The 57,208-nt window shown below is 72.9% G+C and carries 52 protein-coding genes, 1 pseudogene and 1 riboswitch (2 of these 54 running past the window's edge); of the genes and pseudogenes, 6 read left to right on the top strand and 47 right to left on the bottom strand.

Features of this window, described 5'->3' with window-relative positions; all coding sequences use genetic code 11:
- Positions 1-179, bottom strand: partial view of a signal peptidase II gene (lspA, locus tag Nocox_RS15470; RefSeq protein WP_020545516.1) — the 5' end (the start) only. Its footprint begins 391 nt before the window's first position; the window shows 179 of its 570 coding nt (coding positions 1-179); the start codon lies at positions 177-179; the stop codon falls past the left edge of the window.
- Between the two features lie 38 nt (positions 180-217).
- Positions 218-607, bottom strand: a complete 390-nt coding sequence (locus Nocox_RS15465) for a TraR/DksA family transcriptional regulator (protein ID WP_020545515.1) — start codon at positions 605-607, stop codon at positions 218-220.
- Between the two features lie 471 nt (positions 608-1,078).
- On the opposite strand from Nocox_RS15465, the gene ileS reads away from it, so the two are divergent.
- Positions 1,079-4,225 carry an isoleucine--tRNA ligase gene (gene ileS / locus Nocox_RS15460; protein WP_026214844.1) on the top strand — a complete coding sequence of 1,049 codons (3,147 nt, stop codon included), beginning with the start codon at positions 1,079-1,081 and terminating at the stop codon, positions 4,223-4,225.
- A gap of 120 nt (positions 4,226-4,345) precedes the next feature.
- Here ileS and Nocox_RS15455 read toward each other — a convergent pair whose 3' ends face one another.
- The 18 genes from Nocox_RS15455 to mraZ form a co-directional block, all read right to left on the bottom strand.
- Positions 4,346-6,211, bottom strand: a complete 1,866-nt coding sequence (locus Nocox_RS15455) for a hypothetical protein (RefSeq protein ID WP_157383289.1) — start codon at positions 6,209-6,211, stop codon at positions 4,346-4,348.
- Between the two features lie 41 nt (positions 6,212-6,252).
- On the bottom strand, positions 6,253-7,125 hold the full coding sequence (locus Nocox_RS15450; protein WP_026214842.1) for a DivIVA domain-containing protein: 873 nt from the start codon (positions 7,123-7,125) through the stop codon (positions 6,253-6,255).
- 106 nt (positions 7,126-7,231) lie between these two features.
- A complete protein-coding gene (locus tag Nocox_RS15445) occupies positions 7,232-7,519 on the bottom strand; it encodes a YggT family protein (protein ID WP_020545512.1) in 288 nt (95 codons plus the stop codon).
- A gap of 83 nt (positions 7,520-7,602) precedes the next feature.
- Positions 7,603-8,103: a cell division protein SepF gene (locus tag Nocox_RS15440; RefSeq protein ID WP_020545511.1), complete on the bottom strand. Its 501-nt coding sequence runs from the start codon at positions 8,101-8,103 to the stop codon at positions 7,603-7,605.
- Positions 8,104-8,245: 142 nt separating this feature from the next.
- Positions 8,246-8,938, bottom strand: coding sequence for a YggS family pyridoxal phosphate-dependent enzyme (locus Nocox_RS15435; protein ID WP_020545510.1), 693 nt, complete (start codon positions 8,936-8,938; stop codon positions 8,246-8,248).
- A gap of 106 nt (positions 8,939-9,044) precedes the next feature.
- Positions 9,045-10,511, bottom strand: coding sequence for a cell division protein FtsZ (gene ftsZ / locus Nocox_RS15430; protein ID WP_020545509.1), 1,467 nt, complete (start codon positions 10,509-10,511; stop codon positions 9,045-9,047).
- A gap of 334 nt (positions 10,512-10,845) precedes the next feature.
- On the bottom strand, positions 10,846-11,511 hold the full coding sequence (locus tag Nocox_RS15425) for a cell division protein FtsQ/DivIB (protein ID WP_020545508.1): 666 nt from the start codon (positions 11,509-11,511) through the stop codon (positions 10,846-10,848).
- 74 nt (positions 11,512-11,585) lie between these two features.
- Complete coding sequence (murC, locus tag Nocox_RS15420) at positions 11,586-12,986, bottom strand: UDP-N-acetylmuramate--L-alanine ligase (protein ID WP_026214841.1); 1,401 nt, start codon at positions 12,984-12,986, stop codon at positions 11,586-11,588.
- Positions 12,983-14,059: an undecaprenyldiphospho-muramoylpentapeptide beta-N-acetylglucosaminyltransferase gene (gene murG / locus Nocox_RS15415; RefSeq protein WP_020545506.1), complete on the bottom strand. Its 1,077-nt coding sequence runs from the start codon at positions 14,057-14,059 to the stop codon at positions 12,983-12,985. Before murG ends, murC begins: the two co-directional genes overlap by 4 nt.
- A 12-nt stretch (positions 14,060-14,071) precedes the next feature.
- Positions 14,072-15,355 (bottom strand): putative lipid II flippase FtsW, encoded by a 1,284-nt coding sequence (ftsW, locus tag Nocox_RS15410; RefSeq protein ID WP_020545505.1) that lies wholly within the window; start codon positions 15,353-15,355, stop codon positions 14,072-14,074.
- Entirely contained in the window at positions 15,352-16,728 is a 1,377-nt protein-coding gene (gene murD / locus Nocox_RS15405; protein ID WP_020545504.1) for a UDP-N-acetylmuramoyl-L-alanine--D-glutamate ligase, read from the bottom strand. Before murD ends, ftsW begins: the two co-directional genes overlap by 4 nt.
- Positions 16,725-17,783, bottom strand: a complete 1,059-nt coding sequence (gene mraY, locus Nocox_RS15400; protein ID WP_020545503.1) for a phospho-N-acetylmuramoyl-pentapeptide-transferase — start codon at positions 17,781-17,783, stop codon at positions 16,725-16,727. The genes murD and mraY overlap by 4 nt, the downstream gene beginning before the upstream one ends.
- Positions 17,780-19,204 (bottom strand): UDP-N-acetylmuramoyl-tripeptide--D-alanyl-D-alanine ligase, encoded by a 1,425-nt coding sequence (locus Nocox_RS15395; RefSeq protein WP_020545502.1) that lies wholly within the window; start codon positions 19,202-19,204, stop codon positions 17,780-17,782. Before Nocox_RS15395 ends, mraY begins: the two co-directional genes overlap by 4 nt.
- Positions 19,204-20,742: a UDP-N-acetylmuramoyl-L-alanyl-D-glutamate--2,6-diaminopimelate ligase gene (locus tag Nocox_RS15390; RefSeq protein ID WP_020545501.1), complete on the bottom strand. Its 1,539-nt coding sequence runs from the start codon at positions 20,740-20,742 to the stop codon at positions 19,204-19,206. The genes Nocox_RS15395 and Nocox_RS15390 overlap by 1 nt, the downstream gene beginning before the upstream one ends.
- 40 nt (positions 20,743-20,782) lie before the next feature.
- Complete coding sequence (locus Nocox_RS43045) at positions 20,783-22,516, bottom strand: peptidoglycan D,D-transpeptidase FtsI family protein (protein ID WP_485020631.1); 1,734 nt, start codon at positions 22,514-22,516, stop codon at positions 20,783-20,785.
- An 854-nt stretch (positions 22,517-23,370) separates the two neighbouring features.
- Entirely contained in the window at positions 23,371-23,997 is a 627-nt protein-coding gene (locus Nocox_RS15380) for a hypothetical protein (protein WP_020545499.1), read from the bottom strand.
- On the bottom strand, positions 23,987-24,952 hold the full coding sequence (gene rsmH / locus Nocox_RS15375) for a 16S rRNA (cytosine(1402)-N(4))-methyltransferase RsmH (RefSeq protein WP_033410358.1): 966 nt from the start codon (positions 24,950-24,952) through the stop codon (positions 23,987-23,989). Before rsmH ends, Nocox_RS15380 begins: the two co-directional genes overlap by 11 nt.
- 217 nt (positions 24,953-25,169) lie before the next feature.
- Positions 25,170-25,601, bottom strand: a complete 432-nt coding sequence (gene mraZ / locus Nocox_RS15370) for a division/cell wall cluster transcriptional repressor MraZ (RefSeq protein ID WP_020545497.1) — start codon at positions 25,599-25,601, stop codon at positions 25,170-25,172.
- 419 nt (positions 25,602-26,020) lie between these two features.
- Here mraZ and Nocox_RS15365 point away from each other — a divergent pair, with 419 nt between their 5' ends.
- From Nocox_RS15365 to Nocox_RS15355, 3 genes are read left to right on the top strand one after another with little or no spacing between them, the layout of a single operon-like run.
- Positions 26,021-27,058, top strand: a complete 1,038-nt coding sequence (locus Nocox_RS15365; protein WP_084685813.1) for an AAA family ATPase — start codon at positions 26,021-26,023, stop codon at positions 27,056-27,058.
- Between the two features lie 52 nt (positions 27,059-27,110).
- Entirely contained in the window at positions 27,111-28,373 is a 1,263-nt protein-coding gene (locus Nocox_RS15360) for a DUF58 domain-containing protein (RefSeq protein WP_020545495.1), read from the top strand.
- 10 nt (positions 28,374-28,383) lie between these two features.
- A complete protein-coding gene (locus tag Nocox_RS15355; protein WP_020545494.1) occupies positions 28,384-30,855 on the top strand; it encodes a transglutaminase TgpA family protein in 2,472 nt (823 codons plus the stop codon).
- Between the two features lie 126 nt (positions 30,856-30,981).
- Here Nocox_RS15355 and Nocox_RS15350 read toward each other — a convergent pair whose 3' ends face one another.
- The 12 genes from Nocox_RS15350 to Nocox_RS15295 form a co-directional block, all read right to left on the bottom strand.
- Positions 30,982-31,389: a DUF3040 domain-containing protein gene (locus tag Nocox_RS15350; protein ID WP_026214838.1), complete on the bottom strand. Its 408-nt coding sequence runs from the start codon at positions 31,387-31,389 to the stop codon at positions 30,982-30,984.
- Positions 31,390-31,617: 228 nt separating this feature from the next.
- Positions 31,618-32,859 (bottom strand): DNA polymerase IV, encoded by a 1,242-nt coding sequence (dinB, locus tag Nocox_RS15345; protein WP_020545492.1) that lies wholly within the window; start codon positions 32,857-32,859, stop codon positions 31,618-31,620.
- Positions 32,860-32,913: 54 nt separating this feature from the next.
- Complete coding sequence (locus Nocox_RS15340; protein ID WP_020545491.1) at positions 32,914-33,633, bottom strand: methyltransferase domain-containing protein; 720 nt, start codon at positions 33,631-33,633, stop codon at positions 32,914-32,916.
- A gap of 348 nt (positions 33,634-33,981) precedes the next feature.
- A complete protein-coding gene (gene nusB, locus Nocox_RS15335) occupies positions 33,982-34,392 on the bottom strand; it encodes a transcription antitermination factor NusB (RefSeq protein ID WP_020545490.1) in 411 nt (136 codons plus the stop codon).
- Position 34,393: 1 nt separating this feature from the next.
- Complete coding sequence (gene efp, locus Nocox_RS15330) at positions 34,394-34,954, bottom strand: elongation factor P (RefSeq protein ID WP_020545489.1); 561 nt, start codon at positions 34,952-34,954, stop codon at positions 34,394-34,396.
- A 26-nt stretch (positions 34,955-34,980) separates the two neighbouring features.
- Complete coding sequence (locus tag Nocox_RS15325; protein ID WP_020545488.1) at positions 34,981-36,018, bottom strand: M24 family metallopeptidase; 1,038 nt, start codon at positions 36,016-36,018, stop codon at positions 34,981-34,983.
- A 67-nt stretch (positions 36,019-36,085) separates the two neighbouring features.
- Entirely contained in the window at positions 36,086-37,801 is a 1,716-nt protein-coding gene (locus Nocox_RS15320) for a serine/threonine-protein kinase (protein ID WP_020545487.1), read from the bottom strand.
- 87 nt (positions 37,802-37,888) lie between these two features.
- Complete coding sequence (locus tag Nocox_RS15315) at positions 37,889-38,278, bottom strand: hypothetical protein (RefSeq protein WP_084685811.1); 390 nt, start codon at positions 38,276-38,278, stop codon at positions 37,889-37,891.
- Positions 38,238-39,089, bottom strand: coding sequence for a dicarboxylate/amino acid:cation symporter (locus tag Nocox_RS15310; protein WP_246649867.1), 852 nt, complete (start codon positions 39,087-39,089; stop codon positions 38,238-38,240). Before Nocox_RS15310 ends, Nocox_RS15315 begins: the two co-directional genes overlap by 41 nt.
- A gap of 108 nt (positions 39,090-39,197) precedes the next feature.
- Positions 39,198-40,382: an RNA-guided endonuclease InsQ/TnpB family protein gene (locus tag Nocox_RS15305; protein ID WP_026214837.1), complete on the bottom strand. Its 1,185-nt coding sequence runs from the start codon at positions 40,380-40,382 to the stop codon at positions 39,198-39,200.
- Positions 40,375-40,635, bottom strand: a complete 261-nt coding sequence (gene tnpA / locus Nocox_RS15300; protein WP_425517772.1) for an IS200/IS605 family transposase — start codon at positions 40,633-40,635, stop codon at positions 40,375-40,377. Before tnpA ends, Nocox_RS15305 begins: the two co-directional genes overlap by 8 nt.
- A 383-nt stretch (positions 40,636-41,018) precedes the next feature.
- Positions 41,019-42,059 (bottom strand): LLM class F420-dependent oxidoreductase, encoded by a 1,041-nt coding sequence (locus Nocox_RS15295; protein ID WP_020545482.1) that lies wholly within the window; start codon positions 42,057-42,059, stop codon positions 41,019-41,021.
- A gap of 92 nt (positions 42,060-42,151) precedes the next feature.
- On the opposite strand from Nocox_RS15295, the gene Nocox_RS15290 reads away from it, so the two are divergent.
- The gene (locus tag Nocox_RS15290; RefSeq protein ID WP_026214836.1) at positions 42,152-43,039 is read left to right on the top strand and encodes an endonuclease/exonuclease/phosphatase family protein; all 888 of its coding nucleotides are present in this window, start codon (positions 42,152-42,154) and stop codon (positions 43,037-43,039) included.
- Here Nocox_RS15290 and Nocox_RS15285 read toward each other — a convergent pair.
- From Nocox_RS15285 to ribH, 6 genes are all read right to left on the bottom strand, one after another.
- Positions 43,036-43,614 carry a nucleotidyltransferase family protein gene (locus Nocox_RS15285; RefSeq protein ID WP_033410352.1) on the bottom strand — a complete coding sequence of 193 codons (579 nt, stop codon included), beginning with the start codon at positions 43,612-43,614 and terminating at the stop codon, positions 43,036-43,038. The genes Nocox_RS15290 and Nocox_RS15285 overlap by 4 nt on opposite strands.
- A complete protein-coding gene (locus Nocox_RS15280; protein WP_020545479.1) occupies positions 43,614-44,705 on the bottom strand; it encodes an XdhC family protein in 1,092 nt (363 codons plus the stop codon). The genes Nocox_RS15285 and Nocox_RS15280 overlap by 1 nt, the downstream gene beginning before the upstream one ends.
- Positions 44,698-45,807, bottom strand: a complete 1,110-nt coding sequence (locus Nocox_RS15275) for a vWA domain-containing protein (protein WP_020545478.1) — start codon at positions 45,805-45,807, stop codon at positions 44,698-44,700. The genes Nocox_RS15280 and Nocox_RS15275 overlap by 8 nt, the downstream gene beginning before the upstream one ends.
- A complete protein-coding gene (locus Nocox_RS15270; protein ID WP_020545477.1) occupies positions 45,800-46,666 on the bottom strand; it encodes an AAA family ATPase in 867 nt (288 codons plus the stop codon). Before Nocox_RS15270 ends, Nocox_RS15275 begins: the two co-directional genes overlap by 8 nt.
- A gap of 86 nt (positions 46,667-46,752) precedes the next feature.
- Complete coding sequence (locus tag Nocox_RS15265; RefSeq protein WP_020545476.1) at positions 46,753-47,211, bottom strand: PH domain-containing protein; 459 nt, start codon at positions 47,209-47,211, stop codon at positions 46,753-46,755.
- A 96-nt stretch (positions 47,212-47,307) separates the two neighbouring features.
- Positions 47,308-47,775 (bottom strand): 6,7-dimethyl-8-ribityllumazine synthase, encoded by a 468-nt coding sequence (gene ribH, locus Nocox_RS15260; protein ID WP_026214834.1) that lies wholly within the window; start codon positions 47,773-47,775, stop codon positions 47,308-47,310.
- A gap of 152 nt (positions 47,776-47,927) precedes the next feature.
- On the opposite strand from ribH, the pseudogene Nocox_RS15255 reads away from it, so the two are divergent.
- A pseudogene (locus tag Nocox_RS15255) lies at positions 47,928-49,136 on the top strand (RNA-guided endonuclease InsQ/TnpB family protein); the annotation flags it as partial.
- 22 nt (positions 49,137-49,158) lie between these two features.
- Here the strand turns inward: Nocox_RS15255 and Nocox_RS15250 are convergent.
- The 9 genes from Nocox_RS15250 to def form a co-directional block, all read right to left on the bottom strand.
- Positions 49,159-50,382: a bifunctional 3,4-dihydroxy-2-butanone-4-phosphate synthase/GTP cyclohydrolase II gene (locus Nocox_RS15250; protein ID WP_020541715.1), complete on the bottom strand. Its 1,224-nt coding sequence runs from the start codon at positions 50,380-50,382 to the stop codon at positions 49,159-49,161.
- Positions 50,379-51,047 (bottom strand): nicotinamide mononucleotide transporter family protein, encoded by a 669-nt coding sequence (locus tag Nocox_RS15245; RefSeq protein WP_020541714.1) that lies wholly within the window; start codon positions 51,045-51,047, stop codon positions 50,379-50,381. The genes Nocox_RS15250 and Nocox_RS15245 overlap by 4 nt, the downstream gene beginning before the upstream one ends.
- Entirely contained in the window at positions 51,044-51,634 is a 591-nt protein-coding gene (locus tag Nocox_RS15240; RefSeq protein WP_020541713.1) for a riboflavin synthase, read from the bottom strand. Before Nocox_RS15240 ends, Nocox_RS15245 begins: the two co-directional genes overlap by 4 nt.
- Before the next feature lie 3 nt (positions 51,635-51,637).
- On the bottom strand, positions 51,638-52,741 hold the full coding sequence (ribD, locus tag Nocox_RS15235; protein ID WP_020541712.1) for a bifunctional diaminohydroxyphosphoribosylaminopyrimidine deaminase/5-amino-6-(5-phosphoribosylamino)uracil reductase RibD: 1,104 nt from the start codon (positions 52,739-52,741) through the stop codon (positions 51,638-51,640).
- A gap of 104 nt (positions 52,742-52,845) precedes the next feature.
- A riboswitch (FMN riboswitch) is annotated at positions 52,846-52,976 on the bottom strand.
- A 76-nt stretch (positions 52,977-53,052) separates the two neighbouring features.
- Entirely contained in the window at positions 53,053-53,862 is an 810-nt protein-coding gene (locus tag Nocox_RS15230) for an oxygenase MpaB family protein (RefSeq protein WP_020541711.1), read from the bottom strand.
- 135 nt (positions 53,863-53,997) lie between these two features.
- The gene (gene rpe / locus Nocox_RS15225; protein WP_020541710.1) at positions 53,998-54,660 is read right to left on the bottom strand and encodes a ribulose-phosphate 3-epimerase; all 663 of its coding nucleotides are present in this window, start codon (positions 54,658-54,660) and stop codon (positions 53,998-54,000) included.
- Between the two features lie 46 nt (positions 54,661-54,706).
- Positions 54,707-56,077: an RsmB/NOP family class I SAM-dependent RNA methyltransferase gene (locus Nocox_RS15220; RefSeq protein WP_020541709.1), complete on the bottom strand. Its 1,371-nt coding sequence runs from the start codon at positions 56,075-56,077 to the stop codon at positions 54,707-54,709.
- 119 nt (positions 56,078-56,196) lie between these two features.
- A complete protein-coding gene (gene fmt, locus Nocox_RS15215) occupies positions 56,197-57,123 on the bottom strand; it encodes a methionyl-tRNA formyltransferase (protein WP_020541708.1) in 927 nt (308 codons plus the stop codon).
- Between the two features lie 5 nt (positions 57,124-57,128).
- Positions 57,129-57,208, bottom strand: the 3' end of a protein-coding gene (gene def, locus Nocox_RS15210) for a peptide deformylase (RefSeq protein WP_020541707.1). It continues 469 nt past the right edge of the window; only the last 80 of its 549 coding nucleotides appear in the window; its start codon lies off the right edge, out of view; it ends in the stop codon at positions 57,129-57,131.

Genomic DNA, 57,208 nt, shown 5'->3' with positions numbered 1-57,208 from the left:
GCGATCAGCGTGAAGATGAAGGTCATCCCGGTGCCGATGCTGAACGCGGCACCGGAGTTGAAGATCACCCGGAACTGCAGGACGTCCTGGATGACGACCAGCGGTGCCTGGCCCTCAAGCGTCCGCAGCACCACCGTCTTGGTGATGAGGTCGGCCGTGTAGATCACGGCCGACAGCACGACGAGGAGCGCGACCAGGCGGCGACGGCGAGGTCGGCCTAGCGGCGCTCCTCCTTCTGCTTGCAGGCCACGCACAGCGTCGCCCTCGGGAACGCCTGCAGGCGCTCCTTGCCGATCGGCTTGTGGCACGATTCGCACACTCCATAGGTCCCTGCGTCGATCCTGGCGATCGCACGTTCGTTCTGCGCGACCAGGTCGCGCGCATTCAGGGTAAGGGCGATCTCGCGTTCCCGCTCGTACGTCTTGGCTCCGGCGTCCGCCTGGTCGTCCCCGGCTCCCTGGGTGATCTCACCCGAGGCTATCTCGCTCTCGTGCCGGAGGATGTCCGCCTCCAGCTCGTCGATCTCCTGCTGGAGACTGTCGCGTACCTCGGCCAGCTCCTCGTCCGACCACATCGACGGTGTAGCGGTCTGCGTGACTGCCGCCATGGGTTGCCTCCATTGCTGATCAAGGCCATAGGGTGCGGGCAGCTTAGGATCCTGATAACGGAACGACAAACGACCCGCCGGACGGTTTACCTCTCCCGTACTATCCCGCCTCGCGCATCTAACTCCTCCACGACAGCGTCCATTCCCACAACTTTGTCGGTGTTTACGGGTTCCGTACCGACTTGGCGGGCCGGTGTCCGCGGACGCCGCCGCGAAACGTGGAAGCCTTGACGCCGACTCTGCGTTACGATTTGAGACTGCAAGGCGTTGATGGGGCCCCGAATGTGAGGGATATCACCCCGGAGCCGCCGGAAGAACGGCTCGTCCCGAGCTCACTAGACCCGGCAGCACACACAACGAAGAGGGCTCCGCCCGCGGGCGGGGTCAAGAAGGGTGGTACCGCGGAGCCGCACGGCTTCGTCCCTTCACGCTCGCCCAACCGGCCGATCAAGCGTGGAGGTCACGCCCGAGATGTCTTCCCCAACCTTCCGCCCTCTTCCCGCGCAGGTCGACCTGCCCGCGCTCGAGCGCGAGGTCCTCGACCGCTGGCGGGACGGGAAGATCTTCGAGCGCTCCGTGGAGCAGAACGCGGGCAACCCGTCGTGGGTCTTCTACGAGGGCCCGCCCACCGCCAACGGCCTGCCCGGGGTGCACCACGTCGAGGCGCGCGTCTTCAAGGACCTCTTCCCCCGCTACAAGTCGATGCGCGGCTTCAGCGTCCCGCGCAAGGCCGGCTGGGACTGCCACGGCCTGCCCGTCGAGGTGGGCGTCGAGCGCGAGCTGGGCCTCTCCGGCAAGCGGGACATCGAGACGTACGGCATCGCCGAGTTCAACGCCAAGTGCCGCGAGTCGGTGCTGCGGCACGTGGACGCCTTCGAGCAGCTCACCGAGCGGATGGGCTACTGGATCGACCTGTCGCAGGCGTACCGGACGATGGACCCGTCCTACATCGAGTCCGTGTGGTGGTCGCTGAAGGTCGTCTTCGACAAGGGGCTGCTGTTCCGCGACTTCCGGATCACGCCCTACTGCCCGCGCTGCGGCACCGGCCTGTCCGACCACGAGATGGGCCAGCCCGGCGCGTACGAGACCGTCTCCAGCCCGTCGGTCTACGTCCGCATGCCGGTGCTGTCCGGCCCGCTGGCCGAGCTGAACGCCTCGCTGCTGATCTGGACCACGACGCCGTGGACGCTGGTCTCCAACACCGCCGTCGCCGTGCACCCCGACGTCACCTACGTCGCCGCGCGCACCGCCGACGGCGAGGTCCTGGTCGTGGCCGAGCCGCTGCTGTCGGTCCTCGGCGAGGGCGCCACCGAGCTCGCCCGCTACACCGGGCGCGAGCTGGAGCGCACCCCCTACGCGCGGCCGTTCGAGCTGGTCGACATCCCCGGCGCCCACTACGTCGTGCTCGGCGACTACGTCACCGTCGAGGACGGCACCGGCCTGGTCCACCAGGCCCCCGCCTTCGGCGCCGACGACATGGCGGTCATCAAGCGCTACGAGATGCCCGTCGTCAACCCGATCGGCCCCGACGGCCGCTTCCTCGACGACGTCCCCATGGTCGGCGGCACGTTCTTCAAGGACGCCGACGAGGAGCTGACCAACGACCTGCGCGCCCGCGGCCTGCTCTACCGCGGCGGCCACTTCGACCACAGCTACCCGCACTGCTGGCGCTGCCACACGGCGCTGCTCTACTACGCGCTCCCGTCCTGGTACATCCGCACCACCGCCGTCAAGGACCAGATGCTGGCCGAGAACGCCGGCACCAACTGGTACCCCGAGACGATCAAGTGGGGCCGCTTCGGCGAGTGGCTGCGCAACAACGTCGACTGGTCGCTGTCGCGCTCGCGCTACTGGGGCACGCCGCTGCCGCTGTGGGTGTGCGGCGAGGACGACGGCCACGTCACGTGCGTCGGGTCGCTGGAGGAGCTGGGCGCGCTGGCCGGGCAGGACGTCTCCGCGCTCGACCCGCACCGCCCCTTCGTGGACGACATCACCTTCCCCTGCCCGTCCTGCGGCGGGGAGGCCCGGCGGGTGCCCGACGTCATCGACGCCTGGTACGACTCCGGCTCGATGCCGTTCGCGCAGTGGGGCGAGCGTGGCAAGCCCGAGGGCGTCTACCCGGCGCAGTTCATCTGCGAGGCCACCGACCAGACCCGCGGCTGGTTCTACTCCCTCATGGCCGTCGGCACGCTGGTCTTCGGCCAGTCCTCCTACGAGAACGTGCTCTGCCTCGGCCTGATCCTCGCCGAGGACGGCCGCAAGATGAGCAAGCACCTCGGCAACATCCTGGAGCCGATCCCGCTCATGGACGAGCACGGCGCCGACGCGCTGCGCTGGTTCATGGCCTGCTCCGGCTCGCCGTGGTCGGCCCGGCGCGTGGGGCACAACGCCCTGGAGGAGATCGTCCGCAAGGTCCTGCTGACGTTGTGGAACACCTCGTCGTTCTTCACCCTCTACGCCAACGCCGAGTCCTGGACCCCGGCCCGGCTGGCCGAGGCGAGCCCGGCCGCCGAGCGCCCGCTGCTCGACCGGTGGGCCCTCGCCGAGCTGCACCGCACGGTCGCCGAGGTCACGGCCGCGTTCGACGAGTACGACACCCAGCGGGCCGGCCGCCGCCTCGCCGACTTCCTCGACGACCTGTCCAACTGGTACGTCCGCCGCTCGCGCCGCCGCTTCTGGCAGGGCTCCGAGGACGCCTTCGCGACCCTGTACGAGTGCCTGGAGACGGTGCTGCGGCTGATGGCGCCCGTCACGCCGTTCGTCACCGACTACCTCTGGGACGTCCTCCGCCCGGCCGACGCCCCCTCCTCCGTGCACCTGACGTCCTGGCCGGAGGCGCGCCAGGACCTCATCGACCCGGCGCTGTCCGACCGGATGGCGCTGGTGCGGCGGCTGGTGGAGCTGGGCCGCTCGGCCCGCGCCTCCTCCGGCGTCAAGACGCGGCAGCCGCTGCGGCGGGCGCTGGTCGGCGCGCACGGCTGGCAGTCGCTGCCGGGCGAGCTGCGGGGGCTGGTGGCCGACGAGCTCAACGTCCACACCCTGGAGGACATGTCGGGCTTCAGCGCCGATCTCGTGTCCTACTCGGTCAAGCCCAACTTCCGGACGCTGGGCAAGCGGTTCGGGCCCCGTACGAAGCTGGTGGCCGCCGCCGTCACCGCCGCCGACCCGGCCCGCGTGGCCCGCGCCATCCGCGCCGGCGGCACGGTCATGGTCGAGGCGGACGAGCTCGGCGAGATCATGCTCGGCCCCGACGACGTGATCGTCAACGAGCAGCCGAAGGCCGGCTGGGCCGTGGAGACCGGCGCCATCGGCGCGGGCGCGGGCGAGACCATCGCCCTGGACCTGGAGCTCACGGACGAGCTCCGCCGCGCCGGCCTGCTGCGCGAGGTCATCCGCCTGGTCCAGGAGGCCCGCAAGGCCACCGGGCTGTCGATCACCGACCGCATCGAGCTGTGGTGGTCGGCCGCGTCGCCGGAGCTCGCCGCCGCGCTGCGGGAGGAGCCGCGCGTGGTGGCGGAGGAGGTGCTGGCGACGTCGGTGACAGAGGGCGCCGCCGACGGCCTGCCGGTCCACACGGACGACGACCTGTCCCTGACCTTCCAGCTCCGCCGCGCCTGACCCGGACGAAGGTCCTCTCTACGCCGAACGCCCCCGGTCCTGTGTGACCGGGGGCGTTCGCCGTATCCGCCTGCTCCTGCGGGGAGATCCCTGGCGGGGCGTGCGTTCGGGCGGGAGCGATCAGGACGCCGTCTCGCGATCGTGCCGGCAGACCGAGCAGCTCGTCAGCCCGGCCGCCTCCGCCGCGGCGGCCGTCATCGTCTCGACGCCGCTCTCCCCCGCGCCCTTGATCAACGGGCAGTCGGTGTCGTGGTAGCGGCGCGTGCCGACGATGACCTTGACCTTGCCCGCACCCGACGTCCCCTCGGGCTCCTGCTTCCCCGCGACGGGGAACACGGTGGTCCGGGAAGATCCGGAATCCTCCCGCGCCCGCTCGGACCGCTCGGGCCGCGCCGACGCGGCCGTGATGCGCGGCTGCGGCGCCGTGGACGGCCCCGCATCGTCATCCTCGTCGTCGCCAGGCTGCCCGGCCCGTCCCGTCCGCTCGGGCTGACCCGCTCCCTGAGGCCGGCCGGCCTTGCTGCTCGGCTCTCCGGCGGGAGCGCCTGGCGGGCGCAGCGCGGGGTCGGTGCGTTCGGCCTCGTCCTCAGGCGGCGCCACGGTCTTGCCACCTGCGGAACCCCCGGACGTCGCACCGCCCGCACCCGAGGCGCCGGTCGGCTTTCCGGACTCGCCCGAGGCGGCGGCGGGCTTGCCGGGCGCACCGACGGACTCGCCCGAGGTGGCGCCGGGCTTACCCGGCGTGGCAGTGGACTTGCCCGCTGTGGCGGCGGACTCGCCTGAGGAGGTGCCGGTGGACTCGCCCGGCGTGGCAGCGGGCTTGCCGGAAGCAGTGGGCTTACCGGACGTGGCGGCGGGCTTGCCCGGCTTGCCCACGGCGGCGGTGACCTCGGACGCCGGCTCCGTGCCGGAGGCGGTGGGTTCCGCGGACGGGGCGCCAGGCTTCTCGCCCTTGCCGGTCGGCGCGGGCTGGGGCCGGCTCGCGTACGGCGGCGGCCGGAAGATGGAGGTCTGCGTCTCCCCCTGCTCGTCGTCCGGCCCTGTCCCGGAGGAGGAGCGGCCCTTGGCGGCGGCCTGACCCGCGGATGCGGCGGCCGGCCTGCCGAACCATCCGGCGGCGCCTTCCTCATGGGCGGCGACCGGCGCCGGCTCCTCGCCGGGCTTCGGCTCCTTGGACTCCGCTCCGGCGGGCTCCCGGCGATCAGCCGGTCCAGCGCCGGACTGCGGCGCCCCGCCGGGCCGCCCACCTGCTGCGGGCCTCGGGCCGGAAGCCGGCTGCGGGCCGGAGGCAGGCTGCGGGCCGGAGGCGGGCTGCGGGCCGGGGGTGGTGGCCTGGGGGCCGGGCCTGGGTGGTGCGGGGGGCGGGGTGTGGGGGGCCGTGGGCGGCTCCGCCCGGCTCTCCGCGGCGGACGCGGAGCCGGGGGCGGCTGCGGGCTCGGGATCGGCGGCAGGGGGGAGCTGCCGTCCGCCGAGCGCGTTGTCGGGCAGGCACGCCGTGCAGGGCGTGAAGCCCTCCTCGCGTGCCTCCTCGTGGGTGAGCTCCTCGTGCTCCCGTCCGGCGAGCTGCCGGCAGCCGGCCACGTGGTAGCGCTTGCGGCCGGGGATCACCAGCACGATCGCGTCCGGGGCGACACCGCCGGCCGGGGGGCGGCGCGGACCGGTGGCCGGAAGGGTCACCGTCCGCTGCGGCGGCTGCGGCTGCGGGCGGGTCTGGGGCGGGGGCTGGTGAGCCACAGGACCGGTCTGGTTGTACGGCAAGCCCGGAGGCGGCATGAGCCCCGCGGGAGGGGGGGTGGCCGGTGCAGCGGCCCGCCCACCACCGGGGAACAGCTCGTGTCGCCGCAGGAACGCCCCGATCACCAGGAACAGCGCGGACAGCACGCTGACCACGATGGACCACATGATCAGGAACGGCTTCGCCAGTACGAAGCCCGCGATCAGCAGCACGACCGCCGCGAGCACCAAACCAGCACTGATAAGGATCACAGAGGGCTCTTTCGAGTGACAGGTCCTAGTGACCCGTTACTTTACCGGCGGTCGTTGTGGGGACCGTCACCGCCGGGAAAAGCGCCCTGGGGAGCCTCTCCGCCGAAGGGGTTGGGGCCGCCGGGGAGCGGCGGCTGGCCGCCCTGCGGCACGGCGTGCATGGCCGGAGCCTGGCCGCCGGGACCGCCGGACATGACCGGGAACCCTCCGCTGCCCTCGGCCGAGACGTTGAGCTCGGCGAGCTGGTTCTCCAGGTAGAGCTTGAGCCTGCTGCGGTATTCGCGCTCGAAGCTGCGCAGCTCCTCGACCTTGCGCTCCAGCTCGTCGCGGGTCTGCACCAGCGAGCCCATGGCCTGGCGGTGGCGCTCCTGCGCGTCGCGCTCCAGGGTCTCGGCGCGGGCGCGGGCGTCGCCGATGACCTGCTCGGCCTGGCGGCGGGCCTTGGTGAGGATCTCGTCGGCCTCGCGGCGGGCGCGGGTGACGGTCTCGTCCGCCTCGCGGCGGGCGTCGGCGATCGCCTGGTCGGCGGTCTGCTGGGCGAGGGCGAGCACGCGGGCCGCGGTGTCCATGTTGTCCTCGGCGGGAGGCATGTTCATGGCCACGGGGACGGGCGGCTGCTGGACCGGCGGCGGCTCGGGGGCCCGCATGGGCTCCGGTTGCGGCGGCGCCATCATCTCGGGCTTGGGCTGCTCCTGGACCGGGGCGGAGGCCATGGGCATGCCCATGCCGCCCGGCACCTTCCCGCGCAGGCACTCGGCCAGCTTGGCGCGGAGCTCCTCGTTCTCTTGGATCAGGCGGTCGAGCTCAGCCTCCACCTCGTCGAGGAAGGCGTCGACCTCTTCCTCGTCGTAGCCCGGCCGCAGCCGGGTGGTACTGAACTGCTTGTTCCGCACATCAGCGGGCGTCAGCGGCATCTTTTTGGTCTCCTTGGCGCGCTTGGAGTCTGTCCGGAGGGACGGTAACCCGAATCACTTCAGCGCGGACACGAGTTGGAACATGACCTGCACGACACCGGCCCCGTCACCTCAGCAGCCCCGCGAGCTGGATCAGGATCAGGACCACGATGAAGAGGACGGTGAAGCTCAGGTCAAAGGCCACCGTACCCAACCGGAGCGGGGGAATGAAACGGCGGAGGAACTTCAGAGGTGGATCCGTCGCGGTGTACGTGGCCTCTGCCAGCACCAGCACGAGCCCGGTCGGCCGCCAGTGTCTGGCGAAGGCCTGCACGGTCTCGAAGATCATTCTGCCGATGAGCAGCACCAAGTAGAGAGACAGGACTACGACCAAGATCTGACCTACGATCGCCACGGCCCGGCCGAGCCTCCACTTCTGATGAGCCCTCCCCGTCTCGCCGAGACCGGGTGGTGGGGTGGGTTGGACATACAGAGACTCTAACTCTGATTGAAGAACCCGCGTTCCGCGATTCGAGCCTTGTCCTCGGCGGTCACCTCGACATTGGCAGGGGACAACAGGAACACCTTGTTGGTAACACGTTCAATGCTTCCGTGTAGGCCAAAGACCAGACCTGCCGCGAAATCGACCAGCCGTTTGGCGTCGCTGTCAACCATTTCGGTCAGGTTCATGATGACCGGGGTGCCGTCGCGGAAGTGCTCGCCGATGGTGCGCGCCTCGTTGTACGTGCGCGGGTGGAGCGTCGTGATGCGGGCCAGATCGGTCGTGCGGCGCTCCAGGATCGCCGTGGAGGGCCTGGGCGCGGGCACCGGGGCGTCGGGCTCGTCGTCGCGGTCCTGGACCGCCACGGGCCGCTCCTCGCCGGTCCGCTGCACCTCGTCCTCGTAGGCGTAGTCGTCCTGGTAGGTCTCGTACCTCTCGTAGCGGTCGTCCTCCACGAGACCGAGGTAGACCGCCATCTTGCGCATCGCGCCGGCCATCGCTACGTCGTCCTCCTGCTCATGGTCGCCCTCGCTCGGGGCCCGGTGTCGTGGCGCCGGGGCGGTATCGGTGACCCGCTCAGACCCTCCACCGGCTCGACCTCTACCTGATCATGGGCCTGAAGACCCACTTGAGGGGACATTACCTGACGAAGGGCTTGCGACGACCGAGCAACGCCGTACCGACGCGCACGTGTGTCGCCCCGTGGGCGATGGCCTCGGCGAGGTCGCCGCTCATCCCTGCGGAGACCATCGTGGCGCGCGGATGCTGCTCCTGCACCAGCGTGGCCACCTCGCGCAGCCGGGCGAACGCCTTGGCGGGCTCCTCCCCCAGCGGCGCCACGGCCATGACGCCGCCGAGCCACACGCCCTCGGCCAGCGCCACCTCGTCGGCGAGCTCCGGCACGTCGGCCGGGCGGGCGCCGCCCCTGGCCGGGTCGTCGTCGAGGGCGACCTGGATGAGGCAGCCGACGTTGCGTCCCTGGCGGACCGCCTCGCGGCTGATCGCCTCCACCAGCCGTACGCGGTCCACGGAGTGGATCACGTCGGCGTAGGCGACGACGGAGCGGGCCTTGTTGGTCTGGAGCTGGCCCACGAAGTGCCAGGTCAGCGGGAGCCCGGCCAGCTCGGCCGCCTTGGGGGCGGCCTCCTGGTCGCGGTTCTCGCCGACGTCGCGCACGCCCAGCTCGGCGAGGATCCTGACGTCCTCGGCCGGGCGGGTCTTGGTGACGGCGATCAGCGTGACCTCGCCGCGGTCGCGGCCCACCGCGCGGCAGGCCGCCGCGATGCGCTCGTCGACCTCTGCGAGGCCGGCCGCGATCTCGTCCCTTCTCACCTGAGTCTCCCTGCGTGTCTTCGTGCCCGGGTCGTCGCGCCCGGACCTGTCGCGCACATGACGGCGCCGCTCCCGTATCCCTGGGGAGCGGCGTGGGACGCCCGTGCTACTTGAGGAAGTCGGGGACGTCGAGCTCCTCTTCCTGCTCCTCGAAGATCACCCGGGGACGTTTGGCGGGCTCCTGCATGCGGGAGGTGATGGGCGTGGGCGGGTTGGCGGGCTCGGGCGTGGGCCTCGGGATGGAGACGGGCCCGGACGGCTCGTCGGCGGGCGGCTCGCCGGCCGGCTCCGCGACCGCCTGCACCGGCTCCACCGGGCGCACCGGCTCGGGACGCGGCTCCGGCCTGAACTCCTGCCGCGGCTCGGGACGCGCCTCGGGGCGGGGCTCGGGACGCAGGTCGGGGCGCGGCTCGGGGCGGGGCTCCGCGCGGAAGTCCGCGCGCGGCTCGGGACGGGGCTCGGGACGAACCTCGGCCCGCGGCTCGGGGCGCAGCGCCGGCGGCTCGGACTTGACGCTGGGCGACGACACGCTCGGCCGCACCGGCGAGGACACCGGGGGCGCGGGCGGCGGCGTGGCGGCGGCGGCGCGGCCCGCCGGCCGCGGCACCTCCTTGACCGCCGGGCCCGGCACGTCGTCGAAACCGGCCGCGATCACCGTGACGCGCACCTCGTCGCCGAGGGCGTCGTCGATGACCGTGCCGAAGATGATGTTGGCGTCGGGCGCCGCGGCCATCGACACGAGCTGGGCGGCCTCGTTGATCTCGAACAGGCCGAGGTCGGAGCCGCCCGCGATGGACAGCAGCACGCCGTGGGCGCCGTCGATGCTGGCCTCCAGCAGCGGGCTGGAGACCGCCATCTCGGCCGCCGCCACGGAGCGGTCGTCGCCGCGGGCGTGGCCGATGCCCATGAGGGCCGAGCCGGCGCCGGACATGACCGACTTGACGTCGGCGAAGTCGAGGTTGATCAGACCGGGGGTGGTGATGAGGTCGGTGATGCCCTGGACACCGGACAGCAGCACCTGGTCGGCCGCCTTGAAGGCGTCCAGCACGCTGACCTGCCGGTCGGAGATCGACAGGAGCCGGTCGTTGGGGATGACGATCAGTGTGTCGACCTCGTCGCGCAGCGTCTCGATGCCCGCCTCGGCCTGCATGGCCCTGCGGCGGCCCTCGAAGCTGAACGGCCGGGTGACGACGCCTATGGTGAGCGCGCCGAGCGACCTGGCGATGTTGGCCACCACGGGGGCGCCGCCGGTGCCGGTGCCGCCGCCCTCGCCCGCCGTGACGAAGACCATGTCGGCCCCCTTGAGGACCTCCTCGATCTCCTCACGGTGGTCCTCGGCCGCCTTGCGCCCGACGTCGGGGTTGGCTCCCGCGCCCAGTCCGCGCGTGAGCTCGCGGCCCACGTCGAGTTTCACGTCGGCGTCACTCATCAGCAGCGCCTGGGCGTCGGTGTTGATGGCGATGAACTCGACGCCCTTGAGTCCCTCCTCGATCATCCGGTTGACGGCGTTGACTCCGCCGCCGCCGATGCCGACGACCTTGATGACCGCGAGGTAGTTCTGCGGTGCTGCCACGACGAGGGGCCTTTCCGCTCGTTGACTTGCCATTTCGGTGCGGATTGTCTCCGCTTTTTGTCAGTTCGGGTAACTCTCAACCTCAGGTTGAGATTTAGATTTATGTCAACCTGAGGATTGATACGGACAGTAGGAGTTACGCTCCGGGCGGGTCAACTAACCGCGCCGCAAGCACGTCCGGCGTGTCGCGGGCTGTCCGGTTCGCTCCGAAGTCGTGCCTGGTCCGGGCACTCCTGTGGCCGATCCCGACTTTAGGCTCTCACGCCGCGACCCCTGCCTCGCACAGGCTGGGCTATGCCGTTGCCGCCCGGTTGCCAGACCCTGACACTCTTGATCACTTCAGGGTGACCACGTCGGGCGAGCTCACGTCGTAGACGTTCGCCTTCTCGCGCTTGAGGAGCGAGGCCAGGATGCGGCCCTTCTCCTTGGGGCGGTCGGGGCCGCCCCACACGACCGTACGGCCGTCGGACAGCTCCAGCGTGACGCCCTCGGCCGTGCCGGCCCGCACCTGCCGCACCTTGGGCGCGATCGCGTCGGGCACGGCCTGGATGACCTGGAGGGCGGCGACCGTCGCCGGGTCGGCGGCCGAGGGGTTGTCCACCCGGAGCACCGGCAGCAGGGGCGGCGCCTCCTGCCTGATCTCGATCACCACGCCGCGGCCGTCCACGATCGCGACCTTGTCGCCGGCGGGGACGGCCGCCACGGGCTCGCGCTCGACGACCTCGATCCGCAGCGTGCCCGGCCACACCCGGTCCACCTTGGCGCTGGCGAGCTGCCTGATGCCGAGGACCCGCGCCTGGACGCCCGCCAGGTCGACGGTGGCCAGCGGGTGCAGGTCGGCCACCGCCGCCTTCTGCTCGATGTGCTCCTTGGGAACTGTGATATTTCCCACGATCTCCACCGAACGCACGCCCAGCACGGGCGAGAAGAACACCAGCCACGCGGCCGTGCCCACCACCCCCGCGGTGAGCAGGACCAGGAACGCCGTCCGCGCCTTCATCGCCCTCCCAGACATATCGGCATCGAACCTACGCCCGCGCGACGCCTGGCCGTCCGCGCCACGCCCGGGGACGGTCAGGAGAGGCGGGCGACGATCTGCGGGCCGAGCTCGGTGACGTCGCCGGCGCCCATCGTCAGGACGATGTCGCCGGGCCGCGCCCGCTCGGCCACCAGCGCGGGCACCGCGGCCCGGTCCGGCGCGTACGAGACCCGCTCCGCCGGCAGCGGCACCCGCGAGGCCACCATCGCCCCGGACACGCCCGGCTCGGGGTCCTCACGGGCCCCGTAGACGTCGAGCACGATCGCCTCGTCGGCGAGCCCCAGGGCCGCGCCGAACTCGTCGGCGAAGAAGCGGGTGCGCGAGTAGAGGTGCGGCTGGAAGATCGCGATGACCCGCCCGTCGCCCGAGTAGGAGGCGACGACGTCGCGGGCGGCCCGCAGATCGGCGGCCAGCTCGGTCGGATGGTGGGCGTAGCTGTCGAAGACGGCGACGCCGCCCGCCTCCCCCTTGGCCTCGAAGCGCCGCTTGGCCCCCGTGAAGGCCCCCAGGCCCCCTCTGATCTCCTCGAAGGACAGCCCCAGCTCGTCGGCCACGGCGATCACCGCGGTGGCGTTGAGCGCGTTGTGCGCCCCGGGAACGGCCAGGCGTACGTCGCCGCGGCCCTCGATCTCGAAGACCGTGCCGAACCCGTCGGGCCGGACCCCGCGGACGCGGTAGTCGGCGCCCTCGGCGGCGCCGTAGGTGCGCACCCGCAGGCCGCGCGAGCGCGCCCGCCCGGCCAGCTCGGCAGAGCCCGGGTCGTCGGCGCAGATCACCAGCAGCGAGCCGACCCGGTCGGCGAAGCGGGCGAAGCTGTCGTGCACGGCCCGCGGGTCGCCGTAGTTGTCGAGGTGGTCGGCCTCCACGTTGGTGACCACGGCGATGTCGGGGGCCAGCATGAGGAACGAGCCGTCGCTCTCGTCGGCCTCGGCCACGAACACCGTGCCCGCGCCCTCGTCGGCGCCGAGCCCGGTGGTGACGAGCTGGCCGCCCACGCAGTAGGACGGATCGGCCCCGCACTTCTGCAGCGCCACCGTCAGCATCGAGGTCGTGGTGGTCTTGCCGTGGGTGCCGGCGATGGCCACGGCGGTGCGCCCGGCCATCACGGAGGCGAGGGCGGCCGCCCGCGGGATGATCCGCAGGCCCTGCTTCAGCGCCTCGCCCAGCTCGGGGTTGGAGTCGCGGATGGCGGTCGAGACGACGACCGTGTCGACGTCCTTGATGTGCGAGGCGGCGTGGCCGATGTGCACGGCCGCGCCGAGCTCGCGCAGCTCGGTGACCAGCTCCGAGCTGCGGGCGTCGCTGCCGGACACGCGCACGCCGCGCTTGAGCAGGATGCGCGCGATGCCGGACATGCCCGCGCCGCCGATGCCGATGAAGTGCACCCGCCCCAGATCTTCGACACGGACGGGATCGACCAGCTTCACGAGACTCATCGGGCTATCTCCAACACTTTCCTGGCAAGCATGATATCTGCGTCCTTGCGGCCCAGCCGGGAGGCGGCCTCCGACATCGCGGCGACGCGCTCGGGGTCGTGCAGCATCGGCAGCACGTTCTGGATGATCCACTCCGGTGACAGCTCGGAGTCGTCGGCCATGAGCCCGCCCCCGCCGCGCACGATGCGCTCGGCGTTGAGCGCCTGCTCGCCGTTGCCGTGCGGCAGCGGCACGTACGCGGCCGGCAGCCCCACCGCGGTCAGCTCGGCGCAGGTGAGCGCGCCGCTGCGGCACAGGGCCACGTCGGCGGCGGCGTAGGCGAGGTCCATGCGGTCGACGTAGGGCAGCAGGACGTATTGGGGGTCGCCGGGCGGCGGCTCCCGCTCGACGAGGTTCTTCGGCCCGATCACGTGCAGCACCTGCACCCCGGCCCGGCGCAGCGCGGGCGCGGCGGCGAGCGCGGCCTCGTTGATCGAGCGGGCCCCCTGCGAGCCGCCGAAGACCAGCAGCGTGGGCCGGTCGCTCTCCAGCCCGAACCACGAGCGCGCCTTGTCGCCCATGGACAGCCGGTCGAGCGTGACGATCTCGCGGCGCAGCGGCGTGCCGATGTACTCGGCCTTGGGCAGCGCGGCCTCGGGATGGCCGGTGAAGACGTGCTCGGTGAGCCGCGCCCCGAGCCGGTTGGCCAGCCCCGGACGCGGGTTGGCCTCGTGGACGACGATCGGCAGGCCGCGCCGCTTGGCGGCGAGGTAGGCGGGCGTGGCGACGTAGCCGCCGAAACCGACCAGCACGTCGGCCCGGACCCGTTCGAGGACGTTCGCGACCGCGTTGATCGCCCCGGCCAGCCGGCCGGGGACGGTCAGCAGGCTCGGGGTGATCGCGCGCGGCAGCGGGACCGCGGGCACCAGCTCCAGCTCGTAGCCCCTGGCGGGCACGAGCCGCGTCTCCAGGCCGCGCTCGGTGCCGACGCAGGTGACGCCGACGCCGGGATCGAGATGGCGCAGCGCGTCCGCAAGGGCTAGCGCGGGCTCGATGTGCCCGGCCGTCCCCCCACCGGCGAGGACCACCCTCATCAAGGTCACTCCCTAACGTGTCGCTCGGCCTCTGGTCATACCCCCAAGGCCAAGCCAGCTTAGGGCCCGCGCGCCGGGTCCGGGGCCACGAGCGGCCAGAGCCTCGCGCGCGCCCGGCTCGTGCTTGGCGAACGACAGCAGCATGCCGAGCGCGGCGAGCGTGGGCAGCAGCGACGAGCCGCCGTACGAGACCAGGGGAAGGGGGATGCCGGTGATGGGCAGGACGCCGAGGACGGCGCCCATGTTGACGGTGGCCTGCCCGACGATCCAGGCGACCATGGCGGCCGCGGCCAGCCGGATGAAGGGGTCGCTGACCCGTACGGCGACGCGCAGCCCGGCGTAGCCGAGCAGCCCGAACAGCGCGACGACCATGAGCGTGCCCATGAGCCCGAGCTCCTCGCCGACGATGGCGAAGATGAAGTCGCTCTCGCCGTGCGGCAGCCAGCTCCACTTCTGCCGGCTCTGGCCGAGCCCGACCCCGAACCAGCCGCCCGAGCCCATCGCGATCTGCCCCTGCACGGCCTGGTAGCCGTCGCCCTGCGCGTCGGCCCAGGGGTCGAGGAAGGCGCCGATGCGCCGCATCCGGTAGGGCTCCACCTTGATCATGATGACCGCGGCCAGCACGGCCAGCGACATGATGCCGCCGAACAGCTTGACCGGCGCGCCCACCACCCACAGCAGGGACAGGAAGATCATGAAGAGCACCAGCGTGGTGCCGAGGTCGCGGCCCAGCAGGACCAGCACGACCAGGATCGCGGTGCCCGGCATCAGCGGGATCAGCAGCTGCCGCCACTCGATGCGGCCCTGCCGCGCCCGCCGCGCCAGCAGGTCGGCGCCCCACAGCGCGAGCGCGAGCTTGGCCGGCTCCGACGGCTGGATGGTCAGCGAGCCGACGTAGATCCAGCGCTGCGCGCCCAGCTCCGTCGAGCCGATGAACAGCACCATCACCAGCGAGATGATCGACAGCGCCATCAGCGGGTAGCCGGCCCAGCGGAAGAACTTGACCGGCAGGCGCGAGCAGGCGTACATGACCGGCACGGCGATCAGGGCCGACAGCGACTGCTTGATGAACCACGAGAAGGGGCTGCCGGTCTTCTGCAGCGCCTCGATGCTGGAGGCCGACAGCACCATCATCAGGCCCAGCGCGAGCAGCAGCGCGCTGCACATGATGATCAGGTAGTAGGTGGTGAGCGGCTTGCCGAGCAGCTCGCGCAGCGCGGCGAGCTGCTCGCGCGCCCAGCCCTGCGGGCCCTCCGCCGGGGCGGGGTGCGCGCGCTTCTCGGCGGTCGCGCTCACACCGCTCCCTCGGCCCGCTCCTTCAGCCCGCGCACGGCCCGCGCGAACGACTCGCCCCGCGCCGGGTAGCCGGGGTACATGTCGAGTGAGGCCGCCGACGGGGAGAGCAGCACGGTGTCGCCCGGCGAGGCCAGGCGGGCGGCTGCGATGACGACTTTCTCCATCGCACCAGTGTCCCGATCCGCGATGTCCACCACGGGGACATTCGGGGCGTGTCGCGCGAGGGCTTCGGCGATCTCGGCGCGGTCGGCGCCGAGCAGCACGGCGCCGCGCAGCCGGGGGGCTGCCCGGCGGACGAGGTCGTCCACGTCGGCGCCCTTGAGCTGGCCGCCCGCCACCCACACGACCGACGGGTACGAGGCCAGCGCCGCGGCGGCGGCGTGCGGGTTGGTGGCCTTGGAGTCGTCCACGTAGTCGACGCCGCCGACCCGGTCGACCAGCGCCAGCCGGTGCGGGTCGGGCACGAAGTCCCGCAGGCCCCGCGCGACCGCCTCGCCGGGCACGCCGTACGCCCGCGCCAGGGCCGCCGCGGCCAGGGCGTTGGCCACGTTGTGGGGTGCGAGGGGGCGGATGTCGCCGAACGTGGCGAGTTCCTCGGCCGCCTCCACGGGGTCGGCCACGAACGCCCGGTCGACCAGCAGGTCCTCCACGACGCCGAGCTGCCCGCTCCGCGGCGCCCGCAGCGTGAAGCCGACGGCCCTCGGGTAGGGCTCGGCCAGCCGGGTCGCCTCGGGGTCGTCGGCGTTGTAGACGACGGTGCCCGCGCGCTCGTAGACGCGGCCCTTGGCGGCGGCGTACGCCTCCATGGAGCCGTGCCAGTCGAGGTGGTCGGGGGCGATGTTGAGTATCGCGGCGGCGCGCGGCGCCAGCGTGGCCGACCAGTGGAGCTGGAAGCTGGACAGCTCGACGGCCAGCACGTCGTACGGCTCCGCGACCGCCCGCACCACGGGCAGGCCCACGTTGCCGACGGCCAGGGCCTTGTGCCCGGCGGCCATGAGGATCGAGGTGAGCATGCGCACGGCGGTGGTCTTGCCGTTGGTGCCGGTGAGGGCGAGCCAGGGGGCGGCGTTCGCCGGGCGCAGCCGCCAGGCGAGCTCGACCTCCCCCACGACCTCGACGCCCGCATCCAGGGCGGCGGCGACGAGCGGGTGGTGCGGCGCCCAGCCGGTGGTGACGAGCCGGGTGGCGCCCTCGGGCAGGACCATCTCGCCGAAGCGGGTCTCGACGCCGAGCCCGGCCAGCTCGGCCGCGGCGGCGAGCTGGCGCTCCCCCTCGACCGCCTCCACGACGACGACGCGCTCGCCGCGCCCGGCGAGGGCCCGCGCCGCGGCGGTGCCGGAGACGCCGAGCCCGGCGACGCAGGTGACGGTCATGGCTTGGGCATCCATTCGACGTAGAACAGCCCGAGCCCGAGCGCGGCGCAGAGCATGGCGATGAGCCAGAAGCGGACCACGATCGTGGTCTCCGCCCAGCCCTTGAGCTCGAAGTGGTGCTGGAGCGGGGCCATGCGGAAGACCCGTTTGCCGGTCATCTTGAAGAACCCGACCTGGATGATCACGGACAGGGTGATGATCACGCACAGGCCGGCGAGGATGATGAGGAGGAGCTGGGTGCGGGTGGCGATGGCCAGGCCGGCCAGCACGCCGCCGAGGGCGAGCGAGCCGGTGTCGCCCATGAAGATGCGGGCGGGAGGGGCGTTCCACCACAGGAAGCCGATGAGCGCGCCGAGCACGGCCGCGGCGACCACGGCGAGGTCGAGAGGGTCGCGCACCCAGTAGCAGTTGGGGCCGAGCTGGTCGATGCAGTTGTTGCGGAGCTGCCAGTTGCCGATCAGCACGTACGCCGCCAGCACCACACCGGAGGCGCCGCTCGCGAGGCCGTCGAGTCCGTCGGTGAGGTTCACCGCGTTGGAGAACCCGACGATCATGATGAGCACCCAGATGGTGAACCCGACGATGCCGATCGAGGGGCCGATGTCGCGCAGGAACGACACCCGGGTCTCGGCGGGGGTGATGCCGTAGACGTTGGGCTGGCGGACGACGAGGACGGCGAAGACCGCGCCGACGACGAGCTGGCCGAGCGCCTTGGCGCCGCTGCGCAGGCCGAGGCTGCGCTGCTTGTAGATCTTGATGAAGTCGTCGAGGAACCCGACCGCGCCGAGCCCGGTCATCAGGAACAGCACCAGCGCGCCCGAGACGGTCGGCGGGGTGAGGGTGGCCAGGTGGGAGGCCCCGTAGGCGAACAGGGCGGCCAGGACGAACACCGTGCCGCCCATGGTGGGGGTGCCCCGCTTGCCGAGGTGGGCCTGCACGCCCTCCTCGCGGACCTGCTGGCCGATGCCGCGCCGCGAGAACAGCCTGATCGCCAGCGGGGTGCCCAGCATCGAGAGGATGAGGCCCACCGCGCCGGCGATGATGATGTTGGTCACTGGGGGGCACCTCCGAGGACCAGCTCGGCCGTCCGCTCCAGGCCCATGGCGCGCGGGCCCTTGATCAGCACCGCGTCGCCGGGCCGCAGCCACCCTCCGAGCTCAGCGGCGGCCGCGGCGGCGTCGGGGACGTGCACGATGCGCGGCCCGGTCTCCCCCGGCGGGCCGCCCGGCGGCGCCTGCGCGGCCCTCGCGGCCTCGTGGGCGCCCTCCAGGACGGGCTCGGCGTCGGGCCCGGCCACGACGAGGCCCGTCAGGCCCGCGCCGCCGGCCAGGACGCCCAGCTCGCGGTTGAGCGCGGGGGCCTGGTCGCCCAGCTCGCGCAGGGCCGCGATGACGGCGAAGCGCCGCCGCCCCTGGCCGAGCACGGCGAACGTCTCGAACGCGGCCCGCATCGAGTCGGGGTTGGCGTTGTAGGAGTCGTTGACGACGGTGACGCCGTCGGCCCGCTCGCTGACCTCCATCCGCCACCGGCTGCTCGGCGTGGCCCGCGACAGCTCCTCGGCGATGGTGGCGACGGGCAGCCCCAGCTCGTACGCCGCCGCCGCGGCGGCGAGGGCGTTGTCGACGGCGTGGCCGCCGTAGAGCTGGAGCGTGACGGGCGCGGCGCCGGACGGGACGCGCAGGGTGAAGGAGGCCCGCCCGCGCTCGTCCATGGTGACGTCCTCGGCGCGGATCGCGGCGTCCTCGCCCCGGCCGTAGAAGGTGACCCTGGCCTCGGTGCGCGCGGCCATCTCGCGGACGAGAGGATCGTCGGCGTTGAGCACCGCCACGCCCTCGCCGGACAGCGCCTCGACCAGCTCGCCCTTGGCCTTGGCGATGGCCTCCTTGCCGCCGAACACGCCGAGGTGGGCGGTGCCGACGTTGAGCACGACGCCGATGCGCGGCGGCGCGATGCGGGTCAGCTCCTTGATGTGGCCGATGTTGCGCGCGGCCAGCTCCAGCACCATGAACCGGGTGTCCTGGTCGGCGCGCAGCACGGTCAGCGGGTGACCGAGCTCGTTGTTGAAGCTGCCGACGGGGGCGACGGTCGGCCCCATCCTGGCCGTGAGCCTGGCCAGGAGGTCCTTGGTGGTGGTCTTGCCGGCCGAGCCGGTCACGCCGATCACGGTGGTGCGGGGCAGCGCCGCCACCTGCGCGGAGGCCAGCACGGCGAGGGCCGTCGCGGCGTCCTGGACGATCACCGCGGGCGCGTCGACGGGCCGGGTGGCCAGCACGGCGACGGCCCCGGACCGGACGGCCTGGGCGGCGAAGTCGTGGCCGTCCACGCGCGCGCCCGCGAACGCGACGAACAACGATCCCGGTTCGACGGCCCGCGAGTCGATCACGACGGGCCCGCGCACCACGGCGCGGGGATCGGCCTTGCCCGACAGGGTGCCGGAGGTGATCTCGGCGATCCTGGCCAGCGGCAACGGGATCATCAGTGCTTCCTGCTTTCCGTGCTTTCCTTGCGTACGTGGATCGCCTCGGCGACGGTCTCGCGGTCGTCGAAGGGGATCACTTCGCCTGAGACGTACTGGCCCTGCTCGTGACCCTTGCCCGCCACGACGATCACGTCGCCGCGCCCTGCCCTGGCGATCGCCAGGCCGATGGCGGCGGCGCGGTCGGGCTCAATGATCACATGAGCGCGGCCGTGCTGCGGAACGCGGAGCGCTCCTTCCATCATCGTCGAGAGGATGGCGAGCGGATCCTCCGTACGGGGATTGTCGCTGGTGAAAATGGCCACATCAGCCAGCTCGGCGGAGATCTCGCCCATCATGGGCCTTTTGCCCTTGTCGCGGTCGCCGCCGCAGCCGAGGACGATGACCAGCCGGCCCGCGGTGACCGTACGCAGCGAGCGCAGCACCGACTCCACCGCGCCCGGCTTGTGCGAGTAGTCGACGATCGCCTGGAAGTCGTCCTCGGCGGTCGTGACCCGCTGCATGCGCCCCGGCACGCCCGCCAGCGTGCCGACGCCGTGCACCGCCGTCTGCAGCGGCACCCCGGCCTCGACCAGGGTGACGACGGCGCCGAGCGCGTTGGCGACGTTGAACGGCCCCGGCAGGGCGATGCGCGCGTCGGCCTCCACGCCGCCGGGACCGGTCACCCGGAAGGCGCTGCCGTCGGCGCCGAGCCGGACGTCCAGCGCCCGCCAGTCGGCCTCGGGATCGCCCTCCGCCGAGAACGTCGTCATCGGCACCTTGGCCCGGTGCAGCAGCTCACGGCCGTAGCGGTCGTCGAGGTTGGTGACCCCCGCGCGGCTCAGCTCCGGCTGGAACAACCGTGTCTTCGCGGCGAAGTAGTCCTCGAAGTCCTTGTGGAAGTCGAGGTGGTCCTGGGAGAGGTTGGTGAACAGCGCCACGTCGTAGTAGACGCCGTCGACCCGGCCGAGGGCGAGCGCGTGGCTGGAGACCTCCATCGCGGCCGCGGTCACGGACCGCTCGCGCATGAGGGCGAACAGCCCGTGCAGCGCCGTGGCCTCCGGCGTGGTCAGCGTCGGCTGGAAGCGCAGCTCGCCCGCGCGGATCTCGACGCCGCCCACCAGGCCCGTCGTGTGCCCGGCCGCCCGCAGGCCCGCCTCCAGCATGAACGTGGTGGTGGACTTGCCGCTCGTGCCGGTCACGCCGAGGACCTGGATGTCGTGGGCCGGCTGGCCGTAGACCCAGGAGGAGATCTGCCCGAGCAGCGCGCGCGGGTCCGGCACGATCAGCACCGGCAGCCCGGTGGCCGCGGCGGCCTCCCGCCCCGCCGGGTCGGTCAGGATCGCCACCGCGCCGCCGGCCATCGCCTGCGCGGCGAACGTGGCGCCATGCACCTGGCTGCCGGGCAACGCGACGTAGAGATCACCCCGCCGGACGTCGCGGGAGTCGATGGTGACGCCGGTCAGGGCGGCGTGGGGCGACCTCGACGTGCCGGAGCCGGCGTCGAGCATGGTCGCGAGCCCGGTCAGCGGGCGGGGCGGATTGGTCGTGGGACGCATAGACGACGGGGGACGCACGGCGAGAGCGTACCTTCCCTGGTCACTCCCCGGTGCGCGTACGCACCGGAGCCACGGTGGAGCCTGTGGGAGGAATCTTCTTGCTCTTGATGGCGAACGTCATCACATCCTTGAACACGGGGGCCGCGAGCTGCCCGCCGAAGTGCCCGTTCTTCGGGTTCTGCAGCACCGACAGCACCACCAGGCGCGGGGCGTCGGCCGGCGCGAACCCGACGAAGGACGCAGTGTAGCCGTCGTAGCGGCCGAGGGCGGCGTCGTAGCGGTTGGCGGTGCCCGTCTTGCCCGCCACCCGGTAGCCGGGGATGGCGGCCAGATGGCCGGTGCCCTCCTCGCCCACGGCGCTCTCCAGCATGGTCGTGATCTCCTTGGCGGTGGTCTCGCTCACCACCCTGGTCTGCTTGCCGGGCGCGGCCGGCACGTGACGGCCCGAGGCGTCGGTGGTGCCCGCCACGATCTGCGGCTCGATCTTGACGCCGCCGTTGGCGATGGTCTGGTAGACGCTGGCCATCTGCAGCGCGGTCACCGACACGCCCTGGCCGTAGGCGACGGTGCAGCTCTGGCTGCCGGACCACTTGCGGTAGTCGGGCAGCAGGCCCGCCTCGGCGCCCGGCACCCCGCCGCCCGGCGTGCTGCCGAAGCCGAACGCCTTCAGCATCGCGTACAGGCGGGCGCTGCCGACCTTGCGCGCGGCCATGACCGTGGCCACGTTGCTGGACTCGGCCATCGCCTGCCGGAACGTCATCGACTCGGCCGCGTGCGCGTGCGCGTCACGCAGCACCCGGTCGTAGCACTTGATCCGGTCGGGCACCCTGAACACCGTGTCCGGGGTGACCATCCTGGCCTCCAGCGCGGCGGCGGCCGTGATGACCTTGTTGGTGCTGCCCGGCTCGAAGACGTCGGCGGCGGCCTTGTTGATCTGGCTGGAGGCCGGGGCCGAACGCCAGTTGCCGAGGTCGAGCTCGGGGGCGTTGGCCATGGCGACGATCTGCGCGGTGCGCACGTCCATGACGATGACCGTGCCGCTGTCGGCGCCCGACTCCTCGACCTGGTCGGCGATCGACTTCTGGGCGGCCCACTGGACGTCGCGGTCGATGGTCAGCCTGACGTCCTGGCCGTTGACCGGGGCGGTGCGCTGGCTGCTGGTCATCGGGATGCGCTGGCCGTCGCGCCCGGTCTCCACGCGCTGCCGGCCGTCGCGGCCGGCGAGCAGCTTGTTGCTGGTGCGCTCGATCCCGATCAGGCCCTTGCCCTCGTCGCCGACGAAGCCGATGAGGCTGCCCGCGAGGTCGCCCGCCGGGTAGACGCGGCGGTAGGTCTTCTTCGCGCTGAGCGCCGGGATGGACGCCCGCAGCAGGCGGCTCGCCACGACCGGGTCGACGTCGGACGCCAGGCGCTGGTAGCGGGTGTCGACCCGGGCCAGCTTGGCGGCCATGTCCTGCTCGCTCTTGCCGAGCTGCTGGGCGAGGACCTTGGCGACCTTCGCGCGCACCCCGACATCCGTGATCTTGGACGGGTCGATGGACAGCTCGCGGGCCTCGACCGTCACCGCCAGGTCGTGGCCGTTGACGTCGGTGATCGAGCCGCGCTTGGCGGGGATCGTCTCGACGTGCCGGCGCTGGTCGACGGCGGCGGCCTCGTACACCTTGGAGTCGAGGCCCTGCATCTGGATCAGGCGGCCGGCGAAGATGGACAGCACGAACGTCATGCCGATCAGGCCGATGTTGATGCGCCGGCGCGGGCTGCCGAGCCGCAGCACCAACGGCGGCTTCGGCGGGCGCGGCGGGGCCGGCGGGCGGCGGCCCGGGCCCCTCGGCGGCGGCACGTCCCCGCCGCGCGGGCCCCTCGGGCCGTCGGCGGGACGGCGGGGCGGGACGCGGTCACGTTCGCCCGGCCGGGGACGGCGCGGCGCGCCGTCGTCGTCCTGACGCCCGCGCGCCCGCGCGTCGTCGTCGCGGCCGCCACGGTCCTGAGCGTCGTCCTGGCGTCCCCGGGTCCGCGCCTCGCCCGCGCGCCCCTCCCGGAACGTCCGCCGGTCGTCGCGGTCCTGGACCCGTCCCCGCATGCGGTCGTGGTCCCGGTCGGCGGGGACGCGCCGCGACCGCCCGTGGTCGTCGCGGCCGGCGTCGTCGCGGCTGCCGGGGGTGCGGGTGCGTGGGCCGGGGTCGCGGCTCTGGGCGGCGGCGCGGCCTCGGGGGCGGTCGTCCTCACGGGGCGGCCGCCGGCGAGCGCCCGGCTCGTCGTCGCCACGGCCGCGCGTGCCACCGGTGCGGCCGGTGTCCGGGCGGGGGCGGCCCCGCGGGGAGCGGCGGTCGCCGGGGGTGGGCGGGGCGTCGTCGGAGGGCGGGAGGTCGTCGTCGTCGCGGGGCGGGCGGGCGCGGGGGTCGTCGTCGGGCCCGAACGGCAGGTCCAGCGGGTCGGGCCGTTTGCGCGGCTGCCGGGGCGGGTTGTCCGGCGACGCCGGGCGGCCCGTCCCCTCCGAACGGGCGGAGCCGCCCTGACGCCCCGCCCGTCCCGGTCCGCCCGGCGTACGACGAGCGGCGCCGGGCCCTCCTTGAGAGCCGGCGCCGCCAGCGCCGCGGCCGGGTCCCTGCCCCCTGCCGCCTGATTCCCTCACCGTTCCGTGTCCGCCTGGTGTGCCTGGTCGCCGTTCCAGCCGTTGACGCCGTCCCAGTCGGGGTGCTGCCCCTGCTGCTCGGCGAGCTCGGCGATGACGCCGGGCTGGGTCTTGCGCTGGTAGTCCTGCTCGATCTTCTCGTTCTCCTGCCGCGCGACCGCGATCTGCTCGCGCAGCTTGGCGTCGGTGATGGCGTCCTGCGCGAGCATGGTGTTGAGCAGCAGCAGGCTGACCAGGCCGCCGGACATCAGCCCGACGACGAGCAGCACGAACGGCGTGCGCTGGCGTCGCGCGGGCCGCCGCGCCCCCGCGGGCCTGGCCTGGCCGCGCGCGGACCTGCCCGCCGCCTGGGGCCGCGCCTCGGTACGGGTGCCCGGACGCGCGTCGGTGCGGCTGCCGGGCCGTGCGTCGGGACGGGTGCCGGGGCGCGCCTCGGTGCGGGTGCCCGCCTTCGGCTGCTGCGGCTCGGGCGGATGCGGCTTGGACCGGTGCGGGGCCGGCGAGCGGCGCACGCCGGTCCGGGGAACCGTCTTGGCTCCCGTCTTGGACCCCACCTTGGACGCTGCCGCGGGCGCCGCGCGGCGCACGGCCGTGACCGGGCCGGTCTCCTGCTCAGTCGTCAACACGGATCCTCTCTGCCGCCCGTAGCCGGGCCGAGGTCGCCCGCGGGTTGCGGGCGACTTCTTCTTCGCTCGGGAGCTCCGCTCCCCTCGTCAGCAGGCGGAACCTGGGCTGGTGAGCCTCCAGGGGGACGGGCAGCCCGGGGGGGCTGGTGTCCCTGGTTCGCGCCGTGAGGGCCTGCTTGGTGAGCCGGTCCTCGAGTGAGTGGTACGAGAGCACGACGACTCGACCACCCAGGGCGAGCGCGTCGAGCGCCGCGGGCAGCGCCGCCTCCAGGGCGGACAGCTCCGCGTTCACCTCGATGCGCAGCGCCTGAAAAGTCCTCTTGGCGGGGTTTCCCCCGGTGCGCCGGGTAGCGGCGGGGATCGCGTCACGCACGATGTCCGCAAGCCGCTTAGTCGAGGTTATTGCCTCTTTGGCCCGTTCTTTGATGATCAGGCTCGCGACACGCGGGGCGAATCTCTCCTCGCCGTAGACGCGCAGGACGCGGGTCAGCTCCGCGGCCGAGTAGGTGTTGACCACCGTCTCGGCCGTCAGCTCCTGCTCGGTGTCCATGCGCATGTCGAGCGGCGCGTCGTAGGAGTAGGCGAACCCCCGCCCGGCCTCGTCGAGCTGCGGCGAGGACACGCCGAGGTCGAACAGCACCCCGTTGACGACGGGGCGCCCGGTCCGCGCGAGCACCTCCCGCAGGTCGCCGGAGGAGGCGTGGACCAGGGTGATCCGCTCCGCGTACGGGCTGAGCCTGCGGGTGGAGTGCTCGATCGCGAAAGGGTCGCGGTCGATGCCGATCAGGTGAAGCGACGGGTGGGCCGCGAGCAAAGCCTCGGAATGGCCGCCCAGGCCGAGGTTGGCGTCGACCACGACGGGCTCGGGGCCGGTGAGCGCGGGGCCCAGCAGTTCCAGTACGCGGCCGAGCATCACCGGAACGTGACCGCCCGTGCCGACGTCGTCCTGCATCTCCAACCCCCCTTTCGCGTCCTTACTCGCGGATGACGCGTGTCGATCGATCCGATTCTCTGGGTCCCCACCCGGCGCCGCCCGGCCAGGTCCCCATCCGCACCCTCTTCGTGGACGCCCGTCCACTGACACCGGGGAAGGTGCATCAGTTGACCGGCAGTGGTTGCGGGTGGAGACCTCGCCGAACGACAGCTCCGACGGATCGACCGTGGCTACATCACAAGATCCCTGGCAGCACCTCCTCCGACAGATCGGCGAACGCCTGCTCCTGTTCGCTGAGATAGGTCTCCCAAGCCTGGGAGTCCCAGATCTCCAGCCGGGTGTTGGCTCCGATGACGACGCAGTCACGCTCCAGGCCCGCGTAGTGGCGCAGGCTCTGCGGGATCGTGATGCGTCCTTGTTTGTCCGGCGTCTCGTCGGACGCGCTGGCGAAGAAGACGCGGCTGTAGTCACGCACCGCCTTGGCGGTGACCGGGGCGGTCCGGAGAGCCTCGGTAATGCGCTGGAACTCCTCCACGGGAAAGACGTAGAGGCATCGCTCCTGGCCTTTGGTGATCACAAGACCCTCCGCCAGCTCCTCACGGTACTTAGCCGGCAGGAACAGCCGTCCCTTGTCGTCGAGGCGCGGGTGATGGGTGCCGAGGAACATCGGCGCCACCTCCCGTGCCTAGTGAAGCGCTCAGCGCTGGTGCACCGGGCCCTCCACTGCGCACCACCATACTCCACTTCTCCCCACCGTCAACTGATTCGAACCGTCTTCATCATCGGTTTCCCTTGCGTTACCGCAGGTCAGAGGGGTGGGGCGGAGCGGTGGGGGGTGCGGGCGCGGTCAACTCTCATGGGCGTGTCGAGACTTCGGCGGAGCCGGGGAACGCGGGCCAGGGCGGCTCGGGAACGGCGCGGGAAGGGCCGCGTGGAGGAAAGTGGGGCGGCGCGCGGGTCAGTGTGTCACAGGACGCGGACCCCGGCGCCACCAAATCGGGAACATCGCCCAGGTTCCCTTGAATATCCACAAATGTCGCTCGACAACCCACAGCGTCGTAGGGTCGTACACACAATGGAAAAGGAATGGCATGGCTCCCGCAACGGCAACGCCGGGACGGCCGTCGCACTTCTCATGGAGGCCTGGTGGCAGTAACCCATGACGTCCCTCCCCAGCTCGACGAGCTGGTCAGCGTGGCCCACCGGATCCGCGAGGCGATCGAGTCGGTGATCGAGGGCAAGGGCGACGCCGTCCGCCTCACCCTCACCGTCCTGCTCGCCGAGGGCCACCTGCTCATCGAGGACGTCCCCGGCGTCGGCAAGACCATGCTGGCCAAGGCGCTGGCGCGTTCCATCGACTGCCCTGTACGCCGCGTGCAGTTCACGCCCGACCTGCTCCCCAGCGACATCACCGGGGTGAGCGCCTACAACCAGCAGACCCGGGAGTTCGAGTTCAAGCCGGGCCCGGTCTTCGCCAACATCGTGGTGGGCGACGAGATCAACCGCGCCTCCCCCAAGACGCAGTCGGCGCTCCTCGAATGCATGGAGGAGCACCAGGTGACGGTGGACGGCGTGACGTACCGGCTCGACGCGCCGTTCATGGTGATCGCCACCCAGAACCCCATCGAGATGGAGGGCACCTATCCCCTCCCCGAGGCGCAGCGCGACCGCTTCACCGCCCGCGTCGCCATGGGCTACCCCGAGCCCACGGCCGAGCTGGAGATGCTCGACGTGCACGGCGGCGCCTCGCCGCTGGACAAGCTGGAGCCGGTGGCGACCACGTCGGAGGTGCGGGCGCTCATCGAGGCCGTGCGCGGCGTGTACGTCTCCCAGCCGGTCAAGAAGTACGCCATCGACCTGGTCGTCGCCACCCGCCACTCCCCCGACCTGCGGCTGGGCGCCTCGCCCCGGTCCACGCTGCAGCTCGTGCGCGCGGCGCGGGCGCACGCCGCCCTGGCCGGCCGCGACTACGTCATCCCCGACGACCTTCAGGACCTCGCGATCCCCGTACTGGCGCACCGGCTGCTGCCGAGCGTCGAGGCCCAGGGCCAGCGCCGGCTGCCCGAACAGGTGGTGGCCGACCTGATCAGGCGCGTACCGGTGCCGGAGACGCGGGGCCGCTGATGGGCCGGCGGCGCGCGCACGCCTCCGGGCCGCACGGCGCGGGCGGCACGTCATGAGGGCCGGGCTCCGGGCGCTGACCAGCAGGGGCCGCTCGTTCCTCGCCTCGGGGATCGCGGCCCTGCTGATGGCGTTCTTCCTCGGCGAGAACGACCTGTTCAGGATCGGGGTGCTCATCACGGCGCTGCCGCTGCTGGCCGCCATGGTGGTGGCGCGGACCCGCTACCGGCTGAGCTGCGCCCGGCGGCTGGACCCGCCGCGGGCCGAGGTGGGCGGCGAGGCCACCGTGACCCTGCGGCTGGAGAACGTCACCCGGCTGCCCACCGGGCTGCTGCTCATCGAGGACACGGTCCCGTACGCGCTGGGCGTGCGGCCCCGGTTCGTGCTGGACCGGGTCGAGCCGCGCGGCGTGCGGGAGATCGACTACCGGGTGCGCTCCGACCTGCGGGGCCGCTACACGATCGGGCCTCTGTCCATCCGCATCGCGGACCCGTTCGGGCTGGTGGAGCTGACCCGTTCGTTCACCATCAGCGACACGCTCGTGGTGACCCCGCACGTGGCGGCGCTGCCGCACGTACGGCTGTCGGGCGAGTGGTCGGGCGGCGGCGAGAGCCGCACGCGGAGCGTGGCGGCGGCCGGCGACGACGACGTGGCGCCGCGCGAGTACCGGCAGGGCGACGACCTGCGCCGGGTGCACTGGCGCTCGACCGCCCGGCGCGGCGAGCTGATGGTGCGGCGGGAGGAGCAGCAGTGGCAGAGCCGCGGCGCGCTCCTGCTCGACACCCGCCGGCACGCGCACCGCGGCGAGGGGCCGCGCTCGTCGTTCGAGGTGGCGGTCTCGGCCGCGGCCTCCATCGGCGTGCACCTCGCCCACGAGGGGCTGGGCCTGCGGCTGGTCACCGACCAGGGGGCCGAGCACCTGACCGACAGCGGGCTCAGCTACTCGCTGCTCGACACCCTCGCCGTGATCCGGCAGAGCCCGGCCCGCTCCCTGGAGATGGGCGTCTCGGCGCTGCGCCAGGGCGGCGGCGACGGGCTGATCGTGGCCGTGCTCGGCGCGCTGGAGCCGGAGGAGGCGAGGGAGCTGGCCCGGCTGCGGCACAGCAGCATCACCGGCGTCGCCGTGCTGCTCGGCGTCGACACCTGGGACGGCGGCGGGCCCGGCTCGGCCGACGACCATCAGGCCGTGCGGGCGGTGCTCGCCGGGTACGGCTGGCGCATCGTCGACCTGCCCGCGGGCGCGTCGATCGCGTCGGTCTGGCAGCACGCCGCCAACCGCGGCCGGTACGTGCTCAACCCGGCGGGAGGCCCGGCGTGAGGGGGAGGACATGAGACTGACCATCGCCTCGGGGGCGGCCACGTTCACCGCGGCCATCCTGCTCTACCCCCTGTTCGAGGGCGGGACGTGGTTCTGGTCGTCGCTCGGCGCCGTGCTGGCCGTGGTGGTCGCCGGTCTGGTGAGCAGCCGCCTGTCGCTGCCGGCGTGGGCGGCGCCGGCCCTGGCCCTGGCCGCCACGTGGGTCTACCTGACGATGTCCTTCTCCGCCGAGGAGGCGTGGGGGCTGGCGGTGCCGACGAAGGAGTCGGTGGTGGAGCTCGGCCGGCTGCTCGGGACCGGCTGGGCCGACATCCAGCGCTTCGCCGCCCCGGTGCCGAACACCGAGGGCATCGTGCTGCTGACCACCGGCGGGATCGCGCTCATCGCGATCCTCGTGGACCTGTTCGCGGCGCGGCTGCGCCGGGCCGCCCTGGCGGGGCTGCCGCTGCTGGCGCTCGCGACGGTCCCGGCGACGATCCTGCCGGACCCGATCAGCTGGCCGGCGTTCATCATCGCCGCGTTCGGCTTCGTCGGCCTGCTGGTCGCCGACGGGCGGGAGCGGATCGGCCACTGGGGCCGGGCGGTGCTGGTACGCAGGACCCGCATGGCGGCCACGCCGCAGGCGGGAGGCCAGGAACGGAACGCCGTCGCGGCACGGCCGGCGGCGGCGGCCGACACGAGCGGGCTGCGGCTGTCGGGCAAGCGGATCGGGTTCGCCGCGATCGCGCTCGCCGTGCTGGTGCCCGCGCTGCTGCCGGCGATGGAGCCGGTGTCGTTCTTCCAGTTCGGTGTGGGCGGCACGGGGACGGGCGGGCGCGGCAACTCCATCAGCATCCCCAACCCGATCGCCAACCTGAAGGGCCAGCTCGAACTGCCCGAGCGGCGCGTCGTCCTCACCTACGCCAGCAACGACAACCAGCCCCGCTACCTGCGGATCTACACGCTCGACACGTTCGACGGCCAGCAGTTCGGCATGACGCAGCCGAAGGGCGCCCCCGCCAACAGGACGGACAACGGCCCGCTGCCCGCGCCGCCCGGCCTGACCGGGAGGACCGACGTCACGAACGTGACGACCGACATCGAGATCAGCGACGAGATCGCGGAGCTGAAGTTCCTGCCGCTGCCGTACCCGCCGCGCGAGATCCAGGTGGACGGCGACTGGCGGGCCGACGTGGACACGCTGATGGTCTTCTCCACCCGCGACGAGGCGGCGGGGCTGGGCTACCGGGTGCTGACGTCGGAGCCGGCGCCGACGCGCACGCTGCTGGAGTCGCTGCCGTTCGACCGGGACGCGGTGGACCGGCGTTTCCTCGCGCTGCCCGGCAACCTGCCGGCCGAGATCCGGGCGCTGCCGCGGCGGATCGCCGGGGACGCCTCCTCGCCGTACGAGGCGGCGGTGAAGCTGCAGAAGTGGTTCACCGAGGACGGCGGTTTCACCTACAACCTGCGTACGCAGGGGCACAGCAACTCCGCGCTCGCCGACTTCCTGCTGCACAGCAGGACGGGCTACTGCGAGCAGTTCGCCGCGTCCATGGCGGTGCTGGCCCGGCTGATGGGCATCCCGTCGCGGGTGGCGATCGGCTACACCGGCGGGAGCGTCGTCGGCGGCCGGTGGCAGGTGGGGACCAACGACTCCCACTCGTGGCCGGAGCTGTACTTCGACGGGGTGGGCTGGCTGCCGTTCGAGCCGACGCCCGCGGGGTCGCTGGGGCAGGGCAGCGCGCGGGCGCCGGAGTACTCGGTGCCGGCGCCGGAGTCCACCGGCGACTCCTCGACGCCGACGCCCGGCGCGACGAGCCCGGCGGACGGCGACGCGATCGCCCCCGGCTCGCAGCAGAACCCGCGCGCGGTGGACCGGGAGAGCCAGCTCCTGGCGGGCGGCCTGCCGGCGACGGAGGAGTCCACGCCGGTGATCGGCAAGGTCGGCCTCGGGCTCGCCGGGCTGCTGCTGGTCCTGCTGATCCCCGCGGCGGCGCGGCTGGTCACCAGGAACCGCCGGGTACGGGCGCTGAACCGGCAGGCGACGTCGCCGCCGGACGAGGTGACGGGAGTGACGGCCAGGGCGGCCGGCGACGGGCGCGTCCCGCCGGTCGCGGCGGCCTGGGCCGAGCTGGACGACGTCCTGTACGACTACGGCCTGGCCCGCCACACCAGCGAGACCCCCCGGGCGCTGGCGCGGCGGCTGGTCCAGCAGTACGAGTTCGGCGCGGACGCGGCGGCGGCCCTGTCGGCCATCGCCTCGGCCGTCGAGCGGGCGCTGTTCGCCCGTGACCCGGGACCCGCGGGGCCGCTGCGCAAGGAGTTGCGGACGGTGCGCCAGGCCGTCGCGGCGACGGTGTCGCGGCGGCGGCGGATCCGGGCGGTGCTGCTGCCGCCGTCGACGCTGCGGCGGCTGCGCGGCTTCGGCGAGCGGCTGCTGGACGGGTTCGACCTGCTGGAGAACATCAGGCTGCGCCGCACGGCCGCCGAGAAGGGCTCCTGACCGGCCGCCCGGCAAGGGCTACGGGAACATGAGTGAGCGTGCGGCCCCTCCCCCGTCGGGGAGGGGCCGCACGCTCACTCGCGTCAGGGGGCGCCCCGAGGGACGCCCGTCACCGGGGCGGCGGGCTCAGCGCTCGTCGTGCCGACGGCGCCAGCGCTCCTCCATGCGCTCCATGAAGGTGCCCCGGTTGGCCCGGCGGACCGGCTTGCCCGGCGCGGCCTGCCCGGGGGCGGCCGGCGGGGTGTCGCCGAACCCGTTCATACGTTTCCAGCTCGACAGGCCCCACAGACACGCGGCGAGCATGACCACGAAACCGCCGACGCCGAGGGGGATCAGAGCATTGCCGCTCACGACGACGCCGACCATCATGACGACGACGCCGAGGGCAAAGCCGATGGTGGCCTTGACGAGGCGACGCTTGTAGTGACGGCGCGGGTCACTGATCCTTACGGTGTTGGCCCACTTCGGGTCCTCGGCGTAGAGGGCCTGCTCGATCTGGTCGAGCAAGCGCTGCTCGTGCTCAGAGAGCGGCACGGCGCCTCCCAAGGACAGCCCCAGGACGGGGAAGACGGCAACGGACGACACGGGGTGTCCGAACCTCGCGGTCGGTTATCCCCAGAATACGAGGCTGTAGACGTAGGCGAAAGCAAACGTCCAACGCAGACCAAACCGGAGGTGACGTCATGGCTCCATTGTGGCCCATCTCGCCCCCCTCTCCCCAAAATCGCGATCCCGGCTTACCACAAAGTAGGGACATCGGCGTCATGTCTCTATTTCATCAAGCTTGCCACGTACGAGCGATGCTGGGACCACCGCATCGGGACCGAATCTCCGGATCGCCTTGTCCATCGCCTGCTCGGCCTCGCGCCACCCGGTCTCCCGCTCGCCGAGACTGAGCTGCCTGGTGGCCTCCTCCGCCGGGCGCAGGTTCTCCATCCGGACCCCCACCAGGCGCAGCCGCACCCGCTCCAGGCCCGCGGCCTGGAACAACTCGCAGGCGGTCGCGTAGATCACCTGGGCCACGTCGGTCGGCTCACGCAACGTGCGCGAGCGCGTGATCGTCGTGAAATCGGCTCGGCGAAGCTTCACACTTACAGTTCTTCCCACGTGTCCGCCCTTACGCATCCTGGCGGCCACCCGCTCCGACAGCCGCAGCAGCTCGCGCCTGATGACGCCGGGGTCGTCGACGTCCGTGGCGAAGGTCTCCTCGTTGCCGATGCTCTTGTCGGGCACGTGCGCGCTCACCTGGCGCTCGTCGCGCCCCCAGGCCAGCGCCGCCAGGTGGCCGCCCACCGCCTGCCCCAGCTCGCGCTGGAGCGTGCCCGGCGGCACCCTGGCGAGGTCTCCGACGGTGCGGATGCCGAGGCGGACCAGGGACTGCTCGGTGCGCTCGCCGACGCCCCAGAGGGCCGACACGGGCAGCGGGTGGAGGAAGGCCACCACCTCGCCGGCCGGGACCACCAGCAGGCCGTCGGGCTTGCACTGCTTGGAGGCCAGCTTGGCCACGAACTTGCTGGAGGCCACGCCCACCGAGCACGTGATGCCGTAGCGGTCGAGAACCTGCTCCTTGATCATCGCGGCGATGGCGGCGGGCGGGCCGAGCCGCCGCCGGGCGCCGCCGACGTCGAGGAACGCCTCGTCGGAGGCGATCGGCTCGACCAGCGGGGTGATCGCGTGGAAGATCTCCATGACGCCCTTGGAGACCTCGGAGTATTTCCCGTGGCCGGGCGGGATGATCACGGCCTGCGGGCAGAGCCGGCGGGCCCGGCTCATCGGCATCGCGGAGTGCACGCCGTAGGCGCGGGCCTCGTAGGTGGCGCTGAGCACGACGCCGCGCCCGGCGGGCGAGCCCACGATGACCGGGCGGCCGCGCAGCTCGGGGCGTTCGAGCAGCTCGACGCTGGCGAAGAAGGCGTCCATGTCGACGTGGAGTATCGGGCAGCCGCTGTCATCGGCCCCGGTGCGCGGAGCGGGGCCGATGCCGGTGATCTGCTTACGGGACACGCCGTCGATTCTATCCGAACACGAATTCGATACCAGGGACGCCCCTGAGGGCGCTCAGGCGCGGTGACCCAGCACGTGCAGCTGGGTCGCGATGTCACGCAGCACGGGATGCGCGGCGGCGGCCTGCTCCAGCGCCGCCAGCGACTCGGCCGCGCCGGGCTCGCCGTCCACCAGCCGGCTCGGCACCAGGTCGGAGAAGACGCGCACGCCGTGGACCGGGCCGACCGCGAAACCGGTGGCGCCCAGCAGCTCGGCCAGCGCCCCGGCGGTGAAGCGGCGGGGCGTGGGGTCGCGCTCGCCCCAGCTCCCCCGCGGGTCGCCGAGCACCGCCCGCGCCTCGTCGAACTGCCCGGCGAGAGCGCGGTGGATGGCGCTGGCGACCGGGTTGGCGGCCAGCACGCTGACGGCGCCGCCCCTGCGCAGCACGCCCGCGACGGCGGTCAGCGCACTCAGGGGGTCCTCGACGTACTCCAGGACGCTGTGGCAGAGCACCAGATCGGCGCTGTCACGCTGGATCAGCTCGCCCAGGGCGTCGGCGTCGCCCTGCAGCGAACGCACGCCCACGCCCTTCTCCTTGGCCCGGCGCTCCAGCGCGGCCAGCGAGTCGGGGCTCGGGTCGACCACGGTGACGGAGTGGCCCAGCTCGGCCAGCGGCACGGCGAAGCCGCCGGTGCCCCCGCCGGCGTCGACGATGTCGAGCGCCTCGCGGCCGGTGGCCGCGGTCCGCTCGGCCAGGACCGACCGCAGCGCGTCCCAGACGACGGCGGTGCGCACCCCCGGGGTCCTCGTGACGCTTTCAGCACGCAACGTTGGGCTCGCCTCCCTCTCGCCCCGCGAGCTGCTGCTTCGCGGCGGGCTCCTTCGCGGACGCGCCCCAGCCTACGCGGTGCCGGCATCGTCCGCTGCCCCCGCGGGCGACAGCGGGGGCAGCGGCGAACGCAGTGCGAGGAGGGCCGGGGGAACAGGCGGGAAACGGGGAGAACAGGCGGGGATACGCAGAAGGGGCGCGTCGCGGCTGGTGACGCGCCACTTCTCCGTACGCGATCATGCCGCCCGCGCCCCCACGGCCGAGCGGTCGCTGTGTTTGGAGGCTACCCCGAAACGACCGGTTTCGACGGGTCTCTAAAGGGTGAGGCTTGGCTTGAGTTGCTTGAATCTGGCCAGCAGCCCGTTGACGAACTGAGGGGACTCGTCGGTGGACAGCTCACCCGCCAGGTGCACCCACTCGCTGATCACCACGCCCTCGGGGACGTCGGGCATCCACAGCAGCTCGTAGGTGCCGCCGCGCAGCAGGTTGCGGTCGACCGCGGGCATGCGGTCGAGGGTCCAGCCCTCGGCGTAGGTGGTGATCAGCTCGTCGATGCGCGGGCGGTGCCGCGCCACGCCCTCGACGATGGTCGAGGTGTATTCGTTGACCGGGGGCTCCTGCCGCTCCACACGCTCGGCGAGGATCCTCAGCGGGTCCTCGCCGCGCAACTCCGCCTCGAAGAGGATGTCGAGCGCACGCCTGCGCGCCTTGCCGCGTGCCGACACCTCAGGCCCGGCCGAGGTACTCGCCGGTGCGGGTGTCGACCTTCACCTTCTCGCCCGTCGTGATGAACAGCGGGACCTTGATCTCCGCGCCGGTCTCCAGCGTGGCGGGCTTGGTGCCGCCGGTGGAGCGGTCGCCCTGCAGGCCCGGCTCGGTGTTGGCGATCGTGAGCTCGGCCGCGGCGGGCAGGTCGACGTAGAGGGCGGCGCCCTCGTTGAAGGCGACCGTCGCCGTGGTGTTCTCCAGCATGTAGTTGGCGGCGGTGCCGACCGTGGAGGCGGGCACGTTGACCATGTCGTAGGTCTCGGTGTCCATGAAGACGAAGTCGTCGCCGTCGCGGTAGGAGTACTGCATCTCGCGCTTGTCGACGTTGGCCACGTCGACCTTCACGCCGGCGTTGAAGGTCTTGTCGACGACCTTGCCGGAGAGGACGTTCTTGAGCTTGGTGCGCACGAACGCGCCGCCCTTGCCCGGCTTGACGTGCTGGAACTCGACAACGCTCCAGAGCTCACCGCCCTCGAGCTTCAGCACGATGCCGTTCTTGAGGTCGTTGGTCGTCGCCACTCGTTCTTCTCCCGCGTGCGGCCGCTCTAAAGGACGAGCAGCTCCTTGGTCGTCTTGGTGAAAAGCTCCGGCCCGCCCGCACGGGTCACGAGGGTGTCCTCGATCCGGACGCCGCCTCGGCCGGGGAGGTAGACCCCGGGCTCGACGGTGATCGGAACTCGATCCTCTAGTCTACCGGTACGCGAGGGGCCCAGGAACGGCTCCTCGTGGATCTCCAGGCCGACGCCGTGCCCGAGCCCGTGCCGGAAATGCTCGCCGTGGCCCGCCTCCGCCACGATCGAGCGCGCCGCGCGGTCCACGTCACCGGCCGCCGCGCCGGGCGCGAGGGCGTGCCTGCCCGCCCGCTGCGCGGCGGCGACCAGGTCGTAGAGCTCGCGCTGCCAGGCGGCGGGCGGGCCGAGGCTGACCGTACGGGTCATGTCGGCGTGGTAGCCCTGGTAGCGGGCGCCGAAGTCCATCGTCACCAGGTCGCCGGCGCGCAGTTCCCTGTCGGTGGGCGCGTGGTGCGGGATCGCGCCGTTCTCGCCCGCGGCCACGATCGAGTCGAACGCCGGCTTGTCGGCGCCCAGCTCGGTCATGCGGTTCTCCAGCAGCCGGGCCAGCTCGCGCTCCGTCATGCCGGGGACGACGCGCGCCGACACGTCGGCGAACACCTGGTCGGTGATGGCGCAGGCGGTGCGCAGCAGCTCCAGCTCGGCGTCGTCCTTGACCGCGCGCAGCTCCTCCACCACCGGGCCGAGCGGCACCAGCTCCAGGCCCAGCCTGCGGTAGGTGGCGACGGACATGTTCGCCGCCTCGATGCCCGCGCCCGGCTCGGCCAGCCGGGCCGCGACGTCGGACGCCTCGACCACCGGGACGCCGAGGGTGCGGGCCTTGCCGATGTAACGGTTGTCGGTGGCGAGCAGCGCCGAGCCGTCGGCCCGGACCAGGACGGCCGCGTTCGAGCTGGCCAGGCCCGTCAGGTAGCGGACGTTGACCGCGGAGGTGACGAGGAGCGCCGGCACCTCGCGGCCGGGCAGCAGCGCGGCGAGCCGCGCCAGGCGCGCCGCGTGATCAAAGGTCATCCCGCCAATCTACGACCCCTGCCGCACCTGGCGCGGCGCGGGCCCGCCGAGCCGGCGGCGTGCCGGGTCAGCGGTCCGGGACGACCCATTCGCGCATGAACTCCGCGAGCGGGCCGGTCGGCTCCATGTCACCCTTCCGCTGGGCGTGCTGGAGGTCGCGGTAGACCCGGGCGACCTCCTTGGCCGCGGCCTCGCGGTGGCCGGCGGCGTACTTGCCGGCCGCCTTGCGCAGCTTGTCCTGGGCCTTGGCGGCGACGTCCGGGTTGATGCCGTTCGTGCCCACCTGGTGCCGCACCGCCTCGTCGAACGCGGCCAGCCACCGGCCCCAGCCGCCGGGCGGCTCCTGGTCCGGGCGGAGGGTGCCGCGGACAGGGGGCGTCTCGCGCAGCGCGCCGGGCGGCTCGGAGTCCGGCCCGAAGGTGGTCACGTTGCCCGGGGACGCCTGGGCCGACGGGCTGGGGGGCTCGCCGGTGGGCCAGTCGGACGTCGTGGTGGGCGTCTGTCCCGGCACGGCGGCCGTGGTCAGCTCGTCGCTGGGGGTGGCCACCGCGACGGGGCCGCTCTCGTCGGGGTCGCCGCCGGCGTTCGCCCAGAGCACCATGCCGAGGGTCACCGCGACGATGGCGGCCACGGCCGCGCCGAGCTGGACGACGAGCCTCCGGCCGCCACGCGCCGGCTGCCGCGGCCCCTCCTCCGGCGTGAGGTCACCGGCCTGGTAGACGGCGGTGTCACCGGCACGGGCCACCGAGGAGACGCCGGGACCGCCAGGACCGCTGGGACCACCAGGGCCGCTGGGACCACCAGGGCCGCTGGGACCACCAGGGCCGCTGGGACCGCCAGGGCCGCCGGGGATGCCGTCGCGCAGCATGGCGCCGGTCACGGGCACGCCGGCCGGGGCCGCCGGGGCGTCGGGGTTGGCGCGGGGGTGGGCGATGGCCACCAGCGCGCGGCGGATGGTCTCACCTCCGGCCGGGCGGCGCGCGGGATCGTCCGCGATCATGGCCAGCACCAGGCGGTCCAGCTCGGCGGGCACCCCGGCCCTGATCGCGCTGGGCGGCACCGGCCCCCCGCCACGCTCCCCTGCGGCAGGCGCTGCCGAGGCGTCCCCCGCGGCGGGGGCGTCGTTGCCCGGGGCGGGCGGGCCGTCCTCTCCGGCCGGGCCGCTGCCGCCGGGGGCGTCGGCGAAGGGGTGGCGTCCGCACAGGAGCTCGTAGCAGAGGCAGCCCAGGGCGTACACGTCGCCGGCGGGGCGGGCCTCGTCCCCGGCGGCCCGTTCCGGCGCCAGGTAGCGGGGGTCGCCGCCGGGCGCTGCCGTGCCGCCGAGCCCGAAGCCGACCACCTTGAGCACCCCGCTGCCGGCCCTGCGGAAGCTGTCCGGGTCGATCTCGCCGTGCACCACCCCGGCCCTGTGCGCGGCGTCCAGGCCGGCCGCGGCCTGCGCGACCAGGTCGCACGTCTCCACCACGCCGAGGGTGCCGCCCGCGGCCTCGCGCTCCTCGCCGAGGCTGGGGCCCGTGAGGTGCTCCATCACCAGGTACGGCGCCCCGTCGTGCTCGCCGACGTCCAGCACCATGGCGACGTTCGGGTGGATGACCTTGGCCACGGCCTGGGCGTGCTGCCGGAGCAGTTCAGGGGTTCCTGCGCCCCGCAGCAGCTTCACGGCCACGACCCAGTCGGCGCGGGTGTCGTAGCCCCGCCACACCTCGCCCACCGGCCCGGAGCCGATGCGCTCCTCCAGCCGGTACCGGTCGGCTATCAACGCCGGCGTCGTCGCGTCGGACATATCCCCGCCAAACACTCGTACATCATGATTTCCGACCACCATAGGGCCCCAAAGCCCCACGTGCCTCCGAAGTCGCACGATGGCCGGTCACGAGGAGAGCATGTCGAAGTGGAAGCCGATCACCAGCGCGGCCAGCGACAGGACGCGGAAGTGCACCGCCTGCGGATGCTCCAGCCACCCGGCCAGCTTCGCCAGCCCCCAGCCGGTAAGCCGGCGCGCGCCGAGCCAGACGAACACGGTGGCGTACGCGCCGGCGACGGTCCCTGTCAGCCCGACGGCCATCATGACCAGCACCTCGACGACCCAGTTCGGCGCCCGCCAGTCCGGCGCGAGCGCCGCCAGGGCGAACCACCAGCCGGAAAGGAGCAGGACGAAGAGCGGCAGGTCGGCGCGGTCGCGTTCACGGCGCAGCCAGGCGGCGGCGGACGTGAGGCGGTCATGACCGGCTATGTCGAGGATGATCGTCAGGCCGGCCAAGAACGAGACGACCTTGCCCGCGCGCCCCAGTGCCAGGATCGACCAGCCGTGGATCGTGTGCTGGTTCACCTGGACGTCGCCGAACCACATGCGCCACGCTTCGAGGTAGCTGATGTCCGCCACGAACGGAGCGTAGAGGCGGCCGCGCCCGCCGCCCAGTGCCCCGGGTCAGGCCGCGACCGGCTCCGGCGCCCGCCGTGTCCCGGCCGGGCCGTCGTCGAGCGGCTGCGGCGGCGCTGAACTTGGCGAGCGGCGCGAGCAGGTCCCACCCGTACGTGGACACGGCCTTGCCGATGAGGCCCGCCGTGCCGATCGGCGCGAGCCTGATGACCCACCACAGCGCCTTCTGGACCAGCTCCAGCACCGACCGGGCGAGCGCGAGGGCCGGTTCTGCCTTCTCCCCCGCGGCCAGGGCGGCCGCGCCGAGCACGGCGCCCAGGAAGACGATCTGCAGGACGTTGACCTCGGTGAAGGCGGTGACGACGTTGGTGGGCAGGATGCCGGTGACGAAGTCGAGCCAGGTGCCGGCGTGCTCGGGGGCCCTGGCCGCGCCGGTGTCGAGGGTGACGCCGCGGCCCGGGTCGATGAGCAGGCCGAGCCCGATGGCGAGGGCCACCGACACCGCGGCGGTGATCAGGAACCACATCAGCGTCTTGGCGGCGAGCCTGGCCGCGCCGTTGACGTTGCGCAGGTTGGCGACGCTGACCAGCACGGCGGTGAGGACGAGCGGCGGCACGGCGAGCTTGAGCAGCTGGACGAAGATCTGGCCGACCCTGCTCAGGGTCTCGGCCAGCCAGGTCACGTCCCAGATCCTGGCGGCGAAGCCCAGCGCGACGCCGGCGGCGAGGCCGGTGAGGAGCTGGAGCGAGAAGGAGAATCTCTTCGTGACTCCTCCGCTCCTGAAGGGAGCGGCTTCTCGCTAAGCCGCTTCCGCAGCGTCGCGAAGGGCAAGCCCTGCCCTGAGAATGTTGACCGCCGCGTTCACGTCGGCGTGCGCGGCATGTCCACACGCCGTACAGACGAACGAAGCTTGGGAAACGCGGTTCTCCTTCGCACAGTGCCCGCAGCGGGCGCACGTGCGGGAGGTGCCGGCCGGGTTCACCACGATCAGCTTGCGACCGGCGCTTTCAGCCTTGTACGCGAGGATCGTCAGGAACACCCCCCAGCCCGCATCCAGGATCGAACGGTTGAGACCTGCCTTGGCGGCGACGTTGCAGCCGGGGGCCTCGATCGTGCCGGACGCCGAGCGGGTCATGTTCGCGATCCGCAGGTCCTCGTGCACGATCAGGTCGTAGTCGCCGACCAGCGCCAGCGCGGCCTTGTGCGCGTGGTCGAGGCGTTGCCGCCGGACCTTGGCGTGCAGCGCGGCGACACGGGCCACCTGTTTGCGGCGGCGTTTGGAGCCCCGCTTCTTGCGGGCGAGGTCGCGCTGCGCCGCCGCGAGGCGATCGGCGGTCGCGGCGAGGTGGCGCGGGTTGGCCACCCGGCCGCCGTCGCTGGTGGTGACCAGCGAGGCGACGCCCATGTCGATCCCGGCCACCGCGCCCGCAGGGGGCAGCGGCTCGGCGGGCACGTCGTCATACGACAGCACCACGTACCAGCGCGCGCCCTCCCGCTTCACACTGATCGTCTTCACCCGGCCTCTGACTGGCCGGTACTGGTTCACCCGGACATGCCCGATGCCCTGAAGGCGCACGAACGTCGCGGCCGGGTGCCCGGGCTGGGAGTCCCACCGGCAGCCGTCGCCGTCCTTCGGCCACTCGACCGTGTCGAACCGGCCCCGCCCCTTGAACCGAGGGTAGCCCGGCGTACGCCCGGCCTTGACCCGGTCGAAGAACGCGCGAAACGCCTTGTCCAGACGGCGCAGCGTGGCCTGCTGGGAGGAGAACGACCACCGGCCCTGCCCGCCGGGGTCGTCGCCGCGGATGTGCTTCAACTCGGCCGACTGGTCGCCGTACCGTACGCTCACGCCCGCCTTGGCGTAGGCCGTGCGGCGGTGCTCCAGCGCGGCGTTGTACAGCGTGCGGTGGTCCTCCAGGCACGCGGCGAGCGCGGCGGCCTGCCTGCTCGTGGGACGGAGCAGGAACCTGTACGACCTACGCACGGCCACCGCCTTCGGGCCGCTCGTACCGCGTCTCGATACAGCGCTGCACCGTCTCGGCCGGAACCGCACCGGCCGTGGCCGCGAAGTAGGACCGCGACGACAGTGTGGGCAGTCGAGAGCGCAGGTGCCCGAACTCGGCGCGCAGGTGGTGGGAGGTGAAGCCCTCGAACTGGCCGGCCACATACGACGGCGAGTTCTTCGGGCAGGGCTTGACGAACAGATGTACGTGGTCCGGCATCACCTCAAGCGACACGATCTCCGGCCGTGCTCGCCGGCTTTGGCACGGATCAACTCCTCAAGCCGGTCCTTCACCCGCCGACAAGGACGGGCGGCGATACTTCGGGCACCACACCACGTGGTACCCGAGGTCATACGCCGCACCGGGAGAAGTGCGTGCCTGACCAACACGCGATCATCATAGAAGCACCGCCCGTCTAGCATGTGACGAACGGAGATCTCTGATGTGCGGACCATGCGGGTCACTGCACGCTGATAGGAGGAAAGCTCCGGACTTGTGAGGCTGTCAGTGGTCGCGGCGTCGTACGGTCAGCGACACAGCGACGTGTGCAGCCGGCACAACGCCGGTGGGACCCGGAGCATTCCTTCCAGGAAGGGTGATTCACTTCACCCGATCGGTCAGCCGGCGATCTCCTTGATCTGCTCGATGAGCCGGACCCGCTCCTCGTGCGTACGGCCCAGCGGCGCCACGTTGAGCGTCGTGACCCCCGACTCCTTGAACGCCTGCACCCGGTCGCGCACGAACCCCTCGCTGCCGACCAGCGACATCTTCTCCAGCAGCTCGGCCGGCACCTGGGCGGCGGCCTCGTCCTTCTTGCCCTGGAGGTAGAGGTCCTGGATCACCTCGGCCTCCTTCTCGTAGCCGTAGCGCCGGGCCAGGTCGTTGTAGAAGTTCTTGCCCTTGGCGCCCATGCCGCCGATGTAGAGGGCCGCCATCGGCCGCCCGAACTCCAGCAGCCCGGACACGTCGTCGCCGATCGCGAGGGACGCCTGCGCGATCACGTCCAGCTCGCCCAGCTCGGGGTCGCGCCCGGCCTTGCCGGCGGCCAGGGCCTCGCCCCACACGTCGCCGGCCTTCTCCGGCACGTAGAAGATCGGCTCCCAGCCCTCGGCCAGCTCGGCGGCCAGCTCGACGTTCTTGGGGCCGATCGCGGCGACCACGATGGGGATGCGGGGGCGCACCGGGTGGTTGATGATCTTCAGGGGCTTGCCCAGGCCGGTGCCCTGACCGGGCGGGAGCGGCACCTGGTAGTAGCGGCCCTGGTGCTCCACGCGCTCGCGCCGCCACACCTGGCGGCAGATCTCGATGACCTCCCGCGTACGCGCGAGCGGCGCGGTGTACGGGACCCCGTGGAAGCCCTCGATCACCTGCGGCCCCGACGCGCCGATGCCGAGCGTGAAGCGCCCGTCGGAGACGAAGTCGAGCCCGGCGGCGGTCATGGCCAGGAGCGTCGGCGTGCGCGAGTAGATCGGCAGGATGCCGGAGGCGATCTGCAGCCGCTCGGTCTTCGCCGCGATGTAGCCCATCTGGCTGACCGCGTCGAAGCTGTAGGCCTCGGCCACGAACACGATGTCCAGTCCGGCCTTCTCGTAGTCCGCCAGCTCGGCGACGGTCTCCTTGAAGCCGCCCGAGTAGTTGATTGCCATACCGATGCGCATGCCGGGCTCCCCTAGAACCGAATGATGTTCCGTTTCGACGCGAACAGGCTATCGCGTCGGCTCTCGGACGGGGAGCGGCTAGCCTGGGACGGGTGCTGAGTCGCGTTGTCATGGTGCTGTCGGCGGTCGTGGCCGCGGCTCTGGCGGGTCATCGGCTGATCCCCTCGCTCGGCGGGTTCACCCCCGTCCTGGAGAGCCTGCTGCCCTGGATCGGGCTGGCCGTGCCGGTGCTGCTGCTCGCCGCCGCGCTCGCGCGGTCCACCGTGGCCGCCGCGGCCGCGCTGGTGCCGGGGGTGGTGTGGGCGGCGATGTTCGGCTCGACGCTGCTGCGCACGCCGCCCGGCGGGGCCAGCGACCTGTCCGTGGGCACGGTCAACGTCGGGGTGCGCAACGACGCCTCCGGCGAGGCCGTACGCGCCGTCGCCAAAGATCTCGACCTGCTGGCCGCCCAGGAGCTGACGCCCGGAGGCCCGGCCGCCAAGCAGCTCAACAAGATGTTCAAGTACCACTACCCGGTCAGCACGGTCGGCCTGTGGAGCCGCTACCCGCTCACCCGCACCGAACCGCTGGACGTCGGCATGGGCTGGCCGCGCGCCCTGCGCGCCGTCGCCACCACCCCCAAGGGCAAGGTCACGGTCTACGTCATGCACCTCGCCTCGGCCCGCCCCGGCCACACCGCCTCCCGCGACGCCTCGCTGGCCCGCGCCCGCGCTCTGGTCGACGCCGACCCGAGCCGGCGCATCCTGCTGCTCGGCGACCTCAACACCGCCACCACCGACCGCAACCTGCGCGGCCTCACCCCGCCGCTCACCGACGCGCAGAGCGTGGCGGGCGACGGGTTCGGCTTCACCTGGCCGGCCGAGTTCCCGGTCACCCGGCCCGACCACATCCTGTTCAAGGGGATGGAGGCCACCGAGGCCGGCGTCGCCCCGGCGACGGGCAGCGACCACCGCGCGGCGATCGCCTCGTTCCGCTTCTAACGACGCTCCCCGCCGAGGTCCGGCGTGCCGGGGTCCAGCAGGGCGAGGTCCTGCGGCGTGTCGATGTCGGCGGGGTCGCCGTGGCCGTCGCACGGCACCTCGGTGACCAGTTCCGGATGGGCCTTGACGAACGCGCGGGCGCCGACGTCCCCCACCGCGCGCTCGGCCACCTCGGCGAAGTGCTCGCGGGCGATGAGCACCGGGTTCCTGCGCCGGCCCCCGTACGTGGCGACGGCCAGCCCGGCGCGGGCGTCGATCAGCGCGCGCACCGCGCCCGGCCGGATCAGCGGCTGGTCCACCAGCGCGATCACCACGGCCTCCGCCTCCTCGGGCAGCGCGGCCAGGCCGGCCCGCAGGGACGAGCCCATGCCGGAGGCCCAGCCGGGGTTGCGCACGGCGACCGCCCCGCTCACCGGCGCGTCGGCCGCGCCCAGCACCACCACGACCGGATGGCAGCCGCCCTCCGCCAGCAGGCGCACGCCCCGGTCGAGCAGGCGCTCGCCGCCGTACTCGACGAGCGCCTTCGGGGTGCCGAGCCGTTCGCCGCGCCCGGCCGCGAGCAGCAGCCCCGCGATCACGGCGACTCGTGGTGGATGCGGCCCCGCGTGGTGGACAGGGGGCGGCCGGTGCCGCCCCAGCGGAGCTGGATCAGCTCGGCGGCGATCGACACGGCGGTCTCCTCGGGGGTGCGCGCGCCGAGGTCCAGGCCGATGGGCGAGCGCAGCCGCGACAGCTCCTCCTCGGTGAGCCCGGCCTCGCGCAGCCGGGCCAGGCGGTCCTCGTGGGTACGGCGCGAGCCCATGGCGCCGACGTACCCGGCGTCGGTGCGCAGCGCCACCTCCAGCAGGGGGACGTCGAACTTCGGGTCGTGGGTGAGCACGCAGATCACCGTGCGCTCGTCCACCTCGACCGCGGCGAGGTAGTCGTGCGGCCACTTGACCACGACCTCGTCGGCGTCGGGGAAGCGCTTGGCCGTGGCGAAGACCGGCCGGGCGTCGCAGACCGTGACGTGGTAGCCGAGGAACTTGCCGACCCGCGCCACCGCCGCCGCGAAGTCGATCGCCCCGAACACCAGCATCCGCGGCGGCGGCGCGAAGGCGTGCACGAACACCGCGAGGTCGTCCAGCCGCCGTTCCCCCTCGCCGCCGTAGCGGCGGATGCCGGTCACGCCCTGGGCGAGCATGCCGCGGGCATCGTCGTCCACGGCCTCGTCGAGGCGGCGTACCCCGAGGGTGCCCGAGGCCCGGTCCGGCCAGACGATCCGGCGCGCCCCCATGTGGCCGGGGCCGGAGACGACCGTGGCGACGGCGACCGGCTCGTGCGCCTCGATGGACGCGGCCACCTCGCCGAGCTGGGGGAAGGTCTCGATCGAGATGGGCTCGACGAGGATGTCGATGATGCCGCCGCAGGTGAGGCCGACGGCGAAGGCGTCGTCGTCGGTGACCCCGTAGCGCTGGAGCACCGGCGTGTCGATCTCGCCGGCCAGCTCGAACACCGCGCCCTCGACGCAGCCGCCGGACACGCTGCCCACGACCTCGTCGCCGCGCACCGCCATCGCCGCGCCCGGCGGGCGCGGCGCGCTGCTGAACGTGCTGACCACGGTCGCCAGCCCGAACTTGAGCCCCGACCGGTACCAGCGCATGATCTCCGGCAGCACGTCACGCATGGGCGAGCCTTTCGCTGAGTTGCTCGTAGGCGGCCAGGCTGTGCCCGGCCACCAGGTCGTCGATGTACGGCAGTGCGGCCCGCATGCCGCCCGTGAGCGGCTGGTAGTCCTCATACCCCTTGTGCGGGTTGACCCATATGATGCGGTACGCCTGCCGCGAGAGCCTGGCCATCTGGGCGGCGAGCAGGCCGGGGTCACCGCGTTCCCAGCCGTCGGAGGCGATCACCACGATCGCGCCCCGCGCGCTGAACCGGGTGAGGTACTCCCGCAGCTCCTCCCCCAGCCGGGTGCCGCCGCTCCAGTCGGGGATGACCTTCGACGCCTCGTTCAGGGCGGTGCCGGGGTCGCGGTGGCGCAGCTCGGCGGTGACCGGGGTGAGGCGGGTGCCGACGGAGTAGACCCGGGTGGCCCGGGGCTCGCTCATGACCAGGGCGTGGGCGAAGCGCAGCAGGGTCTCGGCGTAGGGGGCCATGGAGCCGCTGACGTCCACGAACAGCACCACCGTACGGGGCCGGGAGGCGTGCTCACGACGGCGCAGCCGGGCCACCTCGCCCTTGCGCAGCGCCTCCCTGATCGTCCTGCGCCGGTCGAGCGCGCCGCGGTGCGCGCTCTCGAAGCGGCGCGAGCGCCGCCGGGCCCGCCGGTCGCGCAGCAGCGCCAGCAGGCGGTGCACCTCGGCCCGCTCGGCCTCGGTGAGCCTGGCGACGTCCCGGTGGCGCAGGACCTCGGCGCGGCTCGCGGTCGCGGGCGCGGCCGTCGCGTCCTCGGAGCCGTCCTCCTCGCCGCCCGGGTCCTCGCGCGCCGCCAGGTGCCGGGTGACGCTCGTGACGGCCGTACGGGCGAGCGTGGCGCGCCGCCCGGAGAAGTAGGCGGCGAAGCAGCGGTCGTAGCGGGGCAGGTCGTCCGGCGTCGCGCAGAGCGTGAGCCGTCCGGCCCAGTAGACGGCGGCGCGGTCGGTCACGTCGAGGTGGGCGAGCGCGGCCAGCAGGCTCTGGGTGCGGTCGTGGTCGGCGGCCACCCCGGCGGCCCGCAGCGTCCTGGCGAAGCCCGTCATGGTGGCGACCAGCCCGCCGGCGTCCTCGGGCGCGTCCTGGTCAGTCATGGGAGAGCAGCCCGCCGCCGAGGACGCTCACCACGTCCTCCCGGTACTTCAGCGCCGCCCCCAGCGTGGCGGCGGCGAGCTCCGGGTTCAGCTCCTTCGCGCCCAGCGTCAGCAGCGCCTCCGTCCAGTCGAGCGTCTCGGCCACGCCGGGCGGCTTGACCAGGCCGGCCTGGCGCATGCGCTCGGCCGCCCGCGCGACCTGGAGCGCGAGGGCCTCGGTGCAGCGCGGCAGGCGGCGCAGCAGGATGGCCACCTCGCGGTCGTAGCCCGGGTGCTCCAGCCAGTGGTAGAGGCAGCGCCGCTTGAGCGCGTCGTGCACCTCCCTGGTCCGGTTGGAGGTCACCACGACCACCGGCGGCGTCTCCGCCCTGATCGTGCCCAGCTCGGGGATCGAGATCGTGAAGTCCGACAGGACCTCCAGCAGGAACGCCTCGAACTCGTCGTCGGCCCGGTCGATCTCGTCCACCAGCAGCACGCTGGGCTGCGTCTCGATCGCCTTCAGCAGCGGGCGGGCGATGAGGAAGCGCCGGTCGTAGATCTCGCCCTCCAGCCGGCCGACGTCGGTGACCCCGGCCGCCTCCGCGGCCTTGAGATGCAGGAGCTGGCGGGCGAAGTCCCAGTCGTAGAGCGCCTGGGCGGCGTCCAGGCCCTCGTAGCACTGGAGCCGGATGAGCGGCGCCCGCAGCAGCGCGGCCAGGGTCTTGGCCAGCTCGGTCTTGCCGACGCCCGCCTCACCTTCGAGGAACAGCGGCCGTCCCATGCGCAGCGCGAGGAAGGCGGCCGTGGCGAGCCCTTCGTCGGCCAGATAAGCGTGCCGGTCGAGCAGCTCGATGAGCTTTCCCGGCGACTGGATGTCCATTGTCCTGATTGTCCGGCGCAGCACGCCTTCAGGCTACGACGACACCCGCCCCGGCCATAAGGTGTCGGGACCGGCGTGACACGCCGTCAGGACCGCTCCGGAGCCTCACCGCGCTCGTGGATCAGCGCCGTCAGCTCGGCGACGGCCTGCGCGGCGCGGGCCTTCTCCGAGCCCTGGATGCCCATGGCGCCGATCGTGCTGCCGTCGGAGAAGTCGACGCGCGGCCACGGCTCGCCCGGCGTCATGGACACCTCCAGGACCTCCGGCCAGGAGTAACGGTGGGTGCGGACCGCGTTGACGAGGGTGACGCCGTGCTCGTCGGCGTGCACCCGCACCCGGCCCAGCAGGTGCAGCACGTACGCCACCGCCCCGCCGAACGCGACGATCGCGATGCGGTCGGGCAGCTTGAACGGCTCGGCGATGAAGATCGCCATGATCACCGCGCCCGCCACGACCAGCGCGGCGAAGCCGTAGGCGACCATGCGCGGGACGCGCGGGCGCCAGGTGACGGGCAGAGGCGGCGGCGGGACGGCGGACTCGGACACGAGGAGAACCTACCGCAGCTCAGGGCAGGTCCCGCAGGAGGAGTGGCCGGTTCGGCGCGATGTCGGGACCGGCCTCTCCCCCCGCGGGAGCGCGGCTCAGGCGAGGCCGCGCAGGAGGAGGGCGGTCTCCATGGCGGCGACGGCCGACTCGTACCCCTTGTCCTCCTTGCTGCCCGGCAGCCCCGACCGGTCGAGCGCCTGGTCCAGGGTCTCGCAGGTGAGCACGCCGTTGCCGACCGGCGTGCGCTCGTCCAGCGAGACCCGGGTCAGGCCGGCGGTCACCGAGTCGCAGACGTAGTCGAAGTGGGCGGTCTCGCCGCGGATGACCGCGCCGAGCGCCACCACGGCGTCGCAGCGGCGGGCCAGCGCCTGGGCGACCACCGGGATCTCCAGGGATCCCGGCACCCGCACCACGGTGGCCCGCGCGCCGCTGTCGTCGCAGGCGCGCACGGCCCGCGCCACGAGCTGGTCGGTGATCTTGGCGTGCCAGGTGGCGGCCACCACCCCCACCGTCAGCCCCGCGGCGTCCGGCACCGCGACCTGGGGACGTCCTTCCCCGCTCATCAGATACCTCCGAAGAGACCCCCGCCTTCAGGCGGGGGAGGAATCGGACTCCTGCCGGGCAGGGCAGGAGCAGGCGATACGCCGCCAGGCGCACCGCCGTCGTCTTGCGAGATCGGCCGGTGCGGAAGTGATCTCGCACCTAGGATCGAGGGATGGCGCAGCTGGTGAAGCGGACCTACAAGTACCGCTTCCACCCGACCCCCGAGCAGGCAGAGGAGCTTGTCCGGACGTTCGGTTGCGTGCGCCTGGTCTACAACAAGGCATTGGAAGAGCGGACCCGCGCCTACAGGCTGGAGGGCCGCGGCGTCTCCTACGCGGAGTCGTCGGCCGCGCTGACGGCGTGGAAGAAGACCCCCGAGCTGGCGTTCCTGTGTGAGGTGTCGTCGGTGCCGTTGCAGCAGACGCTCAGGCATCTGCAGGCGGCGTTCGCGAACTTCTTCGCCCGCCGGGCCAAGTACCCGACGTTCAAGAGCAGAAAGCGGTCGCGGGCGTCGGCCGAATACACCCGCTCGGCGTTCCGCTGGCGCGACGGCCGGCTCACCCTGGCCAAGATGGCAGCTCCGCTGGACATCGTGTGGTCGCGCCCACTCCCGGAGGGGGCTGAGCCGTCCACGGTCACGGTGTCGAGGGACGCGGCGGGGCGGTGGTTCGTGTCCCTGCTGGTGGAGGAGAAGATCGCGCCGTTGCCGCCGGTCGAGCAGGCCGTCGGGGTGGACGCGGGCCTCACCATGCTGGCGACGCTGTCGTGCGGTGAGCAGATCGTCAATCCGCGTCATGAGCGTCGTGAGCGTCGCAGGCTGGCCAAGGCGCAGCGGGCGCTGGCCCGTAAGGAGAAGGGGTCGAAGAACCGGGCCAAGGCCCGGCTGAAGGTGGCGCGGGTGCATGCCCGGATCGCCGACCGCAGGCGCGACTATCTGCACAAGGTCACCACACGGCTGGTTTCCGAGAATCAAGTGATCGCCGTGGAGGACCTGTCCGTCCGCAACCTGGTCAGGAACCGCAGGCTGGCCCGCGCCGTCTCCGACGCCGGCTGGCGGGAGCTGCGGTCCATGCTGGAGTACAAGACGGCCTGGTACGGCCGCACCCTTGTCGTGGCAGACCGCTGGTTCCCCTCCTCCAAGCTGTGCTCGGCCTGCGGGACCCTGCGAAAACAGCTGCCGTTGACCGCCCGCGAGTGGACCTGTGCGTGTGGCGTGGCCCATGACCGGGACGTGAACGCGGCCCGGAACCTGCTCGCCGCCGGGCTGGCGGAGAGCTGAAACGCCTGTGGAGCTGGTGCAAGACCTCAAACGGGAGTCCTCCTCTCGGGCGGGCGACCGGCGGTGAAGCAGGAAGGCCGACCGGCGACGGTCGGAATCCCCCTCGTTCACGAGGGGGAGGATGTCAAGAAGCCTCCGAGATGTCGTGGCCGAGGCGGTCGCGCTTGGCCTTCAGGTACCGCTCGTTGTAGGGGTTGACGGCCACGGGCATGGGCTCGCGGCCGAGGACCTTGATGCCGTAGCCGTCCATGCCCTTGAGCTTGGCCGGGTTGTTGGTGAGCAGCCGCACCGACTTCACGCCGAGGTCGGCGAGGATCTGCCCCGCGTTGGAGAACTCCCGCGCGTCCACCGGCAGCCCGAGCTCCAGGTTGGCGTCCACGGTGTCGGAGCCGTTGTCCTGGAGGCTGTACGCCTTGAGCTTGGCCAGCAGCCCGATCCCCCTGCCCTCGTGCCCGCGCAGGTAGACGACCACGCCGCGGCCCTCCTGGGCGATGGCCGACATCGCGTTGTCGAGCTGCACGCCGCAGTCGCAGCGCAGCGAGCCGAACACGTCGCCGGTCAGGCACTCGGAGTGGGCGCGTACGAGGACGTTCTCGCCGTCGCCCAGCTCGCCGTAGACGAGCGCCATGTGCTCGCCGCCGTCGAGCGCGCTGGCGTAGCCGTAGCCACGCCACAGGCCGTACACGTTGGGCAGGCGCGTCTCGGCGACCCGGGTGACCATGCTCTCGACCCGCCGCCGGTGGTCCACGAGCTGTTCGATGGAGACCAGCGCGAGGCCGTGCCGGTCGGCGAAGAGCCGCAGCTCGGGCAGGCGGGCCATGCTGCCGTCGTCGTTGACGATCTCGGCCAGCGCGCCGGCCCCGGACAGGCCGGCCAGCCGGGCCAGGTCCACCGCGGCCTCGGTGTGGCCGCGCCTGGCCAGCACGCCGCCCTCGTGGTAGCGCAGCGGGAAGACGTGCCCGGGGCGGACCAGCTCGTTGGGCTCGGTCGCGGAGTCGGCGAGCGTGCGGATGGTCCGCGCCCGGTCGGCCGCGGAGATGCCGGTGGTGACGCCGTCGCGGGCGTCCACGGTGATCGTGTACGCCGTCCGCATGCGCTCCTTGTTGTGGAACACCATGAGCGGCAGCCCGAGCCGGTCGAGCTCCTTGCCCTCCATGGCCACGCAGATCACGCCGCTGGTGTGCCGGATGGTGAACGTGCACAGCTCGGGCGTCGCCTTGGCGGCGGCGAAGATGAGGTCGCCCTCGTTCTCCCGGTTCTCGTCGTCCACGACCACGACCGGCTTGCCGTTGCGGATGTCCTCGATGGCGCGCTCGATCGGGTCGAGCTCGATCCTCTCCTCGTTCACTGGGCCACCGCCACCCGCGGCGCCGCCGCCGTCTCGGCGCGGTACTCGCGCAGCCACTTGACGAACCCGACGACGACCAGCACGAAGAACACCCCGTACACCCATCCGGAGACGACCAGCCCTGAGCTGAAGGCGAGCGGCACCCCGACCAGGTCGACGGCCACCCACACCATCCAGAAGTCGACCAGCGCGCGCCCCTGCGCCCAGGTGGCGATCGCGCTGCCGACGAAGATGTAGGCGTCGGCGGCCACCAGGAACGCGCCCTTCGGCAGCGGCACCTGCGCGCCCCACGACAGCTTCGTCACCCAGAACAGCAGCCCGACCAGCAGGGTCCCCGCCACCAGGGCGGCGATCAGCAGCAGCCGCTCCCACCCGCCGGCGGGCCGGATCGCGAGCTGCTTGCCGCCCTGGGTGCCGCGCCGCCACGCCCACCAGCCGTACAGCGCCAGGATCCCGAACATGGCCTGCTTGAGCGCGTTGCCGGTGATGTGCGCGTTGATCGAGGCGATGAACAGCAGCACCGAGCCGGTGAACTGCACCGGCCAGGTCCACATCGACTTGCGCATGGCCAGCAGCACCGTGGACAGCGCGGCGATGTTGCCGACCAGGTCCGTCCAGAGCACGTGTGTGCCGAATATCGTGAATCCGGCGTCCGCCCAGTTCACTGCCTGACCACCAGCCTTTCCACATACTTCGCGATCACGTCGACCTCGAGGTTCACCAGATCGCCCACGCGGCGTTCGCCCATGGTGGTGAGGCGCAACGTGGTCGGGATGAGGCTCACGCCGAAGCTTTCGTCGTCAACCGTGGTGACCGTCAGGCTGATTCCGTCGATCGCGATCGAGCCCTTCTCCGCGACGTAGCGGCTCAGCGTCCCGGGGAGGGAGAAGCGCAGGTCGTCCCAGCTCTCGCCGGGGTCGCGGGACAGCAGCACGGCGGTGCCGTCCACGTGGCCCTGCACGATGTGGCCGCCGAGGCGCTGGTCGGCGCGTACGGCCCGCTCCAGGTTGACCGCGGACCCCGCGGAGAGCGCGCCGAGGGAGGTGCGGTCGAGGGACTCCCGCATCACGTCCGCGGTGAAGACGCCGTCCGCGGCCTCCACCACCGTCAGGCAGACGCCGTTGACGGCGATGGAGTCGCCGTGGCGGGCGTCTGAGGTGACCAGCGGGCCGCGTACGGAGAGCCGGGCGCCGCCACCGGCGTGTTCGACGGCGACGACCTCGCCCTTTTCCTCAATGATTCCGGTGAACATCGATCACTGCTCCCTGCTGGGTTGCGCGGCGGGCCGGGCGATCAAGCGAACATCTGGCCCTATGGGGGAAATTTCGTCGAAAGTCAGGCGGTGGATGGCGTCGATCGTCCCCACTCCGGCGGGGCCGAGCGCCGCGCGGCCGGAGCCCAGCAGCGCCGGGGCCACGTACGCGACCACCCGGTCGGCGAGCCCTTCGCGCAGGAACGATCCGGCGAGCGTCGGCCCGCCCTCCAGGAAGACGCCGACCACGTCGCGGGCGGCCAGCTCGGCCAGCAGGGCGCGCAGGTCGAGGCCGCTCCCATGGCGGGGCAGGCGCAGGACGTCGGCCTTGAGCCTGCCGGTGTCGGCGTCGTCGGCCACGGCGAGGAGGGTGGGAGCCTGGTCGTCGAGCACGCGGGCGTCCGGGGGCGTACGGGCCTCGGTGTCGACCACGACCCGCAGCGGCGGCCGGCGCGCGGCGGACGGGCCGTCAGGACGGGCCGTGAGCCGGGGGTCGTCGGCGAGCACGGTGCCGACGCCCGCGACGATCGCGTCCGCGGCGGCCCGCAGCCGGTGCACGTCGGCCCGCGCCTCCGGCGAGGTGATCCACTGGCTGGTGCCGTCCTCGGCGGCCGAGCGGCCGTCGAGCGTGGCGGCGAACTTCCAGGTCACGTGGGACCGGCCGAGCCGCGCGTACGTGAGCCACTCCTCGTTGACCCGCCCGGCCTCGGCGGCCAGCACGCCCATGGTCACCTCGACGCCGGCGGCCCGCAGCCGCGCCGCGCCGCCCGCCGCCTTGGGGTTGGGGTCGGCGACCGCGACCACGACCCGCGCGATGCCGGCGTCGAGCAGCGCCCGGCTGCACGGCCCGGTCCGCCCGGTGTGGTCGCACGGCTCCAGCGTGACGTACGCCGTGCCGCCCCTGGCCCGCTCCCCCGCCTGGGCCAGCGCGCCGACCTCGGCGTGCGGCCCGCCCGCGTAGAGGTGGAAGCCCTCCCCGGCGACCGCGCCCGCCGCGTCCAGCACGACGCAGCCCACGACGGGGTTGGGGCTGGTGGTGCCGTGACCGCGCGCGGCCAGCGCGACGGCGCGCGCCATGTGCGCGGCGTCCTGCTCGGGGAACTCCACCCGGGTCTCCTACTCGCCAGTAGCTCCTAGCCACGGCGGGCCCCGGGGGACTCGATGGTGCACGACATGCACCACAGCAGGCGTCCGGCGGTATGCCGGACACCTCGCGCGCTGCCTCCCATCCGGACTTTAACCGTCGGTCCCGGAATTTCACCGGGTCAACCGGCCGATGGCATCGGCCGGGTCGCGGACTGTCACCGCCGGTTCGGAGTTTCACCGACCCCGGAGCACGCTAGCTCTGTTCTCCCATCAGTGTGCCATGTCCGAAACGCCCAGCGCGACCGCCCCCTGTTCAGGGATTCAAGCGGAGGTCACGCGGCCGTCATGCGGTGCGCCCGCCGGGCCGCCGGAGTGTACCTGACCTGCGCGGGCACCAGCCCGATCCCGGTCTGCAGGGCACGAAGGGTCGCGGTCGCCCACAGGTCGCCGACGGGTGTGGCGGGCAGGCCGTACAGGCGCCGGGCCCAGCGCGGCAGCGTGGCGAAGGCCAGCAGCGTGAGCGCGGGCAGGGCGGGCTTGAGCGGGGTCAGCAGGCGCGGCAGCGGCGCGTTCAGCGACTGACGCAGCGGATGGACGGCCTCCGGGACGAAACGCAGCCCCGGCCGCTCGGCCCGGATGTAGGCGTCCAGCTCGGCGACCGAGCCGGGCACGTCCTCCGTCCTGAGCCCGACGACCTCGGCGGCCCGCCGCCACTCGGCCACGAACGTGTCGGCCTCGGCGTCGCTCAGCCGTACGCCGGCCCGCCGGGCGACCGTCAGGTAGGAGTCGACCTCGCCGACGTGCACCCAGCGCAGGGCGTCCGGCTCGTCGAGGCGGTAGGTCTCGCCGGTGTCGGGGTCGTGGGCGGTCAGCTTGGCGTGGATCTTGCGCACCCGGCGGCCCGCCCGTTCGACCTCCTCCGTGGTGCCGTACGTGCGGACCCGGACGAACTCCGTGGTGCGCTGGAAGCGCGCCCAGGACTCGGCCGGGTCCATGAGCGCGGAGTTCTGCAGCACGCCGCGCATCGCCCTCGGGTGCAGGCCCTGCATGAGCAGGGCGCGGAAGCCGCCGACGAGCAGGATGGGCTCGCCCATCACCCGCCAGGTGACCGAGCCGGGGCCGAAGATGCCATGGTCACTCATAAGTGGGTATTTACCCAGGTTGGGTGACATCTATGTGTCGATTGTGGCCCCATCAGGTGTCAACCCCGGCCCGGCATGGGAACGGGCATCCCGGCGCTCAGCCGTGAGCGCCGGGGTGACGGACGGCCCGGCGGCTCAGCCCTGGGCGCGGATGGCGGCGGCGCGCAGCCCGTCGATCGCCGCACCCGGGTCGGAGGCGCCGTAGACGGCGCTGCCCGCCACGAACACGTCCGCCCCCGCCTCCGCGCAGCGCCCGATCGTGTCGGCGTCGACACCGCCGTCGACCTGCAGCCAGATCCGGCCGCCGTGCCGCCGCACCAGCTCCCGCGCCCGGCGGACCTTCGGCAGCACCATGTCGAGGAACTTCTGCCCGCCGAAGCCCGGCTCGACGGTCATCAGCAGCAGCATGTCGAGCTCAGGCAGCAGGTCCTCATAGGGCTCGACCGCCGTGGCCGGGTTGAGCGCGAGCCCGGCCCGCGCCCCCAGCACGCGGATCTCGCGCAGCGTGCGGACCGGCGCCTTGGCGGCCTCGGCGTGGATGGTGACGCTGCCCGCGCCCGCCTCGGCGTATTGGGGCGCCCAGCGGTCGGGGTCGGCGATCATGAGATGGCAGTCGAGCGGCGTCGCGGTCGCCTTGCGCAGCGCCTCGACGACGGGCAGCCCGAGGGTCAGGTTGGGGACGAAGTGGTAGTCCATGACGTCGACGTGCAGCCAGTCGGCGTTGGGCACGGCGGCGGCCTCATCGGCGAGCCTGGCGAAGTCGGCGGCGAGGATGCTGGGCGAGATCTGTACGGCCATGATTCGGGACAGTCTAGTGAACGACGGGCGGCCCGCCCGCGCCGCCTCAGGGACGGCGCTTGCGGAGGATGGCCAGGAACATGGCGTCGGTGCCGTGGCGGTGCGGCCAGAACTGCGCGTGCGGGCCGTCGCCGAGGCCGTCGGCCTCCGGAAGGTAGGCGCGGGCGTCGAGCTGCTCGGCGTCGCCGCGGCGGGCGAGCACGTCGCCCACCACGACCCGGGTCTCGGCCAGGTGCGGCGAGCAGGTGACGTACGCGACGACCCCGCCCGGCCGGACCGCGTCGAGGGCGGCGCCGAGCAGCCGGCGCTGCAGCCGGCCCAGCTCGGCGATGGCCGACGGGTCGCGACGCCACCGGGCCTCCGGCCGCCGCCGCAGCGCGCCGAGCCCGGTGCAGGGCGCGTCCAGCATGACCCGGTCGAACACCCCGGGACGCCAGGCGGGCTCGGTGCCGTCGGCGGTGATCACGTCCGCGCGCCGGGTGGTCTGCCACACCAGCCGCGCCCGGTGGAACTGGACGTCGGCCGCCAGCAGCCGCGCCCCGCCGGGGAACCCGGCCGGCCCCCCGGCTCCGTAGGTGGCGATGGCGTCGAGCAGCCCGGCCTTGCCTCCCGGCCCCGCGCACATGTCGAGCCACCGCTCCCCGCCAGCCGCCGCGTCGGCGTCGTCGAGCGGGACGCGGGTGAGGGCGAGCGCGACGAGCTGGCTCGCCTCGTCCTGGACGGCCGCGCGGGTGTCCGCCACGGCCTCGATCTGCCCGGGATCGCCCTCGCGCAGGTAGGCCGCGTACGGCGAGTAACGGCCCGGCGTGGCCCCCGCCTCCTCCAGCTCCTTGACCGAGCTGCGCCCCGGCCGGGCGACCAGGGTCACCAGGGGGCGGGCGTTGTCGGCGTCGAGCAGGCCGGGCAGCTCGGCGTCGCCGCCGAGCGCGTCGCGGAAGGCGGAGACGATCCAGCGCGGATGGGCATGGGCGACGGCGAGGTGGCCGACCGGGTCGGTGGCGGCGTCGGGCGCGACGATGGGCACCCATTCCTCGATCGTCCTGGACGCGATCCTGCGCAGCACGGCGTTGGCGAACTTGGCGGGGCCGGGGCCGACGCGCAGGCGTACGAGGTCGACCGTGGTGCCGACGGCGGCGTGCGGCGGGACCCGCATACGCAGGAGCTGGTGGGCGCCGAGCCGCAGGGCGTCGCGCACGTCGGGGTCGGGAGCGCGGTCGGTGCACGTCTCGATGATCGCGTCGTACGTGCCGAGCCCGCGCAGCGTCCCGTAGGCCAGCTCGGTGGCGAGGGCGGCGTCACGGCCCCTGATGCCGCGGTCGCGCAGGATGCGGGGAAGGAGCAGGTTCGCGTAGGCGTCGCGTTCGTCCACGGCCCTGATGACGTCGAAGGCGGCGATCCTGGCCTCGTCCCGAGGCACCCGCCGCCCTCCCCCCGGACGCCCCTGCCCACCCCGCCCCTGCCCGTCGCGAGTCTTCCCGCCACGGGCCTGGCCGTCGCCGGCGGGCCGGTCGCGGCCTGCGTCGTCGTGCCGGCCGGTCACTCGAAGATCTCTTCGCCCTCGGGGCGGACTCCCCGAGCCCACTCCACGGCCCCCATGACCCGCTTGCCCTGGGGCTGCACCTCGCCCAGCTCGACCGCGTCGGTGGCGGTGCCGACGAGCACACGGGACTTGCTCGCGGCGATCGCGCCGGGAGCCAGCCGCTCACCGGGGACCGGCCGCACCGGCCCGAGCTTGATCCGCGTGCCGCGGAACTCGCTCCACGCGCCGGGCCCGGGCGTGCAGGCCCGGATCAGGCGGTCGACGTGCATGGCCGGCTTGTCCCACGTGACCCGCGCGTCGGCGACGCTCAGCTTGGGCGCGACGGTGACGCCGTCGGCGGGCTGCGGCCGCGCCTCCAGTGTGCCGTCCTCGACCCCGTCGAGCGTGGCGGCCAGCAGCCCGGCCCCGGACACCGACAGCCGCTCCAGCAGCGCCCCGCTGGTGTCGTCGCGGCGGACCTCCTCGGTGACGACGCCGTAGACGGGCCCGGCGTCGAGCTCCTTGACGATCCGGAACGTGGTCGCGCCGGTGATCTCGTCGCCGTGCAGGACCGCGTGCTGGACGGGCGCGGCGCCGCGCCAGGCGGGCAGGATCGAGAAGTGCAGGTTGATCCAGCCGTGGCGGGGCACATCGAGCGCGGACTGCGGCAGCAGCGCGCCGTAGGCCACCACGGGGCAGCAGTCGGGCGCGATCTCCCGCAGCCGGTCGAGGAACGCCGGGTCGCCGGCCTTCTGCGGGCGCAGCACCTCGATGCCCGTCTCCTCGGCGAGCTCGGCCACCGGCGAGGGGTGGACCTTGCGCCCGCGGCCGGACTGGGCGTCGGGCCGGGTGACGACGGCCACCACCTCGTGCCGGGGCGAGTCGATCAGGGTGCGCAGCGACGGCAGAGCCGTCTCGGGCGTGCCCGCGAAGACCAGGCGCATGCTTGTCAGAGTGCCTTTCCGCCGGTCGCGTGCGGCGAGAACTTGACGACGGGCGCGGCGAGCCCGCTCCACTCGGCCTCACGAA

Origin of the sequence: Nonomuraea coxensis DSM 45129 (genome assembly GCF_019397265.1) — a bacterium.
Lineage (GTDB): Bacteria > Actinomycetota > Actinomycetes > Streptosporangiales > Streptosporangiaceae > Nonomuraea > Nonomuraea coxensis.
This window is presented reverse-complemented; position numbering and strand designations above follow the sequence as displayed.

Excerpts from the sequence above, each read along its gene's own strand:
- Nocox_RS15450 (WP_026214842.1), bottom strand. The coding sequence starts at position 7,125 with ATGCCGCTGACGCCCGCTGATGTGCGGAACAAGCAGTTCAGTACCACC.
- Nocox_RS15390 (WP_020545501.1), bottom strand. The coding sequence starts at position 20,742 with ATGCGTCCCACGACCAATCCGCCCCGCCCGCTGACCGGGCTCGCGACC.
- Nocox_RS15240 (WP_020541713.1), bottom strand. The coding sequence starts at position 51,634 with ATGTTCACCGGAATCATTGAGGAAAAGGGCGAGGTCGTCGCCGTCGAA.
- murC (WP_026214841.1), bottom strand. The coding sequence starts at position 12,986 with ATGAGTCTCGTGAAGCTGGTCGATCCCGTCCGTGTCGAAGATCTGGGG.
- Nocox_RS15425 (WP_020545508.1), bottom strand. The coding sequence starts at position 11,511 with ATGAAGGCGCGGACGGCGTTCCTGGTCCTGCTCACCGCGGGGGTGGTG.
- rsmH (WP_033410358.1), bottom strand. The coding sequence starts at position 24,952 with ATGCAGGACGACGTCGGCACGGGCGGTCACGTTCCGGTGATGCTCGGC.
- Nocox_RS15280 (WP_020545479.1), bottom strand. The coding sequence starts at position 44,705 with ATGCGTGACGTGCTGCCGGAGATCATGCGCTGGTACCGGTCGGGGCTC.
- Nocox_RS15355 (WP_020545494.1), top strand. The coding sequence starts at position 28,384 with ATGAGACTGACCATCGCCTCGGGGGCGGCCACGTTCACCGCGGCCATC.
- Nocox_RS15275 (WP_020545478.1), bottom strand. The coding sequence starts at position 45,807 with ATGACTGACCAGGACGCGCCCGAGGACGCCGGCGGGCTGGTCGCCACC.
- Nocox_RS15270 (WP_020545477.1), bottom strand. The coding sequence starts at position 46,666 with ATGGACATCCAGTCGCCGGGAAAGCTCATCGAGCTGCTCGACCGGCAC.
- Nocox_RS15320 (WP_020545487.1), bottom strand. The coding sequence starts at position 37,801 with ATGTCCGACGCGACGACGCCGGCGTTGATAGCCGACCGGTACCGGCTG.
- Nocox_RS15295 (WP_020545482.1), bottom strand. The coding sequence starts at position 42,059 with ATGCGCATCGGTATGGCAATCAACTACTCGGGCGGCTTCAAGGAGACC.
- fmt (WP_020541708.1), bottom strand. The coding sequence starts at position 57,123 with ATGCGCCTGGTCTTCGCGGGCACGCCCGAGACGGCTCTGCCGTCGCTG.
- ileS (WP_026214844.1), top strand. The coding sequence starts at position 1,079 with ATGTCTTCCCCAACCTTCCGCCCTCTTCCCGCGCAGGTCGACCTGCCC.
- Nocox_RS15230 (WP_020541711.1), bottom strand. The coding sequence starts at position 53,862 with ATGAGTGACCATGGCATCTTCGGCCCCGGCTCGGTCACCTGGCGGGTG.
- Nocox_RS15440 (WP_020545511.1), bottom strand. The coding sequence starts at position 8,103 with ATGGCCGGCGCGATGCGCAAGATGGCGGTCTACCTCGGTCTCGTGGAG.
- Nocox_RS15465 (WP_020545515.1), bottom strand. The coding sequence starts at position 607 with ATGGCGGCAGTCACGCAGACCGCTACACCGTCGATGTGGTCGGACGAG.
- Nocox_RS15360 (WP_020545495.1), top strand. The coding sequence starts at position 27,111 with ATGAGGGCCGGGCTCCGGGCGCTGACCAGCAGGGGCCGCTCGTTCCTC.
- murG (WP_020545506.1), bottom strand. The coding sequence starts at position 14,059 with ATGAGGGTGGTCCTCGCCGGTGGGGGGACGGCCGGGCACATCGAGCCC.
- Nocox_RS15325 (WP_020545488.1), bottom strand. The coding sequence starts at position 36,018 with ATGACCTTTGATCACGCGGCGCGCCTGGCGCGGCTCGCCGCGCTGCTG.
- mraZ (WP_020545497.1), bottom strand. The coding sequence starts at position 25,601 with ATGTTCCTCGGCACCCATCACCCGCGCCTCGACGACAAGGGACGGCTG.
- Nocox_RS15365 (WP_084685813.1), top strand. The coding sequence starts at position 26,021 with ATGGCATGGCTCCCGCAACGGCAACGCCGGGACGGCCGTCGCACTTCT.
- murD (WP_020545504.1), bottom strand. The coding sequence starts at position 16,728 with ATGACCGTCACCTGCGTCGCCGGGCTCGGCGTCTCCGGCACCGCCGCG.
- Nocox_RS15395 (WP_020545502.1), bottom strand. The coding sequence starts at position 19,204 with ATGATCCCGTTGCCGCTGGCCAGGATCGCCGAGATCACCTCCGGCACC.
- ribH (WP_026214834.1), bottom strand. The coding sequence starts at position 47,775 with ATGAGCGGGGAAGGACGTCCCCAGGTCGCGGTGCCGGACGCCGCGGGG.
- rpe (WP_020541710.1), bottom strand. The coding sequence starts at position 54,660 with ATGGCCGTACAGATCTCGCCCAGCATCCTCGCCGCCGACTTCGCCAGG.